Source organism: Nocardia vermiculata NBRC 100427, assembly GCF_001613265.1.
Lineage (GTDB): Bacteria > Actinomycetota > Actinomycetes > Mycobacteriales > Mycobacteriaceae > Nocardia > Nocardia vermiculata.
Map to the genome: position 1 here is coordinate 55,918 of NZ_BDCA01000016.1, position 55,991 is coordinate 111,908.

Genomic DNA, 55,991 nt, shown 5'->3' on the forward strand with positions numbered 1-55,991 from the left:
CGAGGCCGAGCGCGCTGACCGACATCTGGTCGAGAGTGTTCAGCAGGGCGTTTTCGTCGGCATCCTCACCCTGGATCAGCCACAGGTACAGCGTGTGCTCGACCATCGCGGACATGGCCCGCGCGGCCAGCTCCGGATCCAGGGTGGCGCGGACCAGCCCCTCGCGCTGCCAGCGCGCGATCGACCGAGAGGTGCGTTCGATGAGTATGCGCCGATGCTCGTGCCGCAACTGCCGGAAGTTCTCGTTGAAGGTGGCGACCTGTTCGACGATCGCCATCATTCGCGCATTGCGCCGGTAGGCCGCGTAATAGGACCGGTTGGCCGCGATCAGCCGGGCAGTGGGTGACGATCCCGTGGGAGTGGGCTCCCGGCGGTGCATATCCTCGAACAGCCGGGTGCTCAGTTCGCCGAATACGTGTTCCTTGGATTCGAAATAGCGGTAGAAGGTGCCGTAGGAGACCTTGGCTTCCTCGCTGATCTGTTCCACCCGGGCGTCCGGGAATCCGACGGTCTCGAACACCTGCCGGGCCGCATCCAGCAATGCATCTCGGGTGCGGCGGCCGCGCGGTGTGAGTGCGTCGACCGGAGCGGGTGCGCTATTGACAGACGACTTCGGCACGGCTCAGACTATTCCCGAACATGACATGACTGTCAAGTCAAGTTCACTGGTATAACCCCAGCTCACGGCACTGGTGTGGTCCGTCGCGGCGGGCGAATCGGCACCACGGCGGAAGGACGGCAATGGGCACCGCAAATCCGAAGTACGAACTACGTGGCATCAACCATCTCGCTCTGGTGTGTTCCGATATGCGCCGGACGATCGAGTTCTATTCCGGCACCCTCGGTATGCCGTTGGTCAAAACCATCGAATTGCCGCGCGACCTCGGCCAGCATTTCTTCTTCGACTGCGGCGGCGGTAACACCATCGCCTTCTTCTGGCTCGCCGACGCGCCCGATGCCACACCCGGTCTGGCCGCACCGAAGGGACTTCCGGACGAAGGGGAGTTGCTCAGCGGCGTGGGCTCGATGAATCACGTGGCCTTCTCGGTACCGCCGGAGTTGTTCGACGACTATTACGAACGCGTCCGGGCCGACGGAATCAAGGTCAGCGGAATTCTCAATCACGACGACAGTCGGCCGGGAGTATCGCGGGACGTGCATCCCGGAACCTTCGTGCGGTCGTTCTACTTCCAGGACCCCGACGGCATCCTGCTCGAATTCGCCTGCTGGACCCGGACCTTCACCGATGCCGACGTATCCCACCAGCCGAAGACCGCCGCCGATCGCCACGCCGCCGCCGAACTGTGAGCCGCGCCCGAATCGTCACACCTACCGCCCGATCCGAGAGGATGCCGCATGCCCCGTCTCCGTCAAGTTCCGCGCGCCGAAGTCACCGACGAGCGGATCCTGTTCTTCTACGACCGACTGTTCGGACCCGACAAGGATCCAGCGGTCGAACCCGGCACCATCCATGCCACACCGGGCGACTGGTGGACGGTCTTCGCGCAGTCACCCGAAGTGTTCCGGCACGCGGTCCGGGGCTTCGGGGTCTATCGCAATTCGCGCCTCGATCCACTGCTGCGCGAATTGGGCCAGTGCCGAGCGGGTTACGCGCGCGGCAGTCAATTCGTCTTCTCGCAGCACTGTAAGCAGATGCGCTCGCTGGGCGCGTCCGAAGAGAAGATCGCAGCCATTCCGTCCTGGCAGCTCGCTGACTGTTTCTCGGACCTGGAGCGCGCCCTGCTCGCCTACACCGACTGCCTGGTCCACGACGGCGGCCGGGTACCCGATGCGGTGTTCGCGGTATTGCGCGAGCATCTCAGCGATCCGGAGATCCTGGAATTCACCTACATCACCGCGCTCTACGACATGCACGCCACCATGAGTCGCGCGCTGCGCCTGGAATTCGACGACCGGCCCGAACCGGTCGAGGAGGTGCGCATCCCGGAAGGGGGGGAGGTCGCGGATCTGTCCGCCGACCTGTCGGGCGAGTAGCACCGGGTTCGCCCCGGTAATCCGGCCGAACGGAAGAGGCCGCCGCGTCCGTGAGGACGCGGCGGCCTGCTGTTCGGTACGGCTTCCGGACTATGCGGAGCTGTCCGAGGTGCCCGCGGCCGAATCGACCGTCTGCAGTGCGGCCAGCGCGTCGATGCGCTCCACCGCCTCCGCGACGATGCGGTCGAGCAGTTCGGCAACGGTGGGCAGATCGTCGATGATGCCCGCCACCTGCCCGGAGGCGAGCACACCCGCGTGGGTATTACCCTCCACCAGACCGGCTTTCAGCAGCATCGGGGTGTTCGCGGCCATGATCACCTGCGACCAGGTGAGGTCCTTCTGCTTGCGCATGCCGATGCCGTCTTTGATCATGGTCGACCACTTCATCCCGGTCATACCCTTGAACTTGACGGCGTTGGACACCGCGGCTACCAGACCCCGGTAGCTGCCCGAATGTTCGAGCTTGTCGACCAGTTCGGTGTTGAGCACCCGGTGCGGCATACCGTCGACCTTGCGGGAGACCACGGTGTCCTGCAGGCCCCGCGAAAGGTACTGCTGCTTCACCGAATCCGGCACGCTGGAGTCCTGGGTGAGCAGGAATCGGGTACCCATCGCGACACCGGCCGCACCGTAGGACAGCGCGGCGGCCAGGCCGCGGCCGTCGAAGAATCCACCACCGGCGACCACGGGAATATCGACTGCGTCGAGCACCGAGGGCAGCAGCAGAGTGGTCGCGACCGCGCCGGTATGCCCACCGCCCTCGCCGCCCTGCACGATCACCGCGTCGGCGCCCCACGAGGCAACCTTGACCGCGTGCTTGGCCGCGCCGATGGACGGCACGACCACCACGCCGTTGTCCTTGAGCCGGGAGATGAGCTCCTTCTTGGGCGCCAGTGCGAACGACGCCACCTTCACGCCCTCCCGGATCATCAACTCGATCCGGTCCGGAGCGTCCGACCCGTCGGCGCGGATGTTCACGCCGAAGGGCTTGTCGGTCTTGGCTTTCGTCTTCGCGACGGCGACCTCGAGCTCCTCGAGCGTCATCGTGGCCGACGCCAGAATGCCCAGGCCACCCGCGTTGGCGGTCGCCGCGACGAGACCGGGGCCGGCAACCCAGCCCATCCCGGTCTGCACGATCGGATGCTCGATGCCGACCAGTTCGGTCAGCGGAGTCCGCAGGCGCGTGGTCACGAGGCCACTTCCTTTTCCCGGACACCCTTCGGGTCCAGCACGGTGCGGATGATCCGCAGCTCTTCCTCGGTGGGAGTGCGGGACACCTCGGCGCTGTCGAGACCGGCGATCTCGAACGAGGTGTTCTCCGCGACCTGGTCGGCGCTCACGCCGGGGTGCAGCGACAGGGCCCGCATGGTGTGGTCGGGGCCGCCGAAGTCGAAGACACCCAGATTGCTGACCACCCGGTGCAGGTGGTGGAACCGGTACGCCGGATTGTCCGGGTCGATCTTGTCGTAGCCGAGTCCGCAGACGATATCGACCTTGTCGCAGAACACCCGCTTGCTGTGCTTGGGCACGAAATAGCTGGTCGGGTGGTTGATCGTGTTACCCGGCGCACCGCGCACACCGAACATCTGCCGGGTCGGCTGCTGCAGCGGGCCGAACGCGGAGAGGTTCTGATTGCCGTAGCGGTCGAGCTGGTTGGCGCCCATCACCACGTGGCGACGGCCGGAGGCCACCACGTCGAACACCTTGGTGAACGGGATCCAGCCCTCGGTGGGAGCCTTGGCGCCCAGGGCCGGGGTGTCGGCGAACAGCAGTGCCTCACCGTCGGACAGCAGCAGATCCGGTTCGAAGGTCAACCGCGCCAGCCGCGCCCCGATGGTGGGCGTGGGAGACATCGGGCTGGCCATGATTTCGCCGGCGCCACGGAAGATTTCGGCGCATGCGACCGCGCAGACCTCCGCGCGGGTAGCAGTGGTGGTGTCGCTCACAGCCCCTCCTGGGTTAGTCATTTCGCCTGCTCCGCGGCGAATTCGGCGACCGCGGACTGATATTCGGCCTCGGACACGTCCAGGTAGCGCGCCTTGAATGCGGCCCACGTCTCGGGATCCTTGGCGGCCTCGACGTAGTGACGCTGGAACTTCTCGTCGCGGCCCTGGCTGCCCGACAGCGTGAAGTGCGAGCCACCGGGGGACTCCACCACACCGTCGACCATCATGCGGTTCAGGATGATCGACTGCTGCGGAACGGCTTTCACCAGCTCCTCGGTCTCGACCAGCCGGTCCACCGAGACGTAGCGGCGTTCGGCGGCCAGGCAGTACAGGTCGTCGAAGTACGGGTCGACGCCGGTGTAGCCGGCGTTGCCGTGTTTGTCGCCGATATCGAGATGGACGAAGGCGGCATCGAGGTTCAGGGCCGGCATCGCGATCAGCGTCTCGGTACGGCCCTGCGCGTCCGGGTACGGGGAGGCCACGGTCTGCAGCTCACCGTCCCAGAACCCGAGCACGTCCGAACCCAGACCCGCGCGGGTGGGCTGGAACGGCAGTCGCGCCGCGGCCGCCTGCAGGCCGGTTTTGACCATGCCCTCGTCCATTTCGCGGGACACCAGCTCGGCGCCGGTGCGCGCCTTGGCGAACCACGGGTCGTAGAACGGCGCCGAGTCCAGCGAGACGAATCCGTAGTAGGCCTTGCGTACCTTGCCCGCGGAGCACAGCAAGCCCAGGTCGGGGCCGCCGTAGGTGACGACGGTGAGGTCGGTGACGTCCGAGCGCAACAGCGCCCGCACGAACGCCATCGGCTTACGTCGCGAGCCCCACCCGCCGAGGCCGATGGTCATCCCGCTGCGCAGCTGGGAGACCGCGTCCTCCAGCGACATTCGCTTGTCGCGCATGCCTATTTTCCTCCTTTTTTGGCCGCGAGGTCCGCGTCGAACCGGTCGCGGATCTCGTCGGCGACACCGGCGAGGTTGAGTTCGAAGGTAAAGCCCTGCTCGAAACGGTAGCTGCGGTGCACATCCTGCACATCGATGCCGTTGAGCGCGCGCTTGGCCGCCCGGATGACCCGGCCGTCCTTCTCCGCGATGTTCGCGGCGACTTCCAGTGCGGCAGCGTCCAGTTCCGCGCGCGGCACCACCTTGTGCACCGATCCGAAGTGGTGCAGCTGCTGGGCGGTGACGGTGGACGCGGTGTAGAACAGCGTGCGCATCATGTGCTGTGGCACCAGCCGCGCCAGGTGGGTGGCCGCGCCGAGCGCGCCGCGTTCCACCTCCGGCAGGCCGAAGGTGGCGTCGTCGGAGGCCACGATCACATCGGCATTGCCGACCAGGCCGATGCCGCCGCCGAGGCAGAAGCCGTTCACTGCGGCGATCACCGGCACCTGGCATTCGTAGACCGCGCCGAAGGCGTCGTAGCAGCCGTGATTGGCGTCGATCAGGGTCTGGTGGCCCGGATTGCGCTGGATCTCCTTGATGTCGACCCCGGCATTGAAGCCGCGGCCCTCGGCGCGCAGCACGACGACCTTGGTCTCCGGATTGCGCCCGGCCTCGCGGATCGCATCGGCCACGCCGAACCAGCCCGCGGTGGGCAGCGCGTTGACCGGCGGATAGTCGATCGTGACGACCTCGATACCCGAGGTCTCGGTGTGACGGTTGATCCCCATCGCATGTCCATTCGTTGGCAAAGCAAGCAAGTGCTTGGTAGGTTATCACGGTGGCAATCGAAGTGGACCTGACCGGATCGGTAGTACTCGTCACCGGCGGAGTCCGGGGAGTCGGCGCCGGCATCAGCCGGAGCTACCTGGACGCCGGCGCGACCGTGGTGGTGTGTGCCCGCCGTCCCGGCGAGGCGCCGATCGAGAGTTCCGGACGCACCGCGGAATTCCTGCCGTGCGATGTGCGCGACGCCGACGCGGTGAACGGCCTGGTCGAGGAGGTCGTGCGACGTCACGGCCGGCTCGACCACGTGGTCAACAACGCCGGAGGTGCGCCGTTCGCGCCCACCGCGACCGCATCGGCCAATTTCAATTCCAAGATCGTGCAGCTGAACCTGCTCGCTCCGCTGGTGGTCTCCCAGGCCGCCAACGCCGTGATGCAGCAGCAGGACGAGGGCGGATCGATCGTGATGATCTCCAGCGTCAGTGGGCACCGGCCCTCGCCCGGCACCGCGGCCTACGGCGCCGCCAAGGCCGGAGTGGACAGCCTGGTGTCGTCGCTGGCGGTGGAGTGGGCGCCGAAGGTGCGGACCAACTCGATCATCGTAGGCATGGTGGGCACCGAATCCAGCCATCTGCACTACGGCGACGACGAGGGCATCGCCGCGGTCGAGGCGACGGTGCCGATGCGGCGACTGGCGACACCCGAGGACATCGGCCGGGTCGCGGTATTCCTGTCCTCGCCGCTGGCGGGGTATGTCAACGGCGGCTCCCTGATCGTGCACGGCGGCGGCGAGCGGCCCGCCTTCCTGGACGCGGCGACCGCCAACGCCTGACCTCGCAGAGCACTGCGGCACTGCCAATCATTGCAGCACTACGGAAATGAGAGCATCAGCTATGACCGACAATTCCGATCGGATCTGCGCCGGGCGCACCGTCATCGTCACCGGCGCGGGCCGTGGCCTGGGCCGTGCACATGCCCTGGCCTTCGCCGCGGCCGGAGCCAATGTGGTGGTCAACGATCTGGGTGCCGAGCTCGACGGCGCGCCCAGCCCTGATTCCCCCGCCGCGCAGGTGGTCCAGGAGATCGAGGCGGCCGGCGGCCGGGCCGTGGTGAACGGTGACGACATCGCCGACTGGGCCGGCGCGCAGCGGCTGATCTCGCAGGCCGTGGAGACCTTCGGTGGACTGGACGTGCTGGTCAACAATGCCGGCATCGTGCGGGACCGCATGCTGGTCAACCTGGCCGAGGACGAATGGGATGCGGTGATCCGCGTGCACCTCAAGGGTCACTTCGCCACCATGCGTCACGCCGCGGCGTACTGGCGCGCGGAGTCCAAGGCCGGGCGTACGCGCGAAGCCCGCATCATCAACACCAGCTCCGGTGCCGGCCTGCAGGGCAGCGTCGGACAGGGCAACTACGGTGCCGCCAAGGCCGGTATCGCCTCCCTGACCATCACCGCCGCAGCCGAATTCGGCCGCTACGGAGTGACTGTCAATGCGATCGCACCCTCGGCGCGGACCCGGATGACCGAAACCGTGTTCGCCGACATGATGGCCCGCCCGGACGACGGTTTCGACGCGATGGCACCGGAGAACGTCTCCCCGCTGTTGGTCTGGCTGGGCAGCCCCGATTCCGCCGATGTGACCGGACGGATGTTCGAGGTCGAGGGCGGCAAAGTGGCACTGGCCGACGGCTGGCGGCACGGCAACCCCAAGGACCGCGGAGCCCGCTGGCAGCCATCCGAATTGGGGCCGGTGGTGCGCGAGTTGATCGAGAAGGCGGAGGATCCGGAACCGGTCTACGGCGCCTGATCGTCATCGGATAACGATACGCAGGCCGATCGCCACCTGCCGCAACCTTCCCGCGGCGGCGATCCGCCTGCGTCACGGCGACGAATACCGTTGTGTGAGTGTCGATAACCAGTCGCTTCCGGGTCCGTGCGGGCCCATCCCTGCCGGGGTGTAGAAACGCCGTGGATATGCCGCCGCGCGCAACAAGTGGCATGGCTCACATGATCTCGCTGCGCGAGCAAACAGTCGGCAGCTAAGATGGGCGGCATTCGTTCATTCCCGGAGGGTGGTAGCGACCGGGTAGAAATCTGCGCTGAGTAGTTGAGGGAAGGCAAGCGCATGACCATGGGTCGCATAGCGCGCGTCGTCGCGGTGGCCGGAATCATCGGAAGTTGTGGGGTACTAGGGCCGCTGGTCGCGCAAGCGCAGCCGCCCGGACCAGCGGTTCCGCCGCCGGGGGCGCCCGCGGCGTCCGGCTCCGGCGTCGCTCCGCAGCAGGGGTCGTCCGGTTCCGAAGACGAGAACCCGGCCACTCGTGCCGAACGCGAGGACTCGGGGCAGCCGCTCGCGGTGCCCGGCGAAGGGGCTGTGTCTCCTGCCGACCCCGCCGACCCAGGTGCGACTTCGCCTGCCGACCCCGGCGCGATCGCACAGCAGCCGGGAGTCACAGGTTCGTCCGGGCCGGTGCCCGACGACGACGGCCAGTACGACGGCACCCTCACCATTCCCGGCCGTGACAGTGTCGCGGCACCGGAGCCGGCGGCGCCGGCCGAGGTTGCGGCACCGGCTGCCGCGCCCGCCGCACCTGTCGCGGGTCCGTTCGAGGGGCTGCTCAGCATTCTCGGCACCGGATCGGCGGCAGCCGGCTCGGCCGCCGCGGGGTCGGCGGCTTCCGGATCCGCGCTGACCGGCTCGACACTCGGTGGCACCGGTTCGGCGGCCACCGGAACAGGTTCGGCGGCAACAGGTTCGGCACTCGCCGGTACCGGATCCGCGCTTGCCGGGACCGGCTCGGCGCTGGCCGGTACCGGTTCGGCCGCGGGCGCGGGCCTGGGTTCCGCTCTGGCAGGGCTCGGCGTGACCGGTTCTGCCGCAACGGGTTCGGCGCTCTCCGGGCTGACCGGTACGGGCTCTGCTGCTACCGGTTCCGCGTTGGCCGGGCTGACCGGAACTGGCTCCGCCGCAACCGGTTCCGCGATGGCCACGCTGCTGGGTACCGGCTCGGCGCTCACTGGTTCGGCTGCTGCGGGCTCGGCCGCCGCCATGTCGCCGCTGCTGCTTCTCCTGCTGCTGCAACCGATTCCGGCCCCGCCGGTGCCCGCCGCACCGCCGCTCGCCATACCACCGGCCCCACCGGCGCCGGGCGTTCCGGCGGTACCCGGCGCTCCGGTGATGGCCGCCGCGCCGCCCGCCCCCGCCGCGGTTCCCCCGGCTCCGGCGGCACCGCCCGCCCCGGCCGCTCCGGCACCTGCCGTGCAGGCCCAGCCGGACCCCGAGATTCGGCCCACAGCGGCCGCCGGCGGTCTGCCCGAGGCCAAGACGCTCGCAGTGGTCGGTGGCGTCGTCGCCATGGCATTGGCCGCGGCGGGTTCGGGAGCCGTGAGCTTCCAGAGCGCTTCCGCGGCACAGGCCCGGGTCGACGCGGCTCGTGCGGAATTCTTCGGACCGAGGGCATGAGGGGGCGTGAGATGACCGAGAACCGGACTGCTCAGGCGGGGCGTTCCTATCGCCGGGTGGCGGCGGCGGTCGACGCGGTCTGCGCCGTGGCCGCCGATTTCGATGCCACCACCCTCGACGAGGTGGTCCTCGCGATCGCGGCCGAACGCGGCCGGATGATCGAGATCGCCGATGCCGAACTCGGCCCGGGTGTCTGCGGTCAGCGCCGCAGCTATCCCGACAAGGATGTGATCGTGCTGGCCGCCGCGCTGCCCAGCCGTGACCACACCCTCGCCCACGAACTGGGCCACGTGGTCTTCGACCATCCCGGCGAACCCGCAGCCGAGGTGACCCTCGAGGCCAGCGACGACCTGATCGCGTACATGCTGTCGCAGCGCGCCCATCAGCAGATCGTCGACGACGGCTCGGACGACCGCTACGAGTGGGAGGCGGAGACCTTCGCAAGCATGCTGATGACCCGCCTCCGCGTATTCAACAACCGAGGCGCCGGAGTCTCGGTCCTCCGCTTCGACGAGGCCCTCGGATGAGACGGAGGACCGGAGGCGGCAGCGTGCGTCACCACGGAGGGGCTTCGTCTCATCCGGCATGGGCTGAGCTGAGACGGAGGACCGGAGGCGGCAGCGTGCGTCACCACGGTGGCGGAAGTTCGAGTAACCATGGAGAGGGTGTGCTGTGACGTTCTGGTTGACGGCTCTGCTGGTGTGGATGGCCGCCGGCGCGCGTATCGGCCGGGTCATGGTGAAACCCGCGACCACCGCCCGGGTGGCGATCGTGGTGGCTGTCGCGGCGGTGGCCGCCGCGGCCACACTCGGTATTCCGGAGGTGGGGGTGGCGGTGGATCATCTGCTGCCGCAGGGGATCCGCGGTCAAGCGCTGGCCGACCGGCTGGTGGTGGGCACCTGGCTGTTGTTCACGGTGTCGACCTCCGTGGTGGCGGCTGCCGCCTGGCCGGTGGTGTCGCGTCGTAATCTGCGTCAGATCGCCTGGCTGGTCTACGGTTTCGGTGCGCTCGTCATAGCCGCGGCCATCGCATGGTCGATCCTGTTCGGCTGGGTGATGGTGCTGGTGGGGTGTGTCTTCATCGCGGTGACCGGCCTGCGAAATCTGGACTGGACATCGCTGGGGCGCGGTATCGCGCTCTACACCGCGGGCACGATCATCGCGGGAGTACTTGCCGCACTGTCGGTTCAGCGCCTCGCGGTGGGGGAGAACCCACCGCCACCCGGGAGCGGAGGATGGTTCTGGCCGGTCTGGCAGGTGGCCGGCCTGCTGATCGCGGTCGGCGCGGTGTGGATCGTGATCGAGCTGTGGCTGCGTGCGCGGTTGCTGCTGCGTCAGACGCGGGCGCTGCATCGCACCATGATCAAGCGGTTCCCCGAAGTGGTGGCGCACGAGCAGCGGGTGTCGGCGACTCAGCTCAAGGCTTCCGATCAGGTTGCGCAGATCATGGACGCGCTGTACCTGCAGACCGGTGGCGGGATGGAGCTGGCGGCGGCCGGAGATCCGGCGACGTCGGTCACCGAGCGAGCGGACAAGGTGGCGCGGTGGGCACGAAATCCACTGGGCGACGACATCGTCGACGCGCGCTGGATCGCGCCTCCGGAAGGCTCGAGTACCCGTGGCTGGGTGCAGTCGATCGCACGTGCCTTCGAACACACCGCCGCCGATCGGAAATCGGCGGCGGCACAGACTGATTGAGTACCACGACGCGGCGGGCGGCAGCGATGCGGGCGGTCGATCGAATCTGGTACTGCACTAGCTCTTCTCACACGGCAACACAGTGCGGTTGATAAGTACCGCACTGTGTTGCCGTGTGGAACGCGCTTATTCCGTGCCGTCCGGAGGAACCTCGGGCAGACCTTCACTCGCCCGGAGCTTTTCGGCCATCGAGGTCAGCAGGTTCTGCGACTCCTCGGAGAGGTCGAAGGCCCGGCTGGACAGTCGGCGTAGGCCGTAGCCCTGCAACTGTGCCAGCAGCTCCAGATCATGGTCGATCTTGGCGGCGTAGATATCGTTGAAGAAGTAGTCCGGTTTGACCTTGAAGAACTTTGCCAGTGCGGCAACCGTCTCATCCGAGGGGTTCGTCCGCTGACCCGACCGCAACTGTGACAGATACGGTTTCGAGATCGGATGCCCGGAGGCGGTGAGCGCAGCCGCCACCTCGGCATTGGTATGCGGCTTACGCCCCGGGGGATGCACGGTTTCGAACAGCTTGTTCAGCCGCGCCGCGAAATCAGCCATTGTGAGCCGCCCAATTCCCTTCGCTGTACTAACAGTCGTTATCTCGGATACGTATCATTGATATTAGCGGCTGAGTAACTGAAAACCTACGCCTGTTTCCGGATTTCCTTGAAGCTTCCAGGTGTCCGTTCTGGGATGTACTGGGCGTCGGGGCGTTTGCGGGGCGCGGCAGCGTGACTTGTCCAGGGGTTGTACGCCCCGGTTCTGGCCCGTCGGGCGATTCCTGCCCGACGGGCCGGTGTTAACCAGAAGTTAGCTGATGTCTCATCCTTTTGTCTGTATCGAATTTTGTGTGGCATACGACACGTCTCGAGACTCTCAGGATGAACGTTCAACTTGCGAGCCGGCCCGGGTGAAAATTACAGCCGCTCGATGATCGTTCCGGTCGCCAGTGCGCCACCGGCGCACATGAGTACCATCGCGGTCGACTTGTCGGAGCGCTCCAGCTCGTGCAGAGCGGTCGTGATCAGGCGCGAACCCGTGCTGCCGACGGGGTGGCCGATCGCGATCGCGCCACCGTTGACGTTGACCCGGTCCATATCGGGCTTGTGGACCGAGGCCCAGGACAGCGGCACCGAGGCGAACGCCTCGTTGATCTCGAAGATGTCGATGTCGGACATGCTCATTCCCGACTTCTCCAGCAGTCGCGTCGTGGCCTGTACCGGTCCGTCCAGGTGGAACTCCGGCTCGGCTCCGACCAGGCACTGGGTGACGATCCGGGCGCGCGGCTTCAAATCGGCACGGGCGGCGGCCTGTTCGTCCATCAGCAGGACCGCGGCGGCGCCGTCGGAGATCTGCGAGGAGGTGCCGGCGGTGTGAATTCCGCCCTCTAGTACCGGCTTCAGCTTCGCGAGGCTCTCCCGGGTGGTCTCGCGCAGCCCCTGATCGCGACTGACGTCGAGCTTCTCGCCGGTCGGGTTGCCTTCCTTGTCGACCTGAGGGGCGCCGGTGATGGTGAGTACCTCGCGGTCGAAGCGGCCCTCGGCCCACGCCTGCGCGGCCCGCTGCTGCGAGCGGACGCCGAACTCCTCGATGCCGTCGCGGGTGATGCCGCGGCGCTTGGCGATCCGCTCGGCGGCCTCGAACTGGTTGGGCATATCGATATCCCAGCTCGCGGGGCGGCGCGGGCCGGCGTTCTCGCCCACATTGGCGCCCAGCGGGACATGGCTCATGGACTCGACACCGCAGGCGATGCCGATGTCGATCGCACCCTGGGCGATCTGCCCGGCGATCAGGTGGTTGGCCTGCTGCGCCGAACCGCACTGGCAGTCGACGGTGGTGGCGCCGACCTGCCACGGCAGTCCGGCATGCAGCCATGCGGTGCGGGTGACGTTGTTGCTCTGCTCGCCGACCTGCATGACGCAGCCGCCGATAACCTGCTCGACCAGGGCCGGGTCGAGCTTCGCGCGCTCCAGCAGGCCGCGCTGGGCGGCACCGAGGATTTCCGCGGCGTGCAGGCCGGCCAGCCAGCCGTTGCGCTTGCCGAGCGGGGTGCGCGCGGCCTCGACGATGACGGGGGTCCCCATAACTTCAACCTTTCGAACAGAACTGCACGGAAATTGGAACAAGTTCTGTGAATGTACTGAGGGCGGACGATGGCTTCTTTACTACTGATACCACCTATGTTGCAATGAAGGTAGAACGTGTTTCAGTTAGTCGAAGGAGACAACTGGTGGTTGACACCCGAGAAGCTCCGAACCTCCCCGAGGGGTTCGACGCGACAGATCCCGAGATGTGGGCCCGTGGGGTCCCGGTCGAGGAGCTCGCGGAACTTCGGCGCGCCGCGCCGATCTGGTGGAACCCGCAGTCTCCTGACGTCGGTGGCTTCCATGACGAGGGTTTCTGGGTCGTGAGCAAGCATGCGGACGTCAAGGAGGTCTCGCGGCGCGATGATTTCTCGACCTTCGAGAACACCGCGATTCCACGATTCAACGACGATATCCCGCGCGAGGCCATCGAGCTGCAGCGGCACATCCTGATCAACAAGGATGCGCCCGAGCACACCAAGCTGCGCAAACTGATCTCCAAGGGCTTCACGCCGCGGGCGATCAACAGCCTGCGGGCGGAGTTGTCCGCGCGCGCGAAATCGATCGTGGACGGGGCTGCCGAGGCCGGTGCGGGTGACTTCGTCACCCAGATCGCCTGCGAGCTGCCCCTGCAGGCGATCGCCGAGCTGATCGGCGTGCCGCAGGAAGACCGGATGAAGGTCTTCCAGTGGTCCAACGAGATGACCGGCTACGACGATCCCGACAGCGACGCCGACCCGGCGATGTCGTCGATGGAAATCCTCGGCTACGCCTGGCAGATGGCCGAGGCGCGCAAGGCGGAGCCGGCCGACGACATCGTGACCACGCTGGTCAATGCCGATATCGACGGCGAGGCGCTGACCTCGGAGGAGTTCGGCTTCTTCGTGATCCTGCTGGCCGTGGCCGGCAACGAGACCACGCGTAATGCCATCACCCACGGTATGGCCGCGTTCCTCGACAATCCCGATCAGTGGGAGCTCTACAAGCGTGAGCGCCCGGCGACCGCGGCCGACGAGATCATCCGGTGGGCCACCCCGGTCAGCTCGTTCCAGCGCACCGCACTCGCCGACACCGAACTGGCCGGCACGCAGATCAAGAAGGGCGAGCGGGTGCTGCTGATGTACCGCTCGGCCAACTTCGACGAGGAGGTGTTCGAGAATCCGCTCACCTTCGACATCACCCGCGATCCGAATCCGCATCTGTCCTTCGGTGGCACCGGTGCGCACTTCTGCATCGGCGCCAACCTGGCCCGGCTCGAGATCGACCTGATCTTCAACGCCATCGCCGATCACCTTCCCGATATCACCAAGCTGGGCGATCCTCAGCGGTTGACCTCGGGCTGGCTCAACGGCATCAAGGAGTTCCAGGTCGACTACAAGACCAAGGGCTGACCCCCTCCGAATACGCCGAGTACGCCGAAAGGGGCGGGCACCAGTTGGTGCCCGCCCCTTTCGGCGTTTCGGGCCGGCCCGGTGTGGACCGGGCGCCCGAGGAGATGCCTGCTACTCCTTGCGCATGGTTCCCATCGCGCGGTCGGTTTCCCAGTAGGCGCGCAGTGCGGCGATCTTGCCGTTCTCGTCCACCCGGTAGGTGAATACACCCTCGGCGTCGACGATGTGCCCGCCCATCCGAGTGCGGATCAGGCCTGTGTACGCGACCTCGTTTCCGCAGGCGAACGAGTCGCCGAAGACGAATTCGATGGAATCGGTCGGGGCGATCGCCTTGTCCCAGAACGCGCCGATGGCCTCGTGGCCACGGTGCCCGACACCCTCGGGGTCGAAACCCGAGGGGCCGATCGGATCCTCGACGATCCCGTCGGTGGCGAACAGCGCCAGCCACGCGTCCTTGTCCCGGGCACGCACCGCGGACTGCGATGCCTGCCCGGCGACGCGCGCCGGATGTTCGGTGGTTGTTGCGGTCATATCCGACTCCCGGCGGTATCGGTGAGTTTGCTGATGGAATTGCAAATGAACTTTCCGCGGCCAATGTCGGCATTGTCGGAACATGCGGAAATGGCCGCGGAAATACGGTTCATCGCGGTTCGGAACCCACAACCCACATGGAGAAGTACTGTGAACCGCCACCATAGGCGTGCCCGAATGCCTTTCGAGCGTCCTCGACCTGGTAGTCACCGGCCCGCTGCATCACCTGCTTGGCCGCCTCGGCGAAGCGGATCATGCCGGAGGCGCCGATCGGGTTGGAGCTCAGCACGCCGCCCGACGGGTTGACCGGCAGCTTTCCGCCGATCTCGGTCTCCCGCGCGTCGGTCAGCTTCCAGCCTTCACCTTCGCGGGCGAAGCCCAGATTCTCCAGCCACATCGGTTCGAACCAGGAGAACGGCACGTAGATCTCGGCCGCATCGATCTCCTCGAGGGGATCGGTGATTCCGGCCTCCTTCCACAGTGCTGCCGCCGCGTCCCGTCCCGCTTGCGGGTTGACCTGATTGCGGCCGGAGTAGGCCAGCGGCTCGGTTCGCATGGCGGTGGCGTGGACCCAAGCGACCTTCTTGCCGGACGCCTCGACCTGTTTCGCGGCGTCTTCGTCACCGAGGACGATGGCACACGCGCCGTCGGAGGACGGGCAGGTCTCGTCGAAACGGATCGGATCCCACAGCATTTGGGAGGCCAGCACCGACTCCATCGTGATGTCCGGCTGGTGCAGGTGTGCGAACGGGTTCTTGGCACCGTTGCGGCGATCCTTGACCGCAACCATCGCGCCGATGTGCAGCGGGGCGTTGGACTTGCGGATGTAGGAACGCACGTGTGGTGCGAAGTAGCCACCTGCGCCCGCGCCGACCGGTGCGGTGAACGGCACCGGAGTCGACAGCGCCCACATGGCATTGGACTCGGACTGCTTCTCCCAGCAGATGGCCAGCACCCGCCGGTAGAGCCCGGACTGCACGTGGCTGGTGGCGACGATCCCCGTGGAGCCACCGACCGAACCGGCGGTATGCACCCGCAGCAGCGGTTTTCCGGTGGCGCCCAGGGCATCTGCCATGAAAAGTTCGGGCATCATCGAGCCCTCGAACAGGTCCGGCGCCTTGCCGATGACGACCGCGTCGATGTCGTCCATCGTCAGACCGGAGTCTTCGAGTGCCCGGTCGATCGCCTCACGGCACATACCGGCCATCGACACGTCGGTACGTTTCGTCACATGATGGGTTTGCCCCGTGCCGAGAACTGCCGCTTGTGTACTCATCCTCGTCCTTCCAGAGACTTGCGGGGCACCCGCACCCGGTCGGCCCGACGAACGGGCTGCGCATTGTCGTTCATCGGCCCTCCAGGACTGCCACCAGGTTCTGCTGCAACGCCGGACCACTGGCAGCGTGCGCGAGGGCCCGATTGGCGGTGCCGTTCATGATTTCGTCGGCTGCGAAGCCGATGCGTTCCAGGCCGGCGGCGAACATCGGATTGCCCGCCAGTGCGCCCCCCGAAGAGTTGATGCGGGTGGACTCACCGAGGCCGATGGCCTGCTTCAGGATCAGTTGTTCGTGACTGTAGGTCGCATGCAACTCGGCCAGATCGATTCCGCTGACATCGCCGCGGGTCGCATCCTTGGCTGCGGCCGCGGTCGAGGCGGAGATGGTCAGATCGCGAGCACCGAACATCGGCGAATCGATGCGATGCGCGATGCCGGTCAACCAAGCGGGCCGATCGCACAGCTCGCGAGCCTTGTCGCCGCGGGCGAGCACGATCGCCGCCGCACCGTCGGTGATCGGCGCGATGTCGTGTTCACGCAGCGGATCCGCCACGTACGGCGCGTTCAGGCGCTGCTCGATCTCGGCCTCGTCGGCGGCCGACACAGCGGCCATATCGCGCTCGGTCCAATTGCCGGAGTCGATACCCGCGCGGGCCTGCAAGCCGGCGATCGACACCGAATCCGGCCACAGCGGTGCGACCAGGTAGGGATCGGTCTGCAGCGTCAGCACCTGACGCAGCGTGCCGGCCGAGGGCTTGCCGAAGCCGTAGACGAGGGCGGTATCCACCTGTCCGGTACGGAGTTTCACGTACGCCTCGTACAGCGCCCAGGCGGCGTCCATCTCCACATGCGATTCGTTGATCGGCGGCACTGCGCCGATCGAGTCGATCGCGGAGATGAAGGAGAAGGACCGTCCGGCAAGGTAATCCGAGGAACCGGAGCACCAGAACCCGATATCGGACACGCCGATGCCGAGCTTGTCGTACAGCTTCTGGAAACACGGCACCAGCATCTCGACGCCGTTGGTGGTGGACCAGGATTCGCGGACATGCGGCGCGTGGGCGAAGCCCACCACGGCGATATCTGTTGTGTTGTCGCTCAAGGTGATTCAGCTCCTAGAGGTGGTGCCGGTAGCTGTCGTAGTCCGCATCCGGCTCGCCGTTGGGTTCGAAATGGTCCACGTTCTCCAACGTGTATCCCCATTCCTCCTGCGGCTTCCACACGGCCTTGACCCGCATGCCCATGCGTACGTCAGCGGGATCGCAACCCAGCAACCGGTGCAGCACCGGGATGTCGGCGCCGTCGATCAGAACATAGGCCGCCACGAACGGAGGCTTGATCTTCTGGCCCGCGAACGGCACGTTCACGATGCAGAAGGTGGTGACGGTGCCGTCGTTGCCCAGGTCGACCATCTCTTCGGTGGGCCGGCCGTCGATCGGGTCGGCAGCACGCGCCGGGAAGTACACCTTACTGTCGGCATCGGCTCGGCCACCGACCAGCCGGCCCTCGGCGAGTGCCTTCAGATACAGCGTCTCGGCGGGGGAGGCCGTGTGCTTGTACTCCAGGTCGATCGGCGTCACGATTCCGGTGACCGGCTCGCCCGCAGCGGATTTCGCTGGGGCAGCGGAGGTCTCACCCGGTTCCACGCAGGCGATGTCGTGGATGTCGCCGGTGCGTTCGGCGGCCCAGCGCACCCGCACCCGCATCCCGGTGTGTACCTCGTCGGACGAGGCCACGTCGAGTGCGTGCAGCAGTGCGGTATCGGCACCGTCGAATTTGACCAGGGCCCAGGCGAAAGGCCGATCGAAGGGCTGGCCGGGCAGTGGGTCGGCCACCCAGCTCCAGCTCTGCACCGTGCCGACATCGGAGACGTCGACGAACTCGGTGAGCGGTTTCGCGGTCACCGGATCGAACTCGGCCGGAGGCACGATCACCCGGCCGTCGCTGCCGCGAACGCCGACGAGCCGGCCCTCACGCAGTCCGGTCAGGAACCGGCCGATGGTCGGCCCGACCGAGCGGGTGTAGTCGAACTTGATTCGTAGTTCGGCGCTGAGTACCTCGGGCGTAGGTTCGGTTTCCGGACCGCTGCCTTTCGCGATTGCGCCGGTCATGGTGTTCCCATTGGTCACGATATCGAGTAGAACAGGTTCTTATTCTGGTGGCAAGAGTTACTCGGGAGTCTCGCCGTGGAGCGGCGGAAGGAGTCGATGATGCGGTTCGGATTGCAGCTCGGATATTGGGGCGCGGGACCGCCCGCCAATGCCGACGAGTTGGTGGTCGCGGCTGAGGAGGCCGGATTCGACGCGGTCTTCGCCGCGGAGTCCTGGGGGTCGGATGCGTTCACCCCGCTGGCGTGGTGGGGTTCGTCCACCCGGCAGGTGCGGCTGGGGACCTCGGTGGTGCAACTGTCCGCCCGCACGCCCACCGCGACCGCGATGGCGGCGCTGACCATGGACCATCTCAGCGGCGGCCGCCACATTCTCGGCCTCGGGGTGTCGGGTCCTCAGGTGGTGGAGGGCTGGTACGGCCAGCCGTTCGCCAAGCCGTTGCAGCGCACCCGCGAGTACGTCGGGATCATCCGCCAGGTGCTGGCTCGACAAGGGCCGGTCGTCAACGACGGTCCGCACTATCCGCTGCCCTACGGTGGGCCGGGCGCGACCGGCCTGGGGAAGCCACTCAAGCCGATAACTCATCCGCTCCGTGCTGATCTGCCGATCTGGCTGGGCGCCGAGGGGCCCAAGAACGTGGCGCTCACCGCGGAGATCGCCGACGGCTGGCTCGCGATCTACTACACCCCGCGACTGGCCGGAATGTACGACGAGTGGCTCGAGGAGGGCTTCTCCCGCCCGGGTGCCCGGCGTTCGCGGGAGGACTTCGAGATCGCGGCGAGCTGTCAGGTGATCATCACCGACGATCCCCGTGCCGAGATCGACCGGATCAAGCCGGTGATGGCGCTCTACATCGGCGGCATGGGCGCCGAGGAGCTGAACTTCCACGCGCAGGTCTACCGGCGGATGGGCTACGGCGCCGAGGTCGACGAGATCACCCGGCTGTTCCGCTCGGGCCGTAAGGACGAGGCTGCCGCGGTGATCCCCGATCAGTTGATTCTGGATACCGCGATCATCGGCGACGAGGATCATGTGCGCTCCCAGCTGAAGGTGTGGGAGGCGGCCGGTGTCGGGATGCTGTTGGTCACCGTGCGCGATCCGGCGCAACTGCATCGACTGGCGGCGCTCACCCAGCCGTAGAACTCGTTGCAGATTCGGTGCCGGCGCGACCGCTCCGGGACGATTGCCGTCCGCCGCGGGCGGGCTCGCAGTGTGGACACGGTGCGAGTTCGCCGGATCGGTGGAGACAGCCGAGCCCACTTGCCTCGCGCAGGTGGGCTCGGCATTCGCGCACCGTACGCGCGCCCGCTCGCGCGGGCGTCGCTTCGCCCGGAATTTGTTAACCCCGTAAATCAACTCTTGTCAGGCGCGAGAACACGTTCTATTTTGGTTCTGTGAGCTACAACATAGCGGACCTTGTCGAACACACTATCGACCTCGTGCCGGACCGTGTCGCGCTGGCCGACGACGTCCGCTCGGTAACCTTTGCCGAGCTGGAGGATCGGGCCAACCGTTTGGCGCACTACCTGCAAGAACAGGGTGTGCAACCGGGTGACAAGGTCGGCATCTACTCACGCAACACGATCGAAGCCGTCGAGGCCATGGTCGCCGTCTTCAAGGCGCGCGCCGTGATGATCAACGTGAACTTCCGGTACGTCGAGAACGAGTTGCAATACATTTTCGACAACTCCGATATGGTCGCGCTGATCCACGAGCGCCGCTACAGCGACAAGGTGGCGGCCGTGCGCCCCACCTCGCCGCAGTTGAAGACCGTGATCGTGGTGAACGACGGCACCGAGAACGACGTGCCCTTGGCCGCGGATTCGGTGGAATACGAAGCAGCACTGGCAGCTTCGTCCGGCGAGCGTGACTTCGGTGAGCGTTCGAACGACGACATCTTCATGATCTACACCGGCGGCACCACCGGTATGCCCAAGGGCGTGATGTGGCGCCACGAGGACTGGTGGCGGGTGCTGGGCGGCGGCATCAACTTCATCACCGGTGAGGCCATCGAGGACGAATGGAAGCAGGCCAAGGACGGCTCCGGTAATCCGCAGATGGTGCGGTACCCGATTCCGCCGATGATCCACGGCGGCGCGCAGTCGGCCACCTTCCACGGCCTGTTCGACGGCGGCAAGACCATCATGCTGCCGGAATTCGACGCCCACGGCGTGTGGCAGGCGATCGACCGCCACGCCGTGAACCTCATCTTCATCACCGGTGACGCGATGGCCCGGCCGATGCTGGACGCGCTCGGCGAGGGTAATCCGGAAACCGGTGAGCCGTACCAGCATTCGGTGCTGTGGGCGATGGCCAGCAGTGCGGCGCTCTTCTCGCCCGCGCTCAAGGACGGTTTCATCGAGCACCTGCCGAATACGGTCATCACCGACTCCATCGGATCCTCGGAAACCGGTTTCGGTGGGCTGTCGATGGCCACCAAGGGCGCCACCCACACGGGCGGCCCGCGGGTGAAGATCGATGCCTCCACCGCCGTACTCGACGACGACGGCAACCCGATCGAACCAGGGTCGGACAAGGTCGGCCTGCTGGCTCGCAAGGGGCATATCCCGGTCGGCTACTACAACGACCCGGTGAAGACCGCCGCGACCTTCAAGGAGTTCAACGGGGTGCGTTACTCGATTCCGGGCGATTACGCGCGGGTCGAGAAGGACGGCACCGTCACCATGCTCGGCCGCGGTTCGGTCAGCATCAACAGCGGTGGCGAGAAGATCTACCCCGAGGAGGTCGAGGGTGCACTGAAGTGCCATCCCGAGATCTTCGACGCGCTGGTCATCGGCATTCCGGACGAGCGCTGGGGGCAGCGCGTGGCGGCGGTGGTGCAATGCCGCGCCGGCGAGCGGCCCACCCTCGAGGAGTTGCGCCCGGTACTCAGCAAGGAGATCTCGTCCTACAAGCTGCCCCGCAGCCTGTGGTTCGTCGACGAGATCAAGCGGTCACCCGCCGGTAAGCCCGATTACCGCTGGGCCAACGATCACGCGCAGTCGCGTCCGGCCGACGAGGATTCGCAGGTCGCCGCGAAGCAGTAGCCCTCACGCGCCGCGCTGTCGCCGTGCCGGAGTTCGCGTCCGGCACGGCGACAGGTGTGTGGGGCCGATCCCCGCGCGTGCCCGCACGGGGCGGGCAGCATCGGAATGTTTAGCGGTCGAATCGATGTATCTGCAGGTAGTGACCCTGCCCCTCGGTCCTTGAGCTGTTTTCTGTCGGTGGCTTGTGTCACAGTTGCTCCCATGACCGAGAAAGGTTCCGCCGGCACCGTCGAGGATGTGTTGCCGCAGTTCGAGGGCTATCGGCGGGAGTTGTGCGCCTACGCCTACCGCATGCTGGGTTCCTCCTTCGAGGCAGAGGATGCGGTGCAGGAGGCCTTCACCCGCGCCTGGAAGGCCTACGACTCGTTCGAGGGCCGGTCCAGTCTGCGTTCGTGGCTGTACAAGATCACCACCAACGTCTGCCTGGACATGCTCGACGGCCCGCAGCGCCGTGCCCGGCCGATGGACCTGAACGGGCCGAGTAGTCCGAACGGTCCGCTCCCGCCGCCGCAGCCGGACTATGTGTGGATCGAGCCGATCCCCAATGCGCTGGCCTTCGGTGCGGATCCCGCCGACCACGCCGCCACCAAGGATTCGCTGCGGCTGGCCTTCGTCGCCGCGGTCCAGCACCTGCCTGCCACACAACGCGCGATCCTGATCATGCGCGAGGTGCTCCGGTTCTCCGCCAACGAGACCGCCGCGCTGCTGACGATGTCACCGGCCTCGGTGAACAGTGCGCTGCAGCGGGCTCGCGCCACGCTGGCCAAGGTGCAGTCGACGGCATCGGACGGTTACGACGAATCCGATGTGAATCAGCGCGAACTCGTCGACGGTTTCGTTCAGGCCTTCGAGGCCTACGATATGGACGCGCTCACCTCCTTGCTGAAAAAGGATGTGGCGCTGTCCATGCCGCCACTCGAGCTGTGGGTCTCCGGGCCGGACCATGTTGCGGAGTTCATGCTCTCGCCCGGGCCGTCGGCCTGCCGGGGCTCTCGCATGGTGCCGCTCGAGGGCGCCAACGGGTTACCGGCCTTCGGGCAGTACAAGCCCACCGAGGAGCCGGGAGTGTTCACTCCCTGGTCGATCACGGTGCTGGAACTGGACGGTGCCGCGATCAGCGGGCTGAACTTCTTCCTCGACACCGAGCGGCTGTTCCCGCTGTTCGGCCTGCCGATGGAACTGCGCGAGCCGGCCGAGTAGCCCGGCCGAGCGCGGGCCAGTGGTCCAGGGGCGCAGGCTATTCGACGGCCTTGGCGGCCAGCCACAAGGCGCCGACGACTCCTGCTGCGACCGCCACGCCGAGATGGCCGGGCGTTCGGGCGTAATCGAAGACCGAACCGGCGGCGATGACCGCCGCGACGACAATCAGTAGACGCTTCATCGGTCGCACCCCCGAGTCGCTCCGAAGCTCCACGATACGGCATCGGTATTCGCTTGCGCTACAGCAGGATTCGAGCGAACGAGCGGCTACCCGCCCGTGGCAGCCACCGGAGGGCGAGTCCGTGCGCCGCTCACGATCAGTTGCCGATCGTGTGGCAGGCCTCGATGAGTGCGCGTAACTCCGCCCGGGGTGGATCGGGACGGACCGCCAGATAGCTCGGCATGACCAGCTCCGGGGCCCGCAGCGGTCGCCACACGACTCCGGGGAACGCCAACCCGGCGGCCTGAGCGGCGTAATAGACCGTCCAGCTGGGTGCGCCGAACCCGATGGCAGCCAGGGTGTCCTGCTCGGTGGTGAATTCCGGCCCGAACCGGGGTTCGAAACCGGCTTGCCGGCATGCGGCGGTAACCAGATCGTGCAGCGCCGGATTGCGGGCGCGCGTGACGAGGCGCAGCGGCAGTTCGGCCAGCCGCGCCAGCTCTATCTCGCGCAGGACAGCGAGATCGTGGCGTGCGGGTATCCCCGCCACCAGACGGTCGGACCACAGTGGCAGGAGTTCGAGGTCGGAGTTCTCCGGAAATCCGCGCAGCACGGCGGCATCGAGGTCACCCGAGCGCACCTGCTCGAGCCGCTCGGCGGTGCTCGCGTTCACCAGCTCGATGTGTGCGTCGGGGGCTCGCCGCTCGAATTCGGCCAGCATCATCTCCAGCCTGGTGCCGAGTCCTGTGCTGGTACCGAGGCGAACAGTGCCGGTGCGTTCGGTGCGCAGCTCGTCGATCGCATCCCGTGCCGCGGTGACGGCCGTGAGTATCCGTTCGGCGTGCTGCAGAAACCGTTGTCCGGCCGCCGTGAGTCGTACGGTGCGCGTGGTGCGGTCGAACAGGGCGACCCCGAGTTCTCGTTCCAGCCGGGTGATCTGCTGGCTCACCGCCGATTGCACGATGTGCAGGCGCTGGGCCGCCCGACCGAAGTGTAATTCCTCGGCTACGGCCCGGAAGTACTGCAACTGCCGAAGCTCCACGGCCGCAGATTAATCAGTATTCGTGAAAAGTGCCAGCTCGGTTCGCTTCTTTTTCGCCGCCGCGATTCGCGATTTCCTTGGTCACACGCCGGAGAACGAGGGAGTGATCACCATGCCGTATCTGACCGTCGGTGACCGAACGCAGCTCTACTACGAGGACCAGGGCGCGGGTCTGCCGTTGCTGTTCGTGCACGGCTGGGGGACCAGCGGTCGGGTGTGGGGAACGCAGCAGGCCGAGCTGACCGGCGAGTTCCGGGTGGTCACCGTGGACTGGCGCGGGTGCGGGCGTTCGGACCGGCCCGCCGCCGGCAATACCGTCGCCGGCGTCGTCGACGATCTGGTGACGCTCATCGGCGAGCTGGGGCTGCACCGCCCGGTCGTGATCGGTTCCTCGGTGGGGGCGACCTTCGCCACCGAACTCGCGCTGGCACATCCGGACCTGCTCGGCGGCGTGGTGGCCGTCGACGGTCCGGCGTACTGGCCGGGTCGCGGGATGCCGTTGCGGCGGATCATTTCCCGGATGCGTTACCAGCGGCCGGCCTTCGTCACCGAATGGGTGTCGAACTGGTTCGCTCCCGGTGCTTCGCCCGTACTCGCCGACTGGACGGTCCGGCAGATTCTCGACTCGGGCGTCTACATCGACGAGCACTTCCACGCCTTCGCCGCCTACGATCCACGGCCGCAACTGCCACTGCTGCGGACGCCGATCCACTATCTGCACGGCGAACTGGACGCCGAAATACCGCTGGAGGTACCGCGCACCTGTGCCGCCCGCACCCCCGGAGCCGGAGTCACGGTGATCGCGGGCGCGGGGCATATGCCGCAGCAGGAGCGCCCGGCGGAGTTCACTGCCGCGCTGCGATCGGCGCTCGCGGGCTTCCCCGTCGGCGCCGCCGCCTGAACCGACTCGAACTATCCGGTCGTGCGTAGCCGCTGCACTGCCGCCGACATCCTCCGGAAGGACAGCAGATGCCTCTCGCTCTCGCACGACTCGACGGTGGCGAAGCCCGCGTCGCCTACGACCTGACCGGCACCGGCCCGGCGGTGGTCCTGGTGCACGGGACGGGTGCCGACCGGGGCCAGTGGGCCGGTCTCACCCATGCGATCTCGGATCGCTACACCGTGCTGGCGCCGGACTATTCGGGCTCCGGCGACACCGTCGACCACGGCGGGCCGCTCACCGTGGCCGACCTCGCCGCCGAGATCCGGGCGGCCGCCGACGATGCCGGCCTCGACCGCTTTCATCTCGTCGGGCACTCGCTGGGAGCGGTGGTCGCCGCACATCTGGCGGCGGTCGTGCCCGAGCGAGTCCGCTCGTTGTTCCTGCACGCGGGCTGGGTGCGCACCGATGCCCGTATGGACGCCGAGTTCCGGTACTGGATCGAACTGCTGGACTCCGACGCCGCCCATGGCACCGACCTGTTCGCGAGAAATCTGCCGCTGATGGCCTTCGGGCCGCGCTACTGGGAACGGGCCACCGCGGCCGAGAACGAGATGCTGGTGAAACAGCTGAGCACCGCGATCGCACCCGGAACGGCCCGGCAGACCGAAGTGGATCGAGGGGTGGACCTGACCGATCTGCTCGCCCGGATCACCGCACCGACGCTGATCCTGGGCAGCGCCCACGACCGGATTGTTCCGGCAGCGCAGCAGCGCGACCTCCTCGCCGCGATCGCCGATGCCCGCTACGCCGAGATCGACGCCGGACACGGCGCGCCGGGCGAGGATCCGGACGGATTCCACGCCAAGATCAGCGCCTTCCTGGCGGCGCACACCGAGTGACCCGGCCTCAGCTCGCGCCCGGGTAGTTCATCCAGAAGGCCTCCCAGTGGTGGCCGTCCGGGTCGACGAAGGCGCGGCTGAACATCCCGACCGCTTCCTCCTGCGCCTGCTTGTCCGCGCTCACCTCCTCGGTGGCACCGGCCGCCGTCGCGGCCGCCAACAGGGATTCGACCTCTGCCGCGCTGCCCAGCGACAGGGCGTAGATCGATCCGGTGGCCGCGCGGGTGTCGGCGACGGGGCGGCTGGTGAAGGTCTCGAAGAAGGGGCGGGCCAGCAGCATCAGGCAGATATTGTCGTCGACGACCACACAACCGGCGTTCTCGTCGGTGAAGTCCGGATTCACCTTCCAGCCCAGTGCCTCGTAGAAGGAGATGGAGCGGGCCAGATTCTCGACGGGAAGATTGATGAAGATCATTTTGCCGGCCATGTCGGTGTCCTCTCGCTGTGCGATGTCGGTTGCGAATACCGACGCCACGAGGTGCCCGAATTCATCGGAGGAATTTGAAACCTGCTCTGAACTGCTGTTATGTGATGGTGCTCCGGAAAATCGGTCGCGGGCAGAGTCCGTTCATCGCTACCGTCCCTGCATGCCGCTACAGCGTGAATCAACAGCTCGGGTCGGCTCCGACCAGTGGGCCGACCGGCCCGCCGGAGCCGGCGCGGTGAATCGGTCCCGGGACACCGGGGGTGAATTGCGGGCGCCGGTCCGTGGCACATCCGCCGGAGCGGTTGTGCGGGTGATGGTCGTGAGTGCGGACGTGAACCGGCGGCTCGGATGAACGGTGCCGTCTATCTGATCACCGGCATTCAGGCCGCCGGAAAATCGACGGTCGCGCAGGCGCTGGCCGAACGGCTGCCTCGCGCGGCGCATATTCGCGGCGACGTCTTCCGTCGGTTCGTAGTGAGCGGGCGGGCCGAGATGTCCGGAAGCCCCACTCCGGAGGCACTGCGGCAGTTGCGGTTACGGCACCGGTTGGCCGCTGCGGCGGCCGACGAATACGCCGCCGCCGGGTTCAGCGCCGTTGTCCAGGATGTGGTGCTGGGGGATCTGCTGCCGTGGATGATCGAGCAGATCCGCACCGATCCGCTGTATGTGGTCGTGTTGGCGCCACAGCCGGCGGCGGTCGCCGAGCGCGAACGGGGGCGCGAGAAGAAGGCGTACGGGGCTTTCACCGTGGCAGAGCTCGACACGGCACTGCGCTCGGACACTCCGCGTATCGGGTTATGGCTCGACACAACGGCTCTCACCGTCGACCGAACAGTCGATCGCATTCTGGCTCAGGCCGCACCGGTGGACCGCAGCGTAGTGCGCGCGACGACCTGAGATACCCGTCCGGGCCGGGCCGGTGGAGCGGCGACCCGGCCCGGACGGGAGCCTGCGCTAGTGGGCCTCGGCCAGGAGGGTGCCCAGGGCGCGCAGGTGGTCGGTGGCACCGCCGAGTGCGAACTCGTTGTGCTTGGCGGCGGTGAAGTAGCACTGCACGATGTGGTCGCGGTCGATACCGACACCGCCGTGCACGTGCACCGTGGTGTGTGCGATGCGGTGACCGGCCTCGGCCGCCCAGAACTTGGCGGTGTGGATCTCGGCGTCGGCCGGTAGTCCCTCAGTGATCCGCCAGGCCGCCTGGGTGACGGCCAGCCGCAATCCCTGCAGGTCGATGTAGCCGTCCGCCAGCCGCTGCGCGACCGCCTGGAAGCTACCGATCTTGCGGTTGAACTGTTCGCGCTCGCGACCGTATTCGGCGACGATTTCGATCGCCCGCTCCAGGGTGCCGAGCTGCTGGGCGGCCAGGCCGAGCCGGCCCTGCGCCAGCAGCCAGTTCAGGATCTGTGCACCGTCGTCGACGGTGCCGACCAGTTCGGCAGGCGCGGATTCGAATTCGAGCTGCGCCTCCGGACTGCGGTCCACCACGTGTTGCGGTATCAGCTCGGCTTCGGCGGGATCCACCAGGAACACTGCGGGCTTCCCGGACACGGTGGCGGGCACCAGGATTCGATACGCCTGCGCGGCGAACGGCACGATGGTCTTCGCGCCGGTCAGCTTCCAGCCGCCGTCGTCGGTGGCGGTGGTGGTGGGGCGCGACGGCTCCCAGTTGCGTTCCTCGGTGAGCGCGGCGGTCAGGATCGTCTCGCCCGCACCGGCCTTCGCGGCCAGCTCCCGCTGCGCCTCGTTGCCCCAGCGCGCCAGTGCCCCGGCGCCGACGACGACCGACCACAGATAGGGGACGGCGGCCACGGCTTTGCCGAGTTCACGCAGAATCGACGTCTGCTCCAATGCGCCGAGTCCGTTACCGCCCACGGACTCCGGCAGGGTCGCGGCCAGCACTCCGGTCTCGGCCAGCGAACGCCACAGCTGTTCGTCGAAGCGGACCTCGGCCCGGTCGAGTTCGCGCAACCGGTCGGCGGTGACCAGCTTGCCGCAGACCTCGCCGGTGAGCCGCGCGAGGTCCTGCTGCCCTTCGGTAAGTGTGAAATCCATCGGTGATCCTAGTTTTTCGGCTGAGAGCTCAGCGGGCGGCGGCGGGCTGTTTGAGGGCGGTCATCGCGATGATGTCGCGCTGCACCTCGTTGGTGCCGCCGCCGAAGGTGAGGATCAGGCAGGAGCGATGCATGCGCTCGAGCCGTCCGCGCAACTGCGCACCGGGGGAGCCCTGCCGCAGGTAGGCCTGCGGTCCGAGGATCTCCATCAGCAGCCGGTAGGCCTCGGTGGCGAGTTCGGTACCCAGCACCTTGCAGGTCGAGGCGTCCCAGGGGCGGGGTGCGGCATCTCCACCGGCGTCGGCGCCGGAGGCGATCTCCCAGTTCAGCAGCTTCAGGAACTCGACCTTGGCATGGACCCGGGCCAGATTCAGCCGCACCCATTCGTTGTCGATCACGCGTGCGCCGCCGGCCTCGGTGGTCTCGCGCGCCCATGCGGTGGTCTGCGCGACCGCGAGTGCCAGCGGTGCCGCCGAGGTCAGCGCCACCCGCTCGTGATTGAGCTGGTTGGTCACCAGCGGCCAGCCGCCGTTCTCCGGTCCGACCATCGCCGAATTCGGTACCCGCACATCCTGGTAATAGGTTGCGCTGGTGTCGGGCCCGGCCATGGTGTGTACCGGGGTCCAGGAGAATCCTTCGGCGGTGGTGGGCACGATGAACATGCTGATGCCCTTGTGCTTCTTGGCATCCGGGTCCGTGCGCGCCGCCAGCCAGACGTAGTCGGCGTAGGGGATCAGGCTGGTCCACATCTTCTGGCCGTTGATCACCCAGTCGTCGCCGTCGCGGACCGCGGTGGTGCGCAGTGAGGCGAGGTCGGTGCCGGCGCCGGGCTCGGAGTAGCCGATGGAGAAGTGCAGCTCACCCGCGGCGATCTTGGGCAGGAAGAACTTCTTCTGTTCCTCGCTGCCGTAGTGCATGATCGTCGGCGCCACCGAGTTGATGGTCAGGAACGGCACCGGGGCACCTGCCACGGCCGCCTCGTCGGTGAAGATCAGCTGATCCATCGTGGAGCGGTCCTGACCGCCGTACTCCTTGGGCCAGCCCAGGGCGAGCCAGCCGTCGCGGCCCATGTCCTGGACCACCTCGCGGTAGACGTTGCCCTCGCCGTACTCACCGGTCTGCGACGAGAGTGCCTCGCGGCGTTCCGGGGTGATCAGCTTGGCGAAATATTCGCGGAGCTCGGCGCGCAGCTGCTCCTGTTGCTCGGTATAAGCAATCCGCATGGCGGTTACCTCGTACTCGGGATTGTGGTGGCCGATGGAGACGACCGATGTAGCGGCAACGCCCAGATGGCGGTCCTGCCTCGGTCTCGATCATTGCACAACTACTGAAACATGTTCCAGTATGGAGGCCGAATCCGTCCGCTGCAGCCCCAGCGGGCCGTCCGGGCTTGTAGGCTCGGCTGTACCTATGGTGAAGGAGTTGTCAATGAAGGTCATCGTAGATTTCGACCAGTGTGAAGCGAACGGAATCTGTGTCGGAATCGCCCCCGACATCTTCGAACTCGACGACGAGGACAACCTGCACGTTGCCGCCGCCGACGTGCCCGAAGACCGGCTCGCCGACGTGGAGACCGCCGTCGCGCAGTGCCCGAAGGCGGCCTTGCGGCTGCAGTGAGATGAATGCTTGCCGATAACTGGAACACGTTCTAGAGTCGCGGCGTGAGTGAATCGTCGAATCAGCCCGGCACCGATCTGTCCGGCAAGGTAGCAATCGTAACCGGAGCCGGAGCGGGTCTGGGCCGGGCCGAAGCGCTGGCCCTGGCCGGTGCCGGCGCTTCGGTCGTGGTCAACGACCTGACCGAGAACGACGCGGTGGCGGCCACCCTGGCCGATATCCGGGCACTGGGCGCCAAGGTCGAGTTCGTGGCCGGAAGTATTGCCGAGCGGTCCACCGCCGATGCGTTGATCGCCAAGGCGGACGAATCCTTCGGCAATGTAGACATTGTGGTGAACAATGCGGGAATCACCCGCGACCGCATGCTTTTCAATCTCTCCGACGAAGATTGGGATGCAGTACTCGCGGTCCACCTGCGTGGTCACTTTCTGTTGTCGCGTAACGCGGCCGCGTATTGGCGGTCGAAATCAAAGGAATCTGGTGCTCCAATTTATGGGCGCCTGATCAACACATCGTCCGAAGCGGGTTTGCTGGGGCCGGAAGGGCAAGCGAATTACGCGGCCGCGAAAGCCGGCATCACCGCTCTGACACTGTCTGCTTCGCGCGCTTTGTCGCGCTACGGTGTGCGCGCCAACGCCATCTGCCCGCGCGGTCGCACGGCGATGACCGAGGCCGTGTTCTCCGAGGCACCCGAGGGGGAAGTGGACCCGCTGTCGCCCGATCACGTCGCCCGGCTGGTCGCCTACCTGGCCTCACCAGGCGCGGACGCGGTGAACGGTCAGGTCTTCGTCGTCTACGGCCCGATGGTCGCGTTGATGGCCGCGCCGGAGGTCGAGCAGCGCTTCGACGCCGCGGGTGCGGAGTGGAGTGCGGATGCACTCGCCGACACACTGGGCACCTACTTCGCCGAGCGGCCCGCGGGGCGTACGTTTTCGGCAAGTTCGCTGCACGATCTCGGCTGATTCCCCGAGAGTCGGTCGCTCGATCAGCTCCGGTTGATCGGGCGGCCCGGGCTTGGTAGACATGGGGGTCGCGGTTGTGCGGTGGCTCACAACAGTGCCATGTACACCGTATGAACGTGTTCTAGCTCTGGAAATAGGTTCTGGGCAAAAACAGCAGTTCAAAAATGCCAAATTGTCTTCCAATCAGTGGTGAACATGTTCTAATCTTCGGAGCGGAACAGTTGTAGAGGCTCGCTTGCGCGACGTTGCGCCGGGTCGGCTAGGAGGAATCGCGGAATGAACGAGGTTCTTGCCGTGCCGTTGCGTGCGGTCGGCGGGTTCTTCGAACTCGTGGCCGCTGTGGCGCGGGCCTTGATACGTCCGCCATTTCAGCGACGGGAATTCGTCGACCAGTCGTGGTTCGTCGCCCGGGTATCGATCATCCCGACCCTCTTGGTCGCGATCCCGTTCACGGTTCTGGTTGTCTTCACCTTGAATATCCTGCTGCGCGAAATCGGCGCGGCGGATCTCTCGGGTGCGGGCGCTGCATTCGGTGCGGTAACCCAGGTCGGGCCGATCGTCACCGTGCTGATCGTGGCAGGCGCCGGCGCCACCGCCATCTGCGCGGATCTGGGGGCACGCACCATCCGGGAAGAAATCGACGCCATGAAGGTGCTCGGTATCGATCCCATTCACCGCCTGGTGGTGCCCCGAGTTCTCGCCTCGATGTTCGTCGCGGCGCTGCTCAACGGCCTGGTGTGCACGATCGGCATCGTCGGCGGTTTCCTTTTCTCGGTCCTGCTGCAGGGCGTGAACCCCGGCGCCTTCGTTAACGGGATCACCCTGCTCACCCATACTCCCGAGCTGGTGCTCTCCGAGGTCAAGGCGGCGCTGTTCGGCTTGATCGCCGGTCTGATGGCCTGCTACCTCGGCCTCAACGTCCGAGGTGGTCCCAAGAGTGTGGGTGACGCGGTCAACCAGACGGTGGTGTTCTCCTTCATGGCCCTGTTCGTGGTGAACGTCGTCGCTACCGCGGTCGGTCTCAAGTTCGCGGTGCGGTGATCGGATGTCGTTCGTAATTCAGTCCCGGTTCCCGCGCACAGTGCGCCGAGTACGCCGCCTCTCGAGTTCGATGGACGGTCTCGGTCATCAGGCCCAGTTCTACGCGAACTCGCTCGGGTCGGTGCCCAAGGCCTTCTACCACTACCGCACCGAGACCATCCGGTTGATCGCCGAGATCAGCATGGGTAGCGGTGCCCTGGCCGTCATCGGCGGCACCGTCGTCATCGTCGGCTTCCTGACCCTGTTCACCGGCGGCACCATCGCCGTCCAGGGCTACAGTTCGCTGGGCGATATCGGCGTCGAGGCGCTGACCGGCTTCTTCGTCGCATTCCTGAATGTGCGTATCGCGGCGCCGGTGATCTCCGGAATCGGCCTCGCGGCCACCATCGGCGCCGGTGCGACCGCGCAGCTGGGTGCCATGCGCGTGGCCGAAGAGATCGACGCGCTGGAATCCATGGCGATCCGGCCGATGCCGTTCCTGGTCGGCACCCGAGTGCTGGCCGGCATGATCGCGATCGTCCCGCTGTACGCGCTCGCGGTGATCGCCTCGTTCATCTCCAGCCGGTTCGCGACCGTCGTGATCTACGGACAGTCGGCGGGCGTCTACGACCACTACTTCTCGACCTTCCTGATTCCCAGCGACATCCTGTGGTCGTTCCTGCAAGCGATCCTGATGGCCTTGGCCGTCATGATGATTCACACCTACTACGGCTACAACGCCAGCGGCGGGCCGGTCGGTGTGGGAATCGCCGTCGGTAGCGCGGTGCGGGCCTCGCTCGTTGCGGTGGTCTTGGTGACTCTGCTCATGTCGTTGGCGATCTACGGCACCTCCGGCAATTTCCATCTCTCCGGGTAGGCGGTATGGCGGCAAATAAGCTCGTTGAAAAGGAAAGCGGCGGCAGCTTTTTCGGTGCCGGATGGGGCGTGAAGCTCTCCGGTCTCGCGATGGTGCTGATCCTGGTTGCCGTCGTCGCCGTCGCCTTGACGATGTTCGTCGGGGGATTCACCCCGAGCAAGAAGGTGTACGTCGATTCGCAGCGTGCGGGTCTGGTGATGGACAAGGACGCGAAGGTCCGGATCCGCGGCGCCGAAATCGGCCGGGTCTCCGACATCACCTACTCCGGTGACATGGCTCATCTGACCCTCGAGATCAACCCCGACGATCTGAAGATGGTGCCGGACAACGCCACCGTCGATATTCGGTCGACCACGGTGTTCGGTGCCAAGTACGTCAACTTCATCGAACCCGAGAATCCTTCCGGCAATCACCTTGCCGCCGGCTCCACCATTACCGCGAAGTCGGTGACCGTCGAATTCAATACGGTCTTCCAGCATCTGACCGATGTGCTCGCGAAGGTTGCGCCGGAGAAACTCAACGCGACATTGACCGCGCTGGGCACCGCCCTCGAGGGGCGCGGTGACAAACTCGGTCAGCTGATGGTGGATTCCGACCAGTACCTGCGCGACATCAACCCGAGCCTGCCGGATCTGCAGCGCGATCTGCAGACTTCGGTCGGCGTCACGAACCTGTACGCGGATACCGTCCCGGATCTGCTGCGCACCACCGATAACGCCACCACGACCAGTAAGACCATCGTCGACGAGCAGAAGAACTTCGACTCCATGCTGGTCAATCTGATCGGGCTGGCCGATACCACCGGCCCGATTCTGAAAGAAAACGAGCAGCCACTGGCGACGGCCCTGGATCTGCTCCGGCCCACCACGGAACTGCTGAACCAATACCGGTCCGGACTCAACTGTGTCGTCGAGGGCGTCGGTCAGAACGTCGGCCTCATGGACGCGATCTTCGGCGGCGGGCCCGGCGGGTCGGTGTTGCTCAACGCCGGCTTCATGCCGGGCGGCGAGCCCTACCACTACCCGGAGGACCTGCCCAAGGTGAACGCGACCGGCGGACCGCATTGTGAGGGAATCTTGGACCGAGAGCCGGGAAGCCATTCCAACTATCTGGTCACCGACACCTCGGAGGGCCACGTGTGGACGCCTGAGCTGAATCACCACATCAACGGTGACCGGGTGTTCCAGATCATGTTCGCCGGACTGCCGGGGGTGCCCAACCCATGAGGATCAAGTTCCACGCCACGACCGTGAAACTCGGCATTTTCACGCTCGTCATGGTGGTCATCCTGGCCTTCCTCGTCGTGATCTTCAGCCAGATGCGCTTTTCCCGGGAAACCGGATACCACGCCGTATTCACCAGTTCGTCGGGCATGCTGCCGGGCTCGAAGGTACGTATCGCCGGTGTTCCGGTCGGCTCGGTGGGCCGGGTGTACGTCGGCAAGGATCATCTCGCGCACGTGGACTTCGACGTCGACAGCGATCATCGGATCTACACCAGCAGCCGGGCCGCGGTTCGCTATGAGAATCTCACCGGCGATCGCTATCTGGAATTGATGGACGGGCCGGGAACGGCCGAGCCGTTGCGCAAGGGCGCGACCATCGGCACGGACAAGACTCAGCCGGCGTTGGATCTGGATATGTTGCTCGGCGGTTTCAAGCCGCTGCTGCGCGGTCTGGACCCGGCGCAGATCAACGATCTGACCGGTGCGCTGATCCAGGTCTTCCAAGGCCAGGGCGGCACGTTGGTGTCGCTGCTCAACAGTGGTGGTTCGTTCACCAAGACCATTGCCGAACGGGACGAACTGATCGGCAGTGTGATCGAGAATCTGAAGACCGTGCTCGCCACGATCGACGATCACAACAAGGAATTCGACACCACGCTGACCGAATTGCAGCGGCTGATCAGCGGCCTGGCCGAGGACAAGGACCCGATCGGTGCCGCACTGCCGAGGCTGGCCGGTGCGACCGGCGATCTGACCGGCCTGCTGAAACAGGCCCGGCCGGATCTGAAGCAGACCTTCGGTCAGTTGGGCACGGTGGCGCAGAACCTCGACGAGCACTCCAGCGACGTCGAGTGGATCATTCAGCAGTTGCCCAGCACGTACCGCAAGCTCGTCCGTATCGGTTCCTACGGCTCGTTCCTGAACATGTACGTCTGCGGCGTGACCATGCTGACAGATGGACCGAACGGCCAGCCGCAGGAAGTTCACCTGTCGGGCAACCAGTCGACAGGAAGGTGTTCCGACAGTGAAGGGTGAACGTTCCCCGCTGATTTCGGCCGGCATCGTCGGCGTCGTGCTGGCGGTCGCGATCGCAGTGTCCGCACTGCAGTTCGACCGATTGCCGTTCATCCGCAGCGGTGCCGAATTCTCGGCCTTCTTCGCCGACGCCGGTGGCCTGCTTCCTGGCGACCATGTCGAGGTGGCCGGTGTGCGCAGTGGTGATGTCGAGGACGTCAGTCTCGACGGAACCAAGGTCAAGGTCCGTTTCAGTCTCGACGAATCGATCGTGCTCGGGAAGAAGACGACCGTCGCGATCAAGACGAATACGGTGCTCGGCCGCAAATCGCTGCTGGTCGAGCCGAAGGGACCTGGTGCGCTCCGCTCCGATCAGCCGATTCCCCTGGAGCGCACCACATCTCCGTACTCGCTCAACGACGCCCTGGGCGATCTGACGACCACGGTGTCGGATCTGGACCTGAACCAGGTCAACAAGACCCTCGACACCTTGTCGGACACCTTCGCCGATACACCGGCGCCGTTGCGTTCGGCGCTGGACGGCATCACCAATCTGTCGCGCAGCCTGAACAAGCGCGATCAGGCGCTGACCGATCTGCTCTCGCACGCGCAGAATGTGACGAAGGTGCTGGCCGATCGGGCCGACCAGATCAACAAGTTGCTGCTCGACGGCAATGATCTACTCGGCGAGCTCGACAACCGGCGCCAGGCCCTGAGTCAGTTGATCGTGTACGTGAACCAGCTGGCCATCCAGCTCACCGGATTTGTCAACGACAACGAAGCACAGTTGAAACCCGCGCTGGACAAGGTGAATTCGGTGCTGCAGATGCTGCAGCGCAACAAGGACAACCTGGGTAAGGCGCTGGACGCCCTCGGGCCGTACGCCGCGGCGCTCGGCGAGCAGGTCGGCAGTGGCCCGTACTTCCAGGCCTATCTGTCGAATGTGGAAAGTATTCCGATCCGCGCGCTGGTCGACTCGATGGTCTGGCCGGAGCGGTTGCCGAAGGATCTGTACGACGCATTCGGTCACCCCATCACCACCAATCCTGCCGAGACGGTCCCTGGCGATGTGACCAATCCCGGCACTGGGGAGCAGCCGCGATGAACGCAGTAAGCAAAATTGCCAAGGTGCCGCGCTGGGCTCGGATCGTGGCCGCGGTCGTGGTGGTAGCCCTCGCGGGCTGGCTGCTCTACGGGGTGGTCTCCGATATCGGCAAGAAGCACATCACCGCACACTTTCCGTCGACTACCGGGCTATACGCCGGCGACGACGTGCGGGTGCTCGGCGTGAAGGTCGGCCGGATCGACTCCATCGAACCGGGCCGTGATCAAGTGAAGGTCGAGATGACCGTCGACCGCGGCATCGATATCCCGGCGGATGCGAAGGCGGTGACGGTATCGCCGTCGCTGGTCTCGGCGCGGTTCGTGCAGTTGGCTCCCGCCTATAACGGTGGTCCGAAGATGGAGAACAACGGCGAGATTCCGATCGAGCACACCGCCGTGCCGGTGGAATGGGACGACATCAAGGCCGAGCTGACCAAGCTGTCGAAGGCACTGGGCCCGGTCGGCGAGGACAAGCAGGGCTCCTTCGGTCGCGTGATCGATACCGCCGCGAAGAACCTCGGCGACGGAAATGCCCAGGCATTCCGCGACACGCTCCGCGAACTCTCACACACGCTCAACACACTCTCCGACGGGCGGACCGATCTGTTCGGAACGATCCGCAACCTGCAGCAGTTCGTCGACGTCCTGTCCAAGAGCAACGAACAGATCGTGCAGTTCGGAGGGCGGCTGGCCTCGGTGTCCTCGGTGCTGTCGGACACGTCCGCGGATCTCGGCGCCGGTCTCGACAACCTCGATTCCGCGGTGGCCGATGTCAAGCGGTTCCTCGACGAGCGGGGTGGCGCGCTGACCGAAAGTGTCCAGCGGCTCACCGACGTGACCCAGCTGCTGGCCGACAAACGCCCGGAGATCGAGCGCGTGATGCATGCCGGCCCCACCGGTCTGGTGAACTTCTATCAGATCTACAAGCCTGCACAGGGGTCGCTCGCGGGCGCAGTGACCGGTACGAACTTTGCGAACCCGACCGCATTCCTGTGCGGCTCGGTCGAGGCGATCCAGGCCGACGACTCCGACAAGTCGGCGGCGCTGTGCAGGCAATACCTGACGCCGGTGCTCAACTCGCTGATGATGAACTACCCACCGTTGCTGGCGAATCCGGCATCCAATCAGACGGTGTTCCCGCAGCAGCTCACGTTCAGTACACCCGACCTGGCGGACCGGGTCGATACCGCGCCGAGCAGCGTGCCCAACGGTATTGCCGGACTTGCTGTTCCAGGAGGGCGCTGATGCGTAACCGTCGAAAGCGGATAGCGGCCATCGCGATCGGTGTGGCCGTACTGATGGGCGCGACCGGATGTGAATGGGACGGACTGAATTCCATTCCGATGCCGGGTGCCGGCACTGGTGAGGGCTCCTGGAAGGTCACCATTCAGATGCCGAATGTGACCACCCTGACCCGTAATTCACCGGTGAAGGTCGCCGACGTCACGGTCGGGACGGTGTCCGATATCAAGCTCGAGGACTGGCATGCCCTGGTGACCGTGAGCCTGGAAAAGGGTGTGCAGTTGCCCGCCAACGCGGTCGCGCGGATCGGCCAGACCAGCCTGCTGGGCAGCAACCATGTCGAACTCGCGCCCCCCGACAAGATCGCTCCGGAGGGACGACTGAAGGCCGGGGACGTGATCCCGCTCGATCGGGCCGGAGTGTTCCCCACGACCGAGCAGACGTTGTCCTCGCTGTCGGTGGTGCTCAACGGCGGCGGGATCTCGCAGCTGGAGACGATCACCCACGAGTTGAACGCGACGTTCAACGGACGTGAGGACGCGATTCGTGATCTGCTGCCGCAGTTGAATCAGCTGACCACGACCTTGGATCAGCAGACCGGTGACATCATCTCGGCGATGGAGGGGCTCGACCGCTTCGGTGGACAGCTCGCCCAGCAGAAGGACCGGCTCACCAATGCGATCACGCAGATCCATCCGGCGGTGACGGTGCTGGCCGACAAGCGGGAGAACATCACCAAAACGATTACCGCTCTCGGTGATCTGAGTGGTGTCGTGCAGCAGCTGGTCGCCGACAGTGGTGAGAACCTGAAGGCGAACCTGGCCAATCTCTGGCCGACGCTGGAGTCGCTGGCCAGCACCGGTGACCGGCTGGCCAATTCACTGCAGTTGCTGCTGACCTTCCCGTTCCCGATCCACGGCATCAACAAGGCGATCAAGGGTGACTACATGAACATTTTCGTCACCTACGATTTGACCGGCGCCCGGCTCGATTCCGGGTTCCTCACCGGTACCCCGCTGGGTGGCAAGTTCGGCGGTGTACAAGCGAAGTACGGTGTCGAGGCCGCACTGGGCACCCCAGCCGGCACGGCTGGGCAGAAGGGTGACCCGGTCCAGGGACCGATGCAGCCACCTCCGCCGGCGCCCGAGCAGGCGCCCGCGCCCAGTGTGCCGGGTCTGCCGCCGATCCCCGGCCTGCCGGCCATACCCGGTCTGACGGTTCCCGGTGCGCCACAAGGAGGGCCGGCACGATGAAGCTCAGTAAGTTCGTTCGCGGCCAGCTGATCACCTTCTCGATCCTGACCATTATCGGCCTGGTCGTCATGTCGGCCAGCTATCTGCACCTTCCCGCGATGGTCGGGATCGGGCGCTACAAGGTCACCGTGGAACTCGCGGCGACCGGTGGGCTGTACCAGACGGCGAATGTCGCCTATCGCGGAACGAATATCGGCAAGGTCGACAATGTGCAACTCACCGAGAACGGGGTGAGTGCGCATCTGTCGATCAACAGCAAGTACAAGGTTCCGTCCGATGTCGACGCGTATGTGAAGAGCGTGTCGGCGATCGGTGAGCAGTACGTCGATCTGGTCCCGGTGGATGACCCACAAGGTGGGAGTCTGCACGACGGATCCGTGATTCCGGTGCAGCGCACCAAACTTCCGCAGGATGTCGGGGAGATGCTCGACCAGGCCGATCGCTTGTTGTCCTCGGTCGCCGATACCCAGCTGCGGCAGGTGATCGACGACGCGTTCGTTGCCTTCAACGGCGCCGGCCCGGATCTGCAGCGCCTCATCGATTCCGCCTCACTGCTGGTCCAGGAGGCCAAGGCGAACACCGGCGAGACCAAGGATCTGCTCGCGAAGCTCGGACCGCTGCTCGATACCCAGAACCGGTCCGCCGACGATATCCGGGCCTGGACGCAGAATCTGGCCACGGTCACCGACCAGCTGCGGGAGCACGATCCCTCGTTGCGACAGCTGATCGAACGGACCCCGTCGGCGGCGCAGAAGATCAGCTCCACGTTCCAGGATCTGCAGCCCACCCTGCCGATCCTGCTGTCGAACCTGATCTCGGTCGGCCAGGTCGGAGTGACCTACCACGCCGGTCTGGAACAGATCCTGGTCGTGTTCCCGCCGATGATCGCGGCGCTGCTGACCGCGGCCAAGAGCGGCCCGGCCAAGTACGGTGCCAAGGCGGACTTCATGCTCGGCCTGAACGATCCGCCCGGATGTACCACCGGCTTCCTGCCGCCGGATCAGCGCCGGTCGGCTGCGGATTTCAGCGTCCCGGACACTCCGGAGCTGTACTGCAAGATTTCGCAGGATTCGGCGACCGCGGTACGAGGTATTCGCAACTTCCCGTGTGCCGATGTGCCGGGCAAGCGTGCTCCGTCGCCGGCCCTGTGTCATGATCCGCAGGGCTATGTGCCGGAGGGCAACAATCCTCCGTTCGGTCCGCCGCAGCCGGTGGCACCGTCCGGCGAGCCTGCGGCAACCCCGCCGGCGGACACCCACCCGGCGTCCTTCAGCAACAGGCAGTACGACCCGAAAACCGCAACCTTCACCGGGCCGGACGGTCGCACCTACCGACAGGGCAACGTCGGTCCCGACGGATCGGGCACGGTACCGTCGAGCTGGCAGACGATGCTCGAGGAGCAGCAACGATGAGCGAATCCAAAGATATCGAGGGCCGAACTCGACGTCGCGCGGTACGCACGGCGGGGCCGGTCAAGGGTGGAAACGCGCCCGAGGTGCAGAGTGTGGCGGTGACCTCCGGCACCGGTGGTAGTGCCGCCGGTACGACGGCGGATACCGACAGCACGGTAAAGCTGGGCACCGCTTCGGCTACCACCGGGAAAACGGGTAGCGCGGACGCCGACAGCACCGCGAAGCTGAGCACCGCCGGCACCGCTGAGTCGGGCGCCGTGGCCGCGTCCGATCCCACGGTGAAGGTGGCTACCGCTGCGGACGAGGACGCGACGGTGAAGCTCGCGTCCTCCGCGGCGGACGGCAGTGACACCGATGCCGGGGACCCAGCGGACCCCGAGGACCCCGCCGCGGATGCTGCACAGCAGTCCCGACGGCTGGGCAAGCTGGGGTGGGCCGCCGCGGTCGTCGCCGTGATCTCGTTGGTCGGCCTGCTCGGTGCGGGCGGGTTCTACTTCTATCACGATCATCAGGCGAACACGCTGGCCGAACGCCGCGCGGACTACGTCCAGACCGCGAAACAGGCCGTGCTGAACCTCAGCAATATCAAGGGTGACAGCGCGCAGCAGGACATCGACCGCGTGCTCGCCGTCGCCTCCGGGCCGCTCCAACAGGAGTACTCCCAGCGCAAGGATGCCTACGCCAAGGTCATCGAGCAGGCGAAGGTGCAGGCCAGCGGTGAGATCATCGAGGCCGCGCTGGAGAGTTCCGACGACCACACCGCGCGCGTGCTGGTCGCCGCCAAGCAGACCCTGACCAACGCCGGGTCACCGGAACCGCAACAGCGGTACTACCGCTTCCGCGTCACCGTGACCCGCGACAATGGGCACACCACTGCCTCACAGGTGGAGTTCGTGGCATGAGAAATAAACTGCGCCCCATTCTGATCGTCTCGGCCGCGGTGCTGTTCGTGGCGGCACTCGCCGTCGGCGGCTTCACCGGCTTCACCTACTGGTCCGATCAGCAGACCGAGAATGCTCGGACCGACTCCGTCGACGCCGCGCGGCGCACGGTTCAGGCCATGTTCAGCTACGACTATCACACCGTCGACAAAGAGCTGCCGAAGTCCGCGGACAACCTCACCCCCGAGTTCCGCAAGGACTACCTCAAGCTCGTCAACGAGGTGATCGCCAAGGGAGCCAAGGAGAAGGAGCTCACGGTCAAGGCGAACACCCAGGCGAGCGGTGTGGTGACGGTGGACCGATCGCACGCCGTGGTGCTGGTGTACCTGAACCAGATCACCACCGGTAAGGACTCGCCGCAGGGCGCGGTCACCCCGAGCCGGGTGCGGGTGAGCATGGATAAGCAGGACGGCCGCTGGCTGGCCTCGGAGGTCACGCCGATCTAGCCGACGGGCCCCGAGTATCCGACACCGCCTTAAGCGAAGTTCGCCCTCCTCGTTAAGCGCGCGCGCATACCGTCGGTGACACAGCGATTCCGAGGCGGGATCGGTGGTCGATTCCGATACGGTCGCGACGAACATCCCGCTGGTGAACGCGCCTGCGCCGCGCGGCCGGTATGCCGTGCGGTGCACCGGGCGGGTGCGGCGGAATCCGGGGTGTGCGGTAGCGGCGACCGCTCGGCCCCGGCGGAGGCCAGGACCGAGATTCGGTGATGCGGGCGCCACGGAAGCGGATGCGGGCGGTCGGTTCGAAGGGTGCACCCGCCTCGGATCGCTGTGCGGTCGAAGGTCTCTGCTCGCTGTGCGGTCGAAGGTCTCTGCTTGCTGTGCGATCAGGCTGCGTCAGCGATCCTTCTCGTCCGTGTTGTCCGGCAGGAGTGCGCTGCCCGCCACCCGGTCCTGGGCCAGCGAATCGAGGAATGCGCGCGCCCACCGGTCCACATCGTGGGCGAGGACCTGCCGTCGCAGCGACCGCATCCGCCGGCGTTTGGCCTCGGGATCGTCTTCGATCGCGGACATGATCGCATTCTCGACGCTGTCCAGATCATGCGGATTACACAGATAGGCCTGCCGCAACTCGGCTGCGGCGCCGGTGAATTCACTCAGTACCAGGGCGCCGTTGACACCGCTGCGCGCGGCCACGTACTCCTTGGCCACCAGGTTCATTCCGTCCCGCAGCGGCGTCACCAGCATGACGTCGGCGGCGACGAAGAAGGCGACCAGTTCCTCACGCGGAATGGGCCGGTGCAGGTAGTGGACGAAGGGGTAACCGACGCGGGAGAATTCGCCGTTGATGCGGCCCACCTGGCGCTCTATATCGCCGCGCATCTGGATATAGCTCTCGACCCGTTCGCGGCTCGGCGTCGCCAGCTGCACCATGACGGTCTCGGAGGGATCCAGGCGCCCGTCGTGCAGGAGTTCCTGCAGGGCGGCCAGGCGTATGTCGATGCCCTTGGTGTAGTCGAGGCGGTCCACGCCCAGCAGGATGTGCTTGGGATTGCCGAGTTCCGAACGGATCTGGGCGGCCCGCTCGCGCACCGAACGCCGGCGCGACAGTTCGTCCAGACCGGCCGAGGCGATGGAAATCGGGAAGGCACCGACCCGCACGGTGCGGAAACCTACCTGCACCACACCGAGTTTGGATCGCACGCCGACTGTGCCCCGCGAAGTCGGCTGTCCGGCAAGACGTCTGGCCAGGAACAGGAAGTTCTGCGCACCGCCGGGCAGATGGAATCCGATCAGGTCGGCGCCCAGTAGACCCTCCACGATCTCGGTGCGCCACGGCAGCTGCATGAACAGCTCCACCGGTGGGAACGGGATGTGCAGGAAGAAACCGATCGTCAGATCCGGTCGCAGCATCCGCAGCATCTTGGGGACCAGTTGCAGCTGATAGTCCTGTACCCACACCGTCGCGCCCTCGGCCGCCACCTTCGCGGTGTACTCGGCGAAGCGCCGGTTCACCTCGACGTAGGCCGACCACCAGTCACGGTGGTACTCCGGCCGCACGATCACGTCGTGATACAGCGGCCAGAGGGTGCCGTTGGAGAAGCCCTCGTAGTAGTCGGCGACCTCGGCGGCGGACAGTGGAACCGGATACAGCTCCAGTCCGTCCTCGATGATCGGATCGACGTCCACATCGGGCACCCCGGCCCAACCGACCCAGGCGCCATTGTTACTGCGCAGCACGGGTTCGAGCGCCGTGACGAGACCACCGGGGCTTCGCTTCCAGCGCTTGGTTCCGTCCGGGAGATGCTCGAGGTCCACCGGCAGCCGATTGGCGACCACCACGAATCCCGACCCGGCGCTCCCGGGCGGATCCTTCGGCGCGGATCCGGGTTCCGGCTGAGCGTCTGATGATCGATCGGTGCGTTTGTCGCTCGTATGGTCCACTGCTGGATCCTCCGGTCGCCGAAATGGCGGAGCTAGGCGTGGGATTTCAGTTGTAATACGGCCGGAACGGCTGTGGTCCGGCTCGAAGGGGTTATTCGGTGCGGGCGCTGGGACCGATTCCGAGCATCGACAGCAGCATCCGGCACTCGTCTGCGTCGGTGGCGTAGGCGGCCACTACGCGCTGTGCCTGTCGTGCGGTCTCGTCGGCGAGCGGTTCCAGGTCGTCGTCCGCGATGTCGTTGGCGCTCTTCGCGGCCATCGTCGTGTCCTCTCGGCTCGGGGTCGTAGCACGGCGGTGCGGTTCGTTCCGTCGTGTGTCGGCGCCGTGCGTTGTCAATGGTATCGGGCGCGTCGATTTCCCCCGCCGGGTTGTATCGACCGCTGCCGAACCGCAACAGCGGCGGGCGAAACCGGTCACACCGGCGAAACGCCCACGCCACGTCAACCTATACCGTGGATGAGGTGGGTGAATCTCGCCCGCCGGAATCGAGTGGAAAGGGTCACAGCATCATGCCGTTGGCCACGGTGAATGGAATCTCGCTGAACTACCAGGTGAAGGGAGACAAGGCCAAAGGCACCGACACCAAAGGCGCCGCTCCGCTGGTCGTGCTGATCATGGGGACCGGAAGTCCCGGGCGGGTATGGGAGCTGCATCAGGTTCCCGCCCTGGTCGCGGCCGGTTACCGGGTCTGCACCTTCGACAACCGCGGTATCGCCCCTTCCTATGAGGCCGCCGATGGCATGACCATCGACGAATTGGTCGCCGATACCGCCGCGCTGATCGAATATCTGGACGAAGGCCCGGCGCTGGTGGCCGGCACCTCGATGGGCGCGCGGGTCACGCAGGAGTTGGCTCTGGCCCGCCCCGATCTGGTGCGTAAGGCGGTCTTCATGGCCGGTCACGCCCGTCTCGATCAATTCCAGAAGACCTTGTCGCTGGGGGAACACGAACTCGATGCCTCCGGCGTGCGGCTGCCGGCCAAATACGATGCCGCCGTGACCGCCGTGATGAATTTGTCGCCTGCGACCATGGCCGAGCCGAATGCGGCCCGGGACTGGCTGGACCTGTTCGAGTTCACCGGTGGTCCGGTCACCCCGGGAATCCGGGCGCAGCGGCGGATGGATCACGATTTCGACCGCCTGCAGGCCTACCGCGGGATCAAGGTGCCGTGCCTGGCCATGGGGTTCGCCGACGACCGGATGATTCCGGCGTATCTGACCAGGGAGCTGGCCGATGTGGTTCCCGACGCCAGGTATCAGGAGATTCCCGATGCCGGCCACTACGGCTATCTGGAACGTCCGGAGACGGTGAACAAGATCCTGCTCGATTTCTTCGCAGGCTCGAGGTAATCACCACACGTAACGCTGGTCTTGCTAGGGTCGACAACATCGGTAGGGGCAACGCTCGGGTCGGCTTCGATTCCGGCGCGAGCCCAGCGCCCCGCACTGTCCGTACACAGCGCCAGTATCCAGTGAGGTGAAATGAGCACCAACCCCTTCGACGACGAGGACGGCCGCTTCTTCGTTCTGGTCAACGACGAGGAGCAGCACTCCCTGTGGCCTGCTTTCGCCGAGGTCCCGGCCGGATGGCGAGTTGTGTTCGGCGAGGAGAGCCGCGCCGCCTGCGTCGAGTACGTGGAGAAGAACTGGACGGATATGCGGCCCAAGAGCCTGCGTGACGCGATGGCCGCGGACGATGCGGCCCGGCAGGGCGCCCAGTCCTGACCGTGCGGCGCTGCCGCCCGGTGTAACGAGATCGGCGGCTGCGTGAGCCCTCGGCGAGGGGCTCGCGCGGTCCCCGGTGGCCGGACACCCGGAACATTTTTCGGACGGGCCGCCATCCGGTTATGATTGCACCGCTTCATCCGCCTCCTTAGCTCAGTGGTAGAGCACCGCTCTTGTAAAGCGAAGGTCGTCAGTTCAATCCTGACAGGGGGCTCCATTTGTGAGCGCTGGTCAGGGCCCTGACGGGGGCTCGGCCGGCGCTCGATTGTTTCCGGCGGGATCGAGCACCGCTGCACTGTCGAGGTCACGGCATTCGGTTCGCCTCGCAGTGGGCTCGCAGGAAACTCCCAGGCAACGTTCAGCGCATTCGGTGCTGCCGGGTGCACGATAGCGAGCATGAACGGTGTGCCAGGCGATCGAACCCCCGAGGCTCGGGTGCTGGTGGTCGACGACGAACCGATGATCGTCGAACTGCTGTCGGTGAGCCTGCGCTATCAAGGTTTCGAGGTAGCGGTCGCCGCCAACGGTGCCGAGGGGCTGGACCGGGCCAAGCAGTTCCGGCCGGACGCCCTCATCGTCGACGTGATGATGCCGGGCATGGACGGCTTCGGGCTGCTGCGCCGCTTGCGGGCCGACGGGATCGACGCCCCGGTGCTGTTCCTGACCGCGCGCGACGAGATCGACGACAAGATCACCGGCCTCACCCTCGGTGCCGACGATTACGTCACCAAACCCTTCTCGCTGGAAGAGGTGGTCGCGCGGCTGCGGGTGATTCTGCGCCGCGCCGGGCACACGGTGGAGGAGAGCAGATCCTCGCGGGTCTGTTTCGAGGACATCGAACTCGACGACGACACCCACGAGGTCTGGAAGGCGGGGGAGCCGGTCTCGCTGTCACCGACCGAGTTCACCTTGCTGCGCTACTTCATGATCAACGCCGGCACCGTGCTGAGCAAGCCGCGCATTCTCGACCACGTGTGGCGCTACGACTTCGGCGGTGAGGTCGGTGTCGTGGAAACCTATGTCTCCTACCTGCGTAAGAAGGTCGACACCGGACCGGATCGGCTGATCCACACGCTGCGCGGTGTCGGCTACGTGATGCGCGCACCGAACCGGCGCCGGTCCGCGGCGACATGAGTGAACCGGGTTCCATGTCCGGCCGGGGGCACGTTTCGGACCGATCTGCCGGTGCGGGGAAGCCTGACGAAGCGCCGGGCTTCCGCCGGCGTTCCGCAGCGGCCGGGCCACCGGTACGTGGTCTCCGATCGCGGATCTCGCGGCGGTTGTCCGCGGTACCCCTGCGCATCACTCTGGTCGTCGTCCTGGTCCTGCTCGCCGGTCTGGGACTCGTGGTCTCGGGTGTAGCGGTGACCTCCTCGATGCGAAACGTGTTGATCGACAAGGTTGATCGACAGCTGTTCGAGGCATCGCACACGTGGGCGGATCCCGGCGCACCGGACCCACAGCGGCTGCCGATGCCGAAGAGCCGGGAACGACCGCCGCAATTGTTTTACGTTCGGGTCGACAATCCGGACGGCGCGGTGCGGATGCTGCTTCCGTCCGGGCCGACCGTCCCGGACCCGCCCGCGGATCTCGGGAAGAAACCGCAGACCATCGGCACCGTCGGTGATCCGGACGCGCACTGGCGCGCGGTGCGGGTCTCCGGGGCAGACGGCACCAGTCTGATTGCGATCCGCCTGACCGAGACCGAGAACATCGTCGACCGGTTGATCGGCCTACAGGTGGTGGTCGGACTGATTGTGCTGGCCGTGCTCGCCGTGGTCGCGCAGTTCGTGATCCGCCGCAGTCTGCGACCGTTGCGAGAGGTGGAGAAGACTGCGGCCGAGATCGCGGCCGGTGACCTTCATCGCCGAGTTCCGGTGCAGGGCACCAATACCGAGGTCGACCGGTTGTCTCAGTCCCTCAACGGGATGCTCGCTCAGATTCAGACCGCCTTCGCTGCCACCGAGGCGTCCGAGGAAGCCGCTCGGCGCTCGGAGTCCCGGATGCGCCGCTTCGTCGCGGATGCCAGCCACGAACTGCGTACGCCGTTGACCACGATCAAGGGATTCACCGAGCTGTATCGGCAAGGTGCGCTGGCGGATCCGGAGTTGTTCATCGATCGAATCGAGCGCGAATCCACTCGGATGGGACTGCTCGTGGAGGATCTGCTGATGCTGGCCCGGCTGGATGCACAGCGGCCGGTGGAACGGCACCCCGTGGATCTGCTGGCCCTGGCCAGCGATGCGGTGCACAACGCGCGCGCCGTCGATGCCGCGCAGCGCCCGGATGCGCCGCGCCGCCCGATCGACATCGAAATCCGTACCGGTGAGGGCACATTGGAAGTGCTGGGGGACGAGGCCCGGTTGCGTCAGGTGCTGGGAAATCTGGTCAACAACGCACTGATCCACACCCCGCCCGATGCGGCGGTCACCGTAGCGCTGACCCCCGCGCCGGACGAGGTGACCATCGAGGTCGCCGACACCGGGCCCGGGCTGCCGCCCGAGGAAGCCGAGCGCCTGTTCGAGCGCTTCTACCGCACGGACACCTCACGCAGCCGCGACAGCGGGGGCACCGGCCTCGGCCTGTCCATCGTGCAGGCCCTGGTCACCGCGCACGGTGGCACTGTTGCGGTCCACAGCCGAGTAGGACAGGGCACCGTCTTCGAGGTCCGCCTGCCCCGTTCGGTCGACTGAGGTCCGGGCACCGCGCGCACCCGGGACATGCGGGCTGTTACTCGGGGACGTTGGCGCCGTAGCCGAGGTCGCGGAGGGCCTGTTTGATCTTGGCCTGTGCCTCGTCCAGCGATTCCGGACTCGGATCGGTGTCGGCGCCGGAGATGTCGAAGTCGCTGAGCTCGTAGGCCGGGAACACGTGCAGGTGCAGGTGCGGAACTTCCAGCCCGGCGATCAACAGGCCCGCGCGCGGCGCATCCCATGCCTTGCGCACGGCCCGGCCGACCTTCTGCGCGACCTCGTTGATCCGTGTGAACACCGCCGGATCGAGGTCCTGCCACTGGTCGATTTCCTGACGCGGGACGATGAGCGTATGGCCCGGGGTGACCGGCGCGATCGTCAGAAAGGCGACGAACTCGTCGTCCTCCCACACGAACCGCCCCGGAAGTTGACCGGCAATGATCGCACTGAAAACGGAGGGCATGGGCCCATCTTGCCTCTCCGTTCCGTGATCGGCGGATCGGGGCTGGTGAGCAGCTGTTGCGATACCCTCATCTGCCGTTCACCCGCGTCACCTAAGCTGTCTCGGGTGCGCGTACTCGTCATCGGTTCCGGAGCCCGTGAACACGCCCTCGTAGCGGCCCTGCGACGGGACCCGGAGGTGCAGGCCATTGCGGCGGCACCCGGTAACCCGGGCATTGCTCAGCTCGCCGAAGTGCGGCCGGTCGACCCGGCCAGTGCCGAGGCGGTCGTGGCACTGGCCCGCGACTTCGGTGCCGATCTGGTCGTCATCGGCCCGGAGGTGCCGCTGGTGCTGGGTGTTGCCGACGCGGTGCGGGCGGCCGGTATCGCCTGCTTCGGGCCGTCGGCGTCGGCCGCGCGGATCGAGGGTTCCAAGGCCTTCGCCAAGGATGTGATGGCCGCGGCCGGCGTACGCACCGCGCACAGCGAGATCGTCGACCACCCCGGCGAGCTGGATGCCGCACTGGATCGTTTCGGCCCCACCTGGGTGGTCAAGGACGACGGGCTGGCGGCCGGTAAGGGCGTGGTCGTCACCACCGACCGGTCCGCGGCCCGCGACCACGGCGCCGAACTGCTCGAACAGGGTCACCCGGTCCTGCTGGAGTCGTTCCTGGACGGACCCGAGGTGTCGCTGTTCTGTCTCGTCGACGGCGAGACCGTGGTGCCGTTGCTGCCCGCGCAGGATCACAAGCGTGTCGGCGACGGCGACACCGGACCCAATACCGGCGGGATGGGCGCCTACACCCCGTTGCCGTGGCTGCCCGCGCAGACCGTGACCGAGATCGTCGACGATGTCGTGAAACCCGTTGCCGCCGAAATGGTTCGGCGCGGTGTGCCGTTCTCGGGCCTGCTCTACGCGGGGCTGGCGATCGGTCAGGCGGGGCCGTCGGTGGTCGAATTCAACTGCCGCTTCGGTGATCCCGAGACCCAGGCGGTGCTGGCACTGCTGGACAGCCCGCTCGGTGCGCTGCTCTACGCCACCGCCACCGGCACTCTGGCCGAGGCTCAGCCGCCGCGCTGGAAGGACGGCGCCGCGATCACCGTGGTGCTCGCCGCGGAGAACTATCCGGGTCGTCCGCGCACCGGCGATGTCATCTCCGGGACCGAAGGGACGGCAGCGGATGCCGCGGTGCTGCATGCCGGTACGGCGTCGCGCGAGGACGGGGCCTTGCTGTCGGCCGGCGGCCGGGTGCTCAATGTCGTCGCCACCGGCACCGATCTGACCGAAGCGCGCGCGCACGCCTACGAGCGCATCGCCGCAATCAAGCTGCCCGGCAGCCACTTCCGCACCGATATCGGTCTCGCCGCAGTAGAGGACCGCATCTCACTGCCCGCCCGGGTCTGATCTCTCGCCACCCGGCTGCTCGGGCGCTGTTCACCGGAGAGTCTCGCCTCTGGATCGCGGCCCGCGCTCGGGCAGCGGTGTGAACCGCGCGTTCAGCCGACCTGTACTCCGTGCAGCGCCAACCAGGGCTGTGGATCGATGTGCTGACCGCTGACCAGCACTTCGAAATGCAGATGCGGCCCGGTGGAGTCGCCGCGGTTGCCGATTCGGGCGATCTGTTGCCCGGCGTGGACCCGCTCGCCGACCGAGACCGAGAAGTCGTACATGTGGCCGTAGACGGAGATGCTGCCGTCGTTGTGCCGGATGCGCACCCACAGTCCGAAGCCCTGCGCCGGACCCGCGTCGATGACGACACCGTCGGCCACCGCGTAGATCGGCGAACCGATCGGCGCGGCAATATCGATACCACGGTGGAAGGTGCCCCACCGGCTGCCGTATCCGGAGGTGAAGGCGCCCACCGCCGGCAGCGCGAAACCGCCGATACCGGGTGCGATTCCGCCGGGGAAGACACCACCGGGGATCGCTTCGGGCCGGCCCGGCAACCACGGCTGCGGAGCTCCGGAGACCGCGGCGGCGGCCTCGGCCTTCGCGCGATCCAGCGTCGATTGTTGCGCGGCGGCCACCACCTGGGCCTCACGCAGGCGCTCGCCGTTGTCGATGGCCTTCAGATAACGCTTGCTGGTTTCCTGTTCGGCCTGCACCTGCAGCGGATAGGCGACCGCGATCCGTTGTGCGGTACCGGGTGCGGGAACGCGGTCGATCGTCCGCGGTGCCACGGTGTCGGCAGCCGCGAACAGTGCCACCACCAGCATGCCGACGACCAGAATCCGGTGTTGGTACAACCAGCCGCGCAGCCGTGGCCACAGCGTCTCGAAGTCGTCGCGCCAGTTCCGATTGCGCATCCGCCGGATCAGCGATCGCGAACCGGCCCCGGCCGCCGAGCCGAATTCACGGGAGCGGCGTGCCGCGGACCGGACCCGATCCGACAGTGGCCGCTCCCGTTGCAGCGCTGTTCGCCAGTCCGGGCGGACCACGGTCCAGCCCCCCTGGTACAGCTCGGCGCGGCGTGCCCGTTCAGGCATTCTGCCGACGATAACAGGGGGTCGGCCGATAGCGTAGGTGGGCGCCACGGTGCACAGGAACGTCTCAGTAAGCCGGTGCGTGCGAGCGGTGCGGCGCGGTGTTCTACCGTCGTCGGGTGCGCAGTGAATCCCGTCGTTCCACGGTTCCGACCTTCTACGTGATGGATGTGTGGAAGGCCGCGGCCGAACGTGCCCGTACCCACGGCGATGTCCTCGTCCTGGCCGCCGGTCAGCCGTCCACGCCCGCACCGGCGCCGGTGTTGCGGGCGACCCGCACCGCACTCGACGACGAGTTGCTGGGCTACACCGAGACTTTCGGCCTCCCGGAACTGCGCGCCGCGATCGCGGACCACCACAGCAGCAGCTACGGGATCGGAGTGAGCGCCGACGACGTGGTCGTCACGACCGGTTCGTCGGGGGCGTTCACCCTGATCTTCCTGGCCGCATTCGACATCGGCGACACCGTCGTGGTGGCGCGTCCCGGGTATCCGGCCTATCGCAACACCCTGACTGCCCTGGGCTGCCGGGTCGTGGAGCTCGACTGCGGGCCCCAGACCCGGTTCCAGCCGACCGTCGCCATGCTCGAGGAACTGCCCGAGCCGCCGGCCGGTCTGGTGGTGGCCAGTCCCGCGAATCCGACCGGGACGATGATCGCGCCCGAGGAATTGGCGGCGCTGGCCCGCTGGTGCGACGACCACGGAACGCTGCTGATCTCCGACGAGATCTATCACGGCATCGCCTATTCGGGACTCGGCGGAGATACCGAACCGGTCAGCTCGGCGTGGGAGACCTCGCGCGAATCAGTGGTGGTCGGGTCGGTGTCGAAGTACTTCTCGATGACCGGCTGGCGGTTGGGCTGGATGCTCGCTCCCGAACGGCTGCGCCCGGCGTTGCAGCGGTTGGCCTCGAATATGACGGTCTGCCCGCCTGCGATCTCACAGTTCGCGGCCACGCATGCCTTCGGTGCCGAGGCCAAGAGCGAACTCGACACCCATGTCCAGCGTTATGCACGCAACCGTGCCTTGCTGCTCGAGGGCCTGCCCGAACTGGGCATCACCGATCTCGCTCCCGCCGACGGCGCCTTCTATGCCTACGCCGATATCGGCCACCTGAGCCAGGATTCGACCGCCTGGTGCGCGGACCTGCTGGCGCACACCGGAGTGGCGTTGGCTCCCGGCATCGATTTCGACACCCGCAGCGGTCACCGGACAGTTCGCTTCTCCTTTGCCGGCGCCACCGCCGACATCGAGGAGGCGCTGGTGCGCCTGCGTCGATACCTCGGCTGAAACGCAGAATTCCGTACCGCCCCGCGCGCGGCGCCGATGGGGTACAAAGACAAACGCAGAGATTTGCACAGATCGCACCGATTTGGCACGGATGAACCGATGATGACTGGCACGATGACACGGTGATCACCGCGACGACCCCGAAAGGCGAGAGGCGTCGCCAAGCATTGGTTGCGGCTGCCGCGGAGTTGCTCCTCGAAGGTGGCTTCGATGCCGTGCGCCACCGTTCGGTGGCGACCCGCGCGGACCTGCCGCTGGCATCGACGACCTACTATTTCGAATCCCTCGAGGATCTGATCGCGCGCGCGGTCGAGTTCAGCGGTACCGCCGAACTTGAGGCGATGCGCCACCGGATCGGTGAGGTGACTCATCGCCGGCGAGGCGCGGAGGCAACCGTCGAGCTGATCGTGGACCTGATGGTGGGTACCGAAGGAACCGACGAATTCGCGCGCGGGCGGCTGATCGCCCGCTACGAGCGGTCGGTGGCCTCGGCACGGCATCCGGAACTGCGTGAGGTGCAGTTGCGGCTCCGGGTGCAACTCGAAGATCTGCTCGCCGATGTGCTGCGCCGCTCCGATCGCATGGTGCGCACCGATCAGCTGCGCCGCCTGGTCGCGGTGGTCGACGGTGCGGTGGTGGCCGCCCTCGCCGAATCCGATCCGCAACCGCGGCGCACCGCCCGCGCCGCGTTACTGGAATTGATCGATGTGATCGCGCCGCCGGTGCCGCAACCGATGATCGCGCCGCAAGCGATGCCCCAGCAACCCGGCAGGCAGCGAACACTAGACTGACTGTCCGTGACTGTTGTCCCGAATGTCCTCGCCACCCGGTATGCCAGCCCGCAACTGGTGCAGTTGTGGTCGCCCGAGAACAAGATCGTGCTCGAGCGCCGACTGTGGCTCGAGGTACTACGGGCGCAGACCGAACTCGGCGCGGCGGGCACCGAATCGGTGACCGCCGAGGTGATCGAGGATTACGAGCGGGTGCTCGGTGAGGTGGATCTCGCCTCGATCGCCGAGCGGGAGCGGATCACCCGCCACGATGTGAAGGCACGGATCGAGGAATTCAACGCCCTCGCCGGCCACGAGCACATCCACAAGGGGATGACCAGCCGCGATCTCACCGAGAATGTGGAACAGCTGCAGATCCGGTTGTCGCTCGATCATGTCTTCGAGCACGGGGTCGCGGTCGCGGCACGGCTGGCGGAGCGGGCGGCCGAATATCAGTCGCTGGTGATGGCCGGTCGTTCGCACAATGTGGCGGCGCAGGCGACCACGCTGGGTAAGCGTTTCGCCAGTGCTGCCGATGAGGTTCTCATCGCGCTGCAGCGGGTGCGCGAGCTGATCGATCGCTATCCGCTGCGCGGGATCAAGGGGCCGATGGGGACCGCGCAGGACATGCTGGACCTGTTCGACGGCGATGCGGGCAAGCTCGCGCAACTGGAACAGAAGGTGGCGCGCCACCTCGGCTTCTCGACCGTGCTGACCAGCGTCGGCCAGGTCTATCCGCGCTCGCTCGACCACGATGTGGTCTCCGCACTGGTGCATCTGGGTGCGGGCCCGTCCTCGTTCGCGCACACCGTGCGGCTGATGGCCGGGCACGAGCTGGTGACCGAGGGGTTCCAGCCGGGCCAGGTCGGCAGTTCCGCGATGCCGCACAAGATGAACACCCGCTCCTGCGAGCGTGTCAACGGCCTGCAGGTGGTGCTGCGCGGGTACGGCTCGATGGCCGCGGAACTGTCCGGCGCGCAATGGAACGAGGGTGATGTGTTCTGCTCGGTGGTGCGCCGGGTCGCACTGCCGGATGCCTTCTTCGCCATCGACGGCATGATGGAAACCTTCCTCACCGTGCTCACCGAGTTCGGTGCCTACCCCGCGGTGGTCGAGCGCGAACTCAACCGCTACCTCCCCTTCCTGGCCACCACCCGCATCCTGATGGCGGCCGTGCGGGCCGGGGTGGGGCGCGAGAGCGCGCACGAGGTGATCAAGGAGCATGCGGTCGCCGTGGCGCTGGCCATGCGCGAGCAGGGCCGGGAACCGGACCTGCTGGACCGGCTCGCCGCCGACGATCGCATGCCGTTGGACCGCGCCGGGCTCGATGCCGCCCTCGCCGACCGCACCGCCTTCATCGGTGCCGCCGAGGCGCAGGTGGGTGCCGTGGTGGCGCAGGTACAGAAGCTGATCGACGCTCATCCCGAGGCGGCGCGCTACACGCCTTCGCCGATCCTGTAGTGCGGCGGGGCACGCGAACCCGGCACTAGGGTTGGCGGATGGACCCTTACAGCATCTTCGCCGACATCGTGGCGGGGCGGGCACCGTCGTCCAAGGTCTACGAGGATGCGGATGTCCTCGCGTTCATGGATATTCGTCCGATGACGCCCGGACATCTGCTGGTGATTCCGAAGGTCGCGGCGCGCAGTCTGGCGGAACTCGATCCGGTGGTCGGCGGCAAGCTCTTTCGGGTCGGTCAGCGCTTGGCGGCCGCGCTGCGCGAGTCCGAGGTGGCGTGCGACGGGGTGAATCTGTTCCTCGCCGACGGCGAGGTCGCAGGGCAGGAAGTGTTCCACGTCCATCTGCATGTCATTCCCCGGACTTCGGGCGACGGATTCGGGTTGCGTTACCGCGCTACCGGTCCGGCGCGTGCCGACCTGGATTATCTGGCCGCGTCGATCGCCGCCGCGGACCGGCGCGCGTCCCCGCAGGCTTCGGGGAACTAGCGACTCACTCCTCCTCGGGCGTACCGAGAGCACACCGCGCGGTTTGCTGAAGAAACGCCGAAGAAGGAAAGACCACCCGGAAACCCCGGCGTGAGCTACGTTGAGTAGCAATTGTGGTGGGCTGATGGAGGTGGGGCCGTGCGTCGTTCGCTCGTTGCTGCTGTTGTGCTGGCGCTCGGTCTCGGTCTCTTCGCTCCCTGGGCCGGGCCGCTACCGCGGGCCGCGGCGGCGCAGGTGGTCCGCGTCGACGAGGTGCGCCCCACTCGCACGGCACTGTTCATCGACTCGCCGTCCATGGGCCGCACCATCCAGGTACAGGTACTGCATCCGGCCGGTGGCGGCGCCCGGCCCAGCTACTATCTGCTCGACGGCCTGGATCCCGGTGTCACGCAGAGCACCTGGACCAACGCCACCGACGCCGAGCCTTTCTTCGCCGGTAAGAATGTCAATGTCGTGCTGCCGATCGGTGGCCAGGCGAGTTACTACACCGACTGGCAGTCCGACGATCCGCACTTCGGCCGCTACCGGTGGGAGACCTTCTTGACCCGGGAACTCCCGCCGATCATCGACGCCACCTTCGCCGGGAACGGCGTCAACGCGATCGGCGGCCTGTCGATGGGTGGTATCGCCGCATTCGTGCTCGCGGTGCGCCATCCCGAGCTGTACCAGGCGGTGGCCGGTTACAGCGCCTGCCCGGACCTGGGCATGGCGCAGGGCGCGATCATGTTCTCGGTGGCCAACCGCGGCGGCAATCCACTGAATATGTGGGGCGCGCCGGGCAGCCCCGAATGGGGTGCGCACGATCCGGCACTGCTCGCGGAGCGACTGCGGGGCAAGACCATCTACCTGTCCACCGGTACCGGCATTCCGGGGCCGCACGAGGCGGAGATCAAACCGCAGTTGCCGGAGAACATCCTGCTCGGCGGACCGATCGAGGCCGGTGTCGGCATCTGTGTAACCGCCTTCGAACAGCGGCTGCGCGCCTTGCGGATCCCGGCCCGGGTCGATCACAGCCCGGTCGGCACCCACTCGTGGTCGTACTGGCAGGACTATCTGCATGCCTCCTGGCCGACGGTCGGCGGTGCGATCGGCGCCTGACCGGCCCGTGCACGGGCCGGGGCTGTTGCCCTCAGGCGGTTGCCGCGCCGGGCCGGTTGAATTCGCCGTCCTTGGCTCCTGCGACGAAGGCCCGCCACTCGCCGGGGGTGAAGATCAGCGTCGGCCCGTCCGGGTTCTTCGCATCCCGCAGACCGATATTTCCGCTGGCCAGGAATGCGATCTCGACGCCCCCGGCCCCCTCCCCACTGCGCTGCCAGACCGCTCCCGGCTCGATATCGCGATTCTTCGCTTCCACGCTGTGCTCCTGATCGATGTCTGTGCCCACCGGTCGACCGGCGGGGCGCTGTCGTGCACCGACCCTATTCGGTTCGCGGAGGTGATATCGCAGCCGCCGGAAATCCGTCCGTATCGGCATGGCCGGAATCACACGGATATTCCCACCTGCGGAATGTCGACGTCGTGCGGGCGTACCGGCAACAGTGCTGGTTTACGGCGCAACCGGAGCGGAAACCCCCTTCTTGTGGCAGACATATGGCGTCGACCAGGACACAGATTCAGGGCACACGTCCTGCCGCACTGAAGGGACGACAAGGATGGAGCACCGCATGGCACCCGTCTTCGACAGTTGCGCGGTGGTGCCCCGGCACCTCACCGTCGAGCAGGCGCACAACATCCT

General features: G+C 66.5%; 58 protein-coding genes and 1 tRNA gene (2 of these 59 only partly in view). 38 read left to right on the forward strand and 21 right to left on the reverse strand.

What is annotated here, in order from left to right; translation table 11 throughout:
- On the reverse strand, positions 1-619 hold the 5' portion of the coding sequence (locus NV2_RS17585; RefSeq protein ID WP_067875182.1) for a TetR/AcrR family transcriptional regulator. The gene continues 17 nt to the left of window position 1, outside the view; only the first 619 of its 636 coding nucleotides appear in the window; its start codon is at positions 617-619; its stop codon lies beyond the left edge, outside the window.
- A 122-nt stretch (positions 620-741) separates the two neighbouring features.
- Here NV2_RS17585 and NV2_RS17590 point away from each other — a divergent pair, with 122 nt between their 5' ends.
- Positions 742-1,308, forward strand: a complete 567-nt coding sequence (locus NV2_RS17590) for a VOC family protein (RefSeq protein ID WP_067875185.1) — start codon at positions 742-744, stop codon at positions 1,306-1,308.
- Between the two features lie 48 nt (positions 1,309-1,356).
- On the forward strand, positions 1,357-1,995 hold the full coding sequence (locus NV2_RS17595; protein WP_067875188.1) for a carboxymuconolactone decarboxylase family protein: 639 nt from the start codon (positions 1,357-1,359) through the stop codon (positions 1,993-1,995).
- Between the two features lie 90 nt (positions 1,996-2,085).
- On the opposite strand, the gene NV2_RS17600 is transcribed toward NV2_RS17595, so the two are convergent.
- The 4 genes from NV2_RS17600 to NV2_RS17615 are packed head-to-tail and all read right to left on the reverse strand — an operon-like array spanning position 2,086 to position 5,607.
- A complete protein-coding gene (locus NV2_RS17600; RefSeq protein ID WP_067875191.1) occupies positions 2,086-3,186 on the reverse strand; it encodes an NAD(P)H-dependent flavin oxidoreductase in 1,101 nt (366 codons plus the stop codon).
- Entirely contained in the window at positions 3,183-3,941 is a 759-nt protein-coding gene (locus NV2_RS17605) for a CoA-transferase subunit beta (RefSeq protein WP_067875195.1), read from the reverse strand. Before NV2_RS17605 ends, NV2_RS17600 begins: the two co-directional genes overlap by 4 nt.
- A 17-nt stretch (positions 3,942-3,958) precedes the next feature.
- A complete protein-coding gene (locus NV2_RS17610; protein WP_174550602.1) occupies positions 3,959-4,840 on the reverse strand; it encodes a CoA transferase subunit A in 882 nt (293 codons plus the stop codon).
- 2 nt (positions 4,841-4,842) lie between these two features.
- On the reverse strand, positions 4,843-5,607 hold the full coding sequence (locus tag NV2_RS17615) for an enoyl-CoA hydratase family protein (RefSeq protein ID WP_067875199.1): 765 nt from the start codon (positions 5,605-5,607) through the stop codon (positions 4,843-4,845).
- 50 nt (positions 5,608-5,657) lie between these two features.
- On the opposite strand from NV2_RS17615, the gene NV2_RS17620 reads away from it, so the two are divergent.
- The 5 genes from NV2_RS17620 (at position 5,658) to NV2_RS17640 (ending at position 10,767) form a co-directional block, all read left to right on the forward strand.
- Entirely contained in the window at positions 5,658-6,434 is a 777-nt protein-coding gene (locus NV2_RS17620) for an SDR family oxidoreductase (protein ID WP_373863579.1), read from the forward strand.
- Positions 6,435-6,495: 61 nt separating this feature from the next.
- A complete protein-coding gene (locus NV2_RS17625; RefSeq protein WP_067875202.1) occupies positions 6,496-7,413 on the forward strand; it encodes an SDR family oxidoreductase in 918 nt (305 codons plus the stop codon).
- A gap of 318 nt (positions 7,414-7,731) precedes the next feature.
- Complete coding sequence (locus NV2_RS31470; RefSeq protein ID WP_157102956.1) at positions 7,732-9,069, forward strand: hypothetical protein; 1,338 nt, start codon at positions 7,732-7,734, stop codon at positions 9,067-9,069.
- Positions 9,070-9,080: 11 nt separating this feature from the next.
- Positions 9,081-9,596 carry an ImmA/IrrE family metallo-endopeptidase gene (locus tag NV2_RS17635; protein WP_067875207.1) on the forward strand — a complete coding sequence of 172 codons (516 nt, stop codon included), beginning with the start codon at positions 9,081-9,083 and terminating at the stop codon, positions 9,594-9,596.
- 145 nt (positions 9,597-9,741) lie between these two features.
- Positions 9,742-10,767 carry a hypothetical protein gene (locus NV2_RS17640; RefSeq protein WP_084474966.1) on the forward strand — a complete coding sequence of 342 codons (1,026 nt, stop codon included), beginning with the start codon at positions 9,742-9,744 and terminating at the stop codon, positions 10,765-10,767.
- A gap of 126 nt (positions 10,768-10,893) precedes the next feature.
- On the opposite strand, the gene NV2_RS17645 is transcribed toward NV2_RS17640, so the two are convergent.
- The gene (locus tag NV2_RS17645) at positions 10,894-11,310 is read right to left on the reverse strand and encodes a helix-turn-helix domain-containing protein (protein WP_033244044.1); all 417 of its coding nucleotides are present in this window, start codon (positions 11,308-11,310) and stop codon (positions 10,894-10,896) included.
- Positions 11,311-11,669: 359 nt separating this feature from the next.
- On the reverse strand, positions 11,670-12,836 hold the full coding sequence (locus NV2_RS17650; RefSeq protein WP_067875210.1) for a steroid 3-ketoacyl-CoA thiolase: 1,167 nt from the start codon (positions 12,834-12,836) through the stop codon (positions 11,670-11,672).
- Between the two features lie 206 nt (positions 12,837-13,042).
- On the opposite strand from NV2_RS17650, the gene NV2_RS17655 reads away from it, so the two are divergent.
- Entirely contained in the window at positions 13,043-14,227 is a 1,185-nt protein-coding gene (locus NV2_RS17655) for a cytochrome P450 (protein ID WP_067875213.1), read from the forward strand.
- 111 nt (positions 14,228-14,338) lie between these two features.
- On the opposite strand, the gene NV2_RS17660 is transcribed toward NV2_RS17655, so the two are convergent.
- From NV2_RS17660 to NV2_RS17675, 4 genes are all read right to left on the reverse strand, one after another.
- On the reverse strand, positions 14,339-14,758 hold the full coding sequence (locus tag NV2_RS17660) for a nuclear transport factor 2 family protein (RefSeq protein WP_067875216.1): 420 nt from the start codon (positions 14,756-14,758) through the stop codon (positions 14,339-14,341).
- A 109-nt stretch (positions 14,759-14,867) separates the two neighbouring features.
- Positions 14,868-16,034, reverse strand: coding sequence for a thiolase family protein (locus NV2_RS17665; RefSeq protein ID WP_067875219.1), 1,167 nt, complete (start codon positions 16,032-16,034; stop codon positions 14,868-14,870).
- A gap of 70 nt (positions 16,035-16,104) precedes the next feature.
- The gene (locus NV2_RS17670) at positions 16,105-17,136 is read right to left on the reverse strand and encodes a thiolase family protein (RefSeq protein WP_067875222.1); all 1,032 of its coding nucleotides are present in this window, start codon (positions 17,134-17,136) and stop codon (positions 16,105-16,107) included.
- 13 nt (positions 17,137-17,149) lie between these two features.
- Positions 17,150-18,145, reverse strand: coding sequence for a Zn-ribbon domain-containing OB-fold protein (locus NV2_RS17675; protein WP_067875225.1), 996 nt, complete (start codon positions 18,143-18,145; stop codon positions 17,150-17,152).
- A 99-nt stretch (positions 18,146-18,244) separates the two neighbouring features.
- On the opposite strand from NV2_RS17675, the gene NV2_RS17680 reads away from it, so the two are divergent.
- The 3 genes from NV2_RS17680 to NV2_RS17690 all read left to right on the forward strand — a co-directional run bounded on the left by NV2_RS17680 (position 18,245) and on the right by NV2_RS17690 (position 22,389).
- Entirely contained in the window at positions 18,245-19,282 is a 1,038-nt protein-coding gene (locus tag NV2_RS17680) for an LLM class F420-dependent oxidoreductase (RefSeq protein WP_067875228.1), read from the forward strand.
- Between the two features lie 254 nt (positions 19,283-19,536).
- A complete protein-coding gene (locus NV2_RS17685; RefSeq protein WP_067875231.1) occupies positions 19,537-21,189 on the forward strand; it encodes an acyl-CoA synthetase in 1,653 nt (550 codons plus the stop codon).
- A 201-nt stretch (positions 21,190-21,390) separates the two neighbouring features.
- Positions 21,391-22,389, forward strand: coding sequence for a sigma-70 family RNA polymerase sigma factor (locus NV2_RS17690; RefSeq protein WP_067875234.1), 999 nt, complete (start codon positions 21,391-21,393; stop codon positions 22,387-22,389).
- Between the two features lie 37 nt (positions 22,390-22,426).
- On the opposite strand, the gene NV2_RS31475 is transcribed toward NV2_RS17690, so the two are convergent.
- Together NV2_RS31475 and NV2_RS17695 are read right to left on the reverse strand one after the other, a co-directional pair.
- Positions 22,427-22,570 (reverse strand): hypothetical protein, encoded by a 144-nt coding sequence (locus NV2_RS31475; RefSeq protein WP_157102957.1) that lies wholly within the window; start codon positions 22,568-22,570, stop codon positions 22,427-22,429.
- A gap of 136 nt (positions 22,571-22,706) precedes the next feature.
- Complete coding sequence (locus tag NV2_RS17695; RefSeq protein WP_067875236.1) at positions 22,707-23,591, reverse strand: LysR family transcriptional regulator; 885 nt, start codon at positions 23,589-23,591, stop codon at positions 22,707-22,709.
- A gap of 22 nt (positions 23,592-23,613) precedes the next feature.
- Between NV2_RS17695 and NV2_RS17700 the strand changes: the two genes are divergently transcribed.
- The gene (locus tag NV2_RS17700; RefSeq protein ID WP_210749623.1) at positions 23,614-24,492 is read left to right on the forward strand and encodes an alpha/beta fold hydrolase; all 879 of its coding nucleotides are present in this window, start codon (positions 23,614-23,616) and stop codon (positions 24,490-24,492) included.
- 68 nt (positions 24,493-24,560) lie between these two features.
- Entirely contained in the window at positions 24,561-25,373 is an 813-nt protein-coding gene (locus tag NV2_RS17705; RefSeq protein ID WP_067875239.1) for an alpha/beta fold hydrolase, read from the forward strand.
- Positions 25,374-25,380: 7 nt separating this feature from the next.
- Here the strand turns inward: NV2_RS17705 and NV2_RS17710 are convergent, their stop codons facing one another.
- Entirely contained in the window at positions 25,381-25,800 is a 420-nt protein-coding gene (locus NV2_RS17710; RefSeq protein WP_067875480.1) for a VOC family protein, read from the reverse strand.
- 348 nt (positions 25,801-26,148) lie between these two features.
- Here NV2_RS17710 and NV2_RS17720 point away from each other — a divergent pair, with 348 nt between their 5' ends.
- Positions 26,149-26,697 (forward strand): AAA family ATPase, encoded by a 549-nt coding sequence (locus NV2_RS17720; protein ID WP_067875244.1) that lies wholly within the window; start codon positions 26,149-26,151, stop codon positions 26,695-26,697.
- Positions 26,698-26,754: 57 nt separating this feature from the next.
- Here the strand turns inward: NV2_RS17720 and NV2_RS17725 are convergent, their stop codons facing one another.
- Together NV2_RS17725 and NV2_RS17730 are read right to left on the reverse strand one after the other, a co-directional pair.
- Positions 26,755-27,852, reverse strand: coding sequence for an acyl-CoA dehydrogenase family protein (locus NV2_RS17725; protein ID WP_067875248.1), 1,098 nt, complete (start codon positions 27,850-27,852; stop codon positions 26,755-26,757).
- A gap of 28 nt (positions 27,853-27,880) precedes the next feature.
- Positions 27,881-29,074 carry an acyl-CoA dehydrogenase family protein gene (locus NV2_RS17730; protein ID WP_067875251.1) on the reverse strand — a complete coding sequence of 398 codons (1,194 nt, stop codon included), beginning with the start codon at positions 29,072-29,074 and terminating at the stop codon, positions 27,881-27,883.
- Between the two features lie 205 nt (positions 29,075-29,279).
- Here NV2_RS17730 and NV2_RS17735 point away from each other — a divergent pair, with 205 nt between their 5' ends.
- The 12 genes from NV2_RS17735 to NV2_RS17790 all read left to right on the forward strand — a co-directional run bounded on the left by NV2_RS17735 (position 29,280) and on the right by NV2_RS17790 (position 40,964).
- Entirely contained in the window at positions 29,280-29,468 is a 189-nt protein-coding gene (locus NV2_RS17735) for a ferredoxin (protein WP_067875483.1), read from the forward strand.
- Between the two features lie 44 nt (positions 29,469-29,512).
- On the forward strand, positions 29,513-30,430 hold the full coding sequence (locus tag NV2_RS17740) for a 3-oxoacyl-ACP reductase (protein WP_067875258.1): 918 nt from the start codon (positions 29,513-29,515) through the stop codon (positions 30,428-30,430).
- 276 nt (positions 30,431-30,706) lie between these two features.
- Positions 30,707-31,471, forward strand: a complete 765-nt coding sequence (locus NV2_RS17745) for an MlaE family ABC transporter permease (protein WP_067875261.1) — start codon at positions 30,707-30,709, stop codon at positions 31,469-31,471.
- A 4-nt stretch (positions 31,472-31,475) separates the two neighbouring features.
- Entirely contained in the window at positions 31,476-32,327 is an 852-nt protein-coding gene (locus tag NV2_RS17750) for an MlaE family ABC transporter permease (RefSeq protein ID WP_067875264.1), read from the forward strand.
- A 5-nt stretch (positions 32,328-32,332) separates the two neighbouring features.
- The gene (locus NV2_RS17755; protein ID WP_067875267.1) at positions 32,333-33,553 is read left to right on the forward strand and encodes an MCE family protein; all 1,221 of its coding nucleotides are present in this window, start codon (positions 32,333-32,335) and stop codon (positions 33,551-33,553) included.
- Positions 33,550-34,587 carry an MCE family protein gene (locus tag NV2_RS17760; RefSeq protein ID WP_067875270.1) on the forward strand — a complete coding sequence of 346 codons (1,038 nt, stop codon included), beginning with the start codon at positions 33,550-33,552 and terminating at the stop codon, positions 34,585-34,587. Before NV2_RS17755 ends, NV2_RS17760 begins: the two co-directional genes overlap by 4 nt.
- The gene (locus NV2_RS17765; RefSeq protein ID WP_067875274.1) at positions 34,577-35,671 is read left to right on the forward strand and encodes an MCE family protein; all 1,095 of its coding nucleotides are present in this window, start codon (positions 34,577-34,579) and stop codon (positions 35,669-35,671) included. The genes NV2_RS17760 and NV2_RS17765 overlap by 11 nt, the downstream gene beginning before the upstream one ends.
- A complete protein-coding gene (locus tag NV2_RS17770) occupies positions 35,668-36,915 on the forward strand; it encodes an MCE family protein (protein ID WP_067875277.1) in 1,248 nt (415 codons plus the stop codon). Before NV2_RS17765 ends, NV2_RS17770 begins: the two co-directional genes overlap by 4 nt.
- Positions 36,915-38,165 carry an MCE family protein gene (locus NV2_RS17775; protein ID WP_067875280.1) on the forward strand — a complete coding sequence of 417 codons (1,251 nt, stop codon included), beginning with the start codon at positions 36,915-36,917 and terminating at the stop codon, positions 38,163-38,165. Before NV2_RS17770 ends, NV2_RS17775 begins: the two co-directional genes overlap by 1 nt.
- Positions 38,162-39,577, forward strand: a complete 1,416-nt coding sequence (locus NV2_RS17780; RefSeq protein WP_067875283.1) for an MCE family protein — start codon at positions 38,162-38,164, stop codon at positions 39,575-39,577. Before NV2_RS17775 ends, NV2_RS17780 begins: the two co-directional genes overlap by 4 nt.
- The gene (locus tag NV2_RS17785; RefSeq protein WP_067875286.1) at positions 39,574-40,479 is read left to right on the forward strand and encodes an Rv1363c family protein; all 906 of its coding nucleotides are present in this window, start codon (positions 39,574-39,576) and stop codon (positions 40,477-40,479) included. Before NV2_RS17780 ends, NV2_RS17785 begins: the two co-directional genes overlap by 4 nt.
- Positions 40,476-40,964, forward strand: a complete 489-nt coding sequence (locus tag NV2_RS17790; protein ID WP_067875289.1) for an Rv1363c family protein — start codon at positions 40,476-40,478, stop codon at positions 40,962-40,964. Before NV2_RS17785 ends, NV2_RS17790 begins: the two co-directional genes overlap by 4 nt.
- A 396-nt stretch (positions 40,965-41,360) precedes the next feature.
- Here NV2_RS17790 and NV2_RS17795 read toward each other — a convergent pair whose 3' ends face one another.
- Positions 41,361-42,908, reverse strand: coding sequence for an alpha,alpha-trehalose-phosphate synthase (UDP-forming) (locus tag NV2_RS17795; RefSeq protein ID WP_067875292.1), 1,548 nt, complete (start codon positions 42,906-42,908; stop codon positions 41,361-41,363).
- Between the two features lie 91 nt (positions 42,909-42,999).
- The gene (locus NV2_RS31745) at positions 43,000-43,167 is read right to left on the reverse strand and encodes a hypothetical protein (protein ID WP_168436170.1); all 168 of its coding nucleotides are present in this window, start codon (positions 43,165-43,167) and stop codon (positions 43,000-43,002) included.
- 251 nt (positions 43,168-43,418) lie between these two features.
- Between NV2_RS31745 and NV2_RS17800 the strand changes: the two genes are divergently transcribed.
- From NV2_RS17800 to NV2_RS17820, 5 genes are all read left to right on the forward strand, one after another.
- Entirely contained in the window at positions 43,419-44,258 is an 840-nt protein-coding gene (locus NV2_RS17800; RefSeq protein WP_067875295.1) for an alpha/beta fold hydrolase, read from the forward strand.
- A 132-nt stretch (positions 44,259-44,390) separates the two neighbouring features.
- On the forward strand, positions 44,391-44,633 hold the full coding sequence (locus NV2_RS17805; protein ID WP_067875298.1) for an MbtH family protein: 243 nt from the start codon (positions 44,391-44,393) through the stop codon (positions 44,631-44,633).
- 142 nt (positions 44,634-44,775) lie between these two features.
- Positions 44,776-44,850, forward strand: a tRNA-Thr gene (locus tag NV2_RS17810).
- A gap of 179 nt (positions 44,851-45,029) precedes the next feature.
- Positions 45,030-45,767, forward strand: coding sequence for a response regulator transcription factor (locus NV2_RS17815; protein ID WP_084474975.1), 738 nt, complete (start codon positions 45,030-45,032; stop codon positions 45,765-45,767).
- Positions 45,768-45,781: 14 nt separating this feature from the next.
- Positions 45,782-47,326 carry a sensor histidine kinase gene (locus NV2_RS17820; protein ID WP_084474998.1) on the forward strand — a complete coding sequence of 515 codons (1,545 nt, stop codon included), beginning with the start codon at positions 45,782-45,784 and terminating at the stop codon, positions 47,324-47,326.
- Between the two features lie 37 nt (positions 47,327-47,363).
- Here the strand turns inward: NV2_RS17820 and NV2_RS17825 are convergent, their stop codons facing one another.
- The gene (locus tag NV2_RS17825; RefSeq protein ID WP_067875304.1) at positions 47,364-47,789 is read right to left on the reverse strand and encodes an HIT family protein; all 426 of its coding nucleotides are present in this window, start codon (positions 47,787-47,789) and stop codon (positions 47,364-47,366) included.
- A gap of 105 nt (positions 47,790-47,894) precedes the next feature.
- On the opposite strand from NV2_RS17825, the gene purD reads away from it, so the two are divergent.
- Positions 47,895-49,172 carry a phosphoribosylamine--glycine ligase gene (purD, locus tag NV2_RS17830; protein WP_067875307.1) on the forward strand — a complete coding sequence of 426 codons (1,278 nt, stop codon included), beginning with the start codon at positions 47,895-47,897 and terminating at the stop codon, positions 49,170-49,172.
- Positions 49,173-49,264: 92 nt separating this feature from the next.
- Here the strand turns inward: purD and NV2_RS17835 are convergent, their stop codons facing one another.
- The gene (locus NV2_RS17835) at positions 49,265-50,254 is read right to left on the reverse strand and encodes a M23 family metallopeptidase (protein WP_067875310.1); all 990 of its coding nucleotides are present in this window, start codon (positions 50,252-50,254) and stop codon (positions 49,265-49,267) included.
- 116 nt (positions 50,255-50,370) lie between these two features.
- Between NV2_RS17835 and NV2_RS17840 the strand changes: the two genes are divergently transcribed.
- The 5 genes from NV2_RS17840 to NV2_RS17860 all read left to right on the forward strand — a co-directional run bounded on the left by NV2_RS17840 (position 50,371) and on the right by NV2_RS17860 (position 55,354).
- Positions 50,371-51,540 (forward strand): pyridoxal phosphate-dependent aminotransferase, encoded by a 1,170-nt coding sequence (locus NV2_RS17840; RefSeq protein WP_218018999.1) that lies wholly within the window; start codon positions 50,371-50,373, stop codon positions 51,538-51,540.
- A gap of 122 nt (positions 51,541-51,662) precedes the next feature.
- Positions 51,663-52,331 carry a TetR/AcrR family transcriptional regulator gene (locus NV2_RS17845; protein WP_067875313.1) on the forward strand — a complete coding sequence of 223 codons (669 nt, stop codon included), beginning with the start codon at positions 51,663-51,665 and terminating at the stop codon, positions 52,329-52,331.
- Positions 52,332-52,337: 6 nt separating this feature from the next.
- Entirely contained in the window at positions 52,338-53,771 is a 1,434-nt protein-coding gene (purB, locus tag NV2_RS17850; RefSeq protein WP_067875315.1) for an adenylosuccinate lyase, read from the forward strand.
- Positions 53,772-53,809: 38 nt separating this feature from the next.
- On the forward strand, positions 53,810-54,256 hold the full coding sequence (locus NV2_RS17855; RefSeq protein WP_067875318.1) for an HIT family protein: 447 nt from the start codon (positions 53,810-53,812) through the stop codon (positions 54,254-54,256).
- 138 nt (positions 54,257-54,394) lie between these two features.
- Positions 54,395-55,354 (forward strand): alpha/beta hydrolase, encoded by a 960-nt coding sequence (locus tag NV2_RS17860; RefSeq protein ID WP_067875321.1) that lies wholly within the window; start codon positions 54,395-54,397, stop codon positions 55,352-55,354.
- Between the two features lie 31 nt (positions 55,355-55,385).
- Here the strand turns inward: NV2_RS17860 and NV2_RS17865 are convergent, their stop codons facing one another.
- Positions 55,386-55,610 (reverse strand): DUF397 domain-containing protein, encoded by a 225-nt coding sequence (locus tag NV2_RS17865; protein WP_245662655.1) that lies wholly within the window; start codon positions 55,608-55,610, stop codon positions 55,386-55,388.
- A 310-nt stretch (positions 55,611-55,920) separates the two neighbouring features.
- Here NV2_RS17865 and NV2_RS17870 point away from each other — a divergent pair, with 310 nt between their 5' ends.
- Positions 55,921-55,991, forward strand: partial view of a hypothetical protein gene (locus tag NV2_RS17870; RefSeq protein WP_157102958.1) — the 5' end (the start) only. Its footprint extends 142 nt past the window's final position; the window shows 71 of its 213 coding nt (coding positions 1-71); it begins with the start codon at positions 55,921-55,923; its stop codon lies beyond the right edge, outside the window.

Coding starts and splice junctions, on each gene's coding strand:
- NV2_RS17590 (WP_067875185.1), top strand. CDS start 742: ATGGGCACCGCAAATCCGAAGTACGAACTACGTGGCATCAACCATCTC.
- NV2_RS17595 (WP_067875188.1), top strand. CDS start 1,357: ATGCCCCGTCTCCGTCAAGTTCCGCGCGCCGAAGTCACCGACGAGCGG.
- NV2_RS17610 (WP_174550602.1), bottom strand. CDS start 4,840: ATGCGCGACAAGCGAATGTCGCTGGAGGACGCGGTCTCCCAGCTGCGC.
- NV2_RS17615 (WP_067875199.1), bottom strand. CDS start 5,607: ATGGGGATCAACCGTCACACCGAGACCTCGGGTATCGAGGTCGTCACG.
- NV2_RS17625 (WP_067875202.1), top strand. CDS start 6,496: ATGACCGACAATTCCGATCGGATCTGCGCCGGGCGCACCGTCATCGTC.
- NV2_RS31470 (WP_157102956.1), top strand. CDS start 7,732: ATGACCATGGGTCGCATAGCGCGCGTCGTCGCGGTGGCCGGAATCATC.
- NV2_RS17635 (WP_067875207.1), top strand. CDS start 9,081: ATGACCGAGAACCGGACTGCTCAGGCGGGGCGTTCCTATCGCCGGGTG.
- NV2_RS17645 (WP_033244044.1), bottom strand. CDS start 11,310: ATGGCTGATTTCGCGGCGCGGCTGAACAAGCTGTTCGAAACCGTGCAT.
- NV2_RS17650 (WP_067875210.1), bottom strand. CDS start 12,836: ATGGGGACCCCCGTCATCGTCGAGGCCGCGCGCACCCCGCTCGGCAAG.
- NV2_RS17655 (WP_067875213.1), top strand. CDS start 13,043: ATGTGGGCCCGTGGGGTCCCGGTCGAGGAGCTCGCGGAACTTCGGCGC.
- NV2_RS17660 (WP_067875216.1), bottom strand. CDS start 14,758: ATGACCGCAACAACCACCGAACATCCGGCGCGCGTCGCCGGGCAGGCA.
- NV2_RS17665 (WP_067875219.1), bottom strand. CDS start 16,034: ATGAGTACACAAGCGGCAGTTCTCGGCACGGGGCAAACCCATCATGTG.
- NV2_RS17675 (WP_067875225.1), bottom strand. CDS start 18,145: ATGACCGGCGCAATCGCGAAAGGCAGCGGTCCGGAAACCGAACCTACG.
- NV2_RS17680 (WP_067875228.1), top strand. CDS start 18,245: ATGCGGTTCGGATTGCAGCTCGGATATTGGGGCGCGGGACCGCCCGCC.
- NV2_RS17690 (WP_067875234.1), top strand. CDS start 21,391: ATGACCGAGAAAGGTTCCGCCGGCACCGTCGAGGATGTGTTGCCGCAG.
- NV2_RS31475 (WP_157102957.1), bottom strand. CDS start 22,570: ATGAAGCGTCTACTGATTGTCGTCGCGGCGGTCATCGCCGCCGGTTCG.
- NV2_RS17705 (WP_067875239.1), top strand. CDS start 24,561: ATGCCTCTCGCTCTCGCACGACTCGACGGTGGCGAAGCCCGCGTCGCC.
- NV2_RS17710 (WP_067875480.1), bottom strand. CDS start 25,800: ATGGCCGGCAAAATGATCTTCATCAATCTTCCCGTCGAGAATCTGGCC.
- NV2_RS17720 (WP_067875244.1), top strand. CDS start 26,149: ATGAACGGTGCCGTCTATCTGATCACCGGCATTCAGGCCGCCGGAAAA.
- NV2_RS17725 (WP_067875248.1), bottom strand. CDS start 27,852: ATGGATTTCACACTTACCGAAGGGCAGCAGGACCTCGCGCGGCTCACC.
- NV2_RS17730 (WP_067875251.1), bottom strand. CDS start 29,074: ATGCGGATTGCTTATACCGAGCAACAGGAGCAGCTGCGCGCCGAGCTC.
- NV2_RS17735 (WP_067875483.1), top strand. CDS start 29,280: ATGAAGGTCATCGTAGATTTCGACCAGTGTGAAGCGAACGGAATCTGT.
- NV2_RS17745 (WP_067875261.1), top strand. CDS start 30,707: ATGAACGAGGTTCTTGCCGTGCCGTTGCGTGCGGTCGGCGGGTTCTTC.
- NV2_RS17750 (WP_067875264.1), top strand. CDS start 31,476: ATGTCGTTCGTAATTCAGTCCCGGTTCCCGCGCACAGTGCGCCGAGTA.
- NV2_RS17755 (WP_067875267.1), top strand. CDS start 32,333: ATGGCGGCAAATAAGCTCGTTGAAAAGGAAAGCGGCGGCAGCTTTTTC.
- NV2_RS17760 (WP_067875270.1), top strand. CDS start 33,550: ATGAGGATCAAGTTCCACGCCACGACCGTGAAACTCGGCATTTTCACG.
- NV2_RS17770 (WP_067875277.1), top strand. CDS start 35,668: ATGAACGCAGTAAGCAAAATTGCCAAGGTGCCGCGCTGGGCTCGGATC.
- NV2_RS17775 (WP_067875280.1), top strand. CDS start 36,915: ATGCGTAACCGTCGAAAGCGGATAGCGGCCATCGCGATCGGTGTGGCC.
- NV2_RS17780 (WP_067875283.1), top strand. CDS start 38,162: ATGAAGCTCAGTAAGTTCGTTCGCGGCCAGCTGATCACCTTCTCGATC.
- NV2_RS17785 (WP_067875286.1), top strand. CDS start 39,574: ATGAGCGAATCCAAAGATATCGAGGGCCGAACTCGACGTCGCGCGGTA.
- NV2_RS17790 (WP_067875289.1), top strand. CDS start 40,476: ATGAGAAATAAACTGCGCCCCATTCTGATCGTCTCGGCCGCGGTGCTG.
- NV2_RS31745 (WP_168436170.1), bottom strand. CDS start 43,167: ATGGCCGCGAAGAGCGCCAACGACATCGCGGACGACGACCTGGAACCG.
- NV2_RS17800 (WP_067875295.1), top strand. CDS start 43,419: ATGCCGTTGGCCACGGTGAATGGAATCTCGCTGAACTACCAGGTGAAG.
- NV2_RS17805 (WP_067875298.1), top strand. CDS start 44,391: ATGAGCACCAACCCCTTCGACGACGAGGACGGCCGCTTCTTCGTTCTG.
- NV2_RS17815 (WP_084474975.1), top strand. CDS start 45,030: ATGAACGGTGTGCCAGGCGATCGAACCCCCGAGGCTCGGGTGCTGGTG.
- NV2_RS17820 (WP_084474998.1), top strand. CDS start 45,782: ATGTCCGGCCGGGGGCACGTTTCGGACCGATCTGCCGGTGCGGGGAAG.
- NV2_RS17825 (WP_067875304.1), bottom strand. CDS start 47,789: ATGCCCTCCGTTTTCAGTGCGATCATTGCCGGTCAACTTCCGGGGCGG.
- NV2_RS17835 (WP_067875310.1), bottom strand. CDS start 50,254: ATGCCTGAACGGGCACGCCGCGCCGAGCTGTACCAGGGGGGCTGGACC.
- NV2_RS17855 (WP_067875318.1), top strand. CDS start 53,810: ATGGACCCTTACAGCATCTTCGCCGACATCGTGGCGGGGCGGGCACCG.